Annotated in this window: 50 protein-coding genes (2 of these 50 cut by a window edge); 34 read left to right on the forward strand and 16 right to left on the reverse strand. The window is 66.9% G+C overall.

The annotated features are described in order from the left end of the window. Both AC1DUN_RS10730 and AC1DUN_RS10735 read right to left on the reverse strand, forming a co-directional pair. Nucleotides 1-6, reverse strand: partial view of a VOC family protein gene (locus AC1DUN_RS10730; protein WP_477713925.1) — the start only. It extends 417 nt beyond the left edge of the window; 6 of the gene's 423 nt are visible here — the first part of the coding sequence; it begins with the start codon at nt 4-6; its stop codon lies beyond the left edge, outside the window. After that, nucleotides 6-419 carry a DUF1801 domain-containing protein gene (locus tag AC1DUN_RS10735; RefSeq protein ID WP_477713926.1) on the reverse strand — a complete coding sequence of 138 codons (414 nt, stop codon included), beginning with the start codon at nt 417-419 and terminating at the stop codon, nt 6-8. The genes AC1DUN_RS10730 and AC1DUN_RS10735 overlap by 1 nt, the downstream gene beginning before the upstream one ends. 92 nt (nt 420-511) lie before the next feature. On the opposite strand from AC1DUN_RS10735, the gene AC1DUN_RS10740 reads away from it, so the two are divergent. Both AC1DUN_RS10740 and AC1DUN_RS10745 read left to right on the forward strand, forming a co-directional pair. Then, nucleotides 512-1,363, forward strand: a complete 852-nt coding sequence (locus AC1DUN_RS10740; RefSeq protein WP_477713927.1) for a metallophosphoesterase — start codon at nt 512-514, stop codon at nt 1,361-1,363. 259 nt (nt 1,364-1,622) lie between these two features. Then, nucleotides 1,623-2,174: a hypothetical protein gene (locus tag AC1DUN_RS10745; RefSeq protein WP_477713928.1), complete on the forward strand. Its 552-nt coding sequence runs from the start codon at nt 1,623-1,625 to the stop codon at nt 2,172-2,174. Nucleotides 2,175-2,380: 206 nt separating this feature from the next. Here AC1DUN_RS10745 and AC1DUN_RS10750 read toward each other — a convergent pair whose 3' ends face one another. Together AC1DUN_RS10750 and AC1DUN_RS10755 are read right to left on the reverse strand one after the other, a co-directional pair. Next, entirely contained in the window at nt 2,381-6,445 is a 4,065-nt protein-coding gene (locus AC1DUN_RS10750) for a PAS domain S-box protein (protein WP_477713929.1), read from the reverse strand. Between the two features lie 213 nt (nt 6,446-6,658). Then, nucleotides 6,659-7,603 carry a LysR family transcriptional regulator ArgP gene (locus AC1DUN_RS10755; RefSeq protein WP_477713930.1) on the reverse strand — a complete coding sequence of 315 codons (945 nt, stop codon included), beginning with the start codon at nt 7,601-7,603 and terminating at the stop codon, nt 6,659-6,661. Nucleotides 7,604-7,772: 169 nt separating this feature from the next. On the opposite strand from AC1DUN_RS10755, the gene AC1DUN_RS10760 reads away from it, so the two are divergent. Next, the gene (locus tag AC1DUN_RS10760; RefSeq protein WP_477713931.1) at nt 7,773-9,122 is read left to right on the forward strand and encodes a D-amino acid dehydrogenase; all 1,350 of its coding nucleotides are present in this window, start codon (nt 7,773-7,775) and stop codon (nt 9,120-9,122) included. Between the two features lie 7 nt (nt 9,123-9,129). On the opposite strand, the gene AC1DUN_RS10765 is transcribed toward AC1DUN_RS10760, so the two are convergent. Beyond that, nucleotides 9,130-10,080 carry a helix-turn-helix transcriptional regulator gene (locus AC1DUN_RS10765; RefSeq protein WP_413329950.1) on the reverse strand — a complete coding sequence of 317 codons (951 nt, stop codon included), beginning with the start codon at nt 10,078-10,080 and terminating at the stop codon, nt 9,130-9,132. 86 nt (nt 10,081-10,166) lie between these two features. Here AC1DUN_RS10765 and AC1DUN_RS10770 point away from each other — a divergent pair, with 86 nt between their 5' ends. Next, a complete protein-coding gene (locus tag AC1DUN_RS10770) occupies nt 10,167-10,688 on the forward strand; it encodes a hypothetical protein (protein WP_477713932.1) in 522 nt (173 codons plus the stop codon). Nucleotides 10,689-10,699: 11 nt separating this feature from the next. Next, complete coding sequence (locus AC1DUN_RS10775; RefSeq protein WP_477713933.1) at nt 10,700-11,335, forward strand: LysE family translocator; 636 nt, start codon at nt 10,700-10,702, stop codon at nt 11,333-11,335. A 6-nt stretch (nt 11,336-11,341) separates the two neighbouring features. Here AC1DUN_RS10775 and AC1DUN_RS10780 read toward each other — a convergent pair whose 3' ends face one another. Continuing rightward, entirely contained in the window at nt 11,342-11,764 is a 423-nt protein-coding gene (locus AC1DUN_RS10780) for a VOC family protein (RefSeq protein ID WP_477662591.1), read from the reverse strand. An 87-nt stretch (nt 11,765-11,851) separates the two neighbouring features. Between AC1DUN_RS10780 and AC1DUN_RS10785 the strand changes: the two genes are divergently transcribed. The 10 genes from AC1DUN_RS10785 to AC1DUN_RS10830 all read left to right on the forward strand — a co-directional run bounded on the left by AC1DUN_RS10785 (nt 11,852) and on the right by AC1DUN_RS10830 (nt 22,260). Then, nucleotides 11,852-12,418: an NAD(P)H-dependent oxidoreductase gene (locus tag AC1DUN_RS10785; protein ID WP_477713934.1), complete on the forward strand. Its 567-nt coding sequence runs from the start codon at nt 11,852-11,854 to the stop codon at nt 12,416-12,418. A gap of 94 nt (nt 12,419-12,512) precedes the next feature. Continuing rightward, nucleotides 12,513-12,806: a hypothetical protein gene (locus AC1DUN_RS10790; RefSeq protein WP_477713935.1), complete on the forward strand. Its 294-nt coding sequence runs from the start codon at nt 12,513-12,515 to the stop codon at nt 12,804-12,806. A gap of 193 nt (nt 12,807-12,999) precedes the next feature. Then, nucleotides 13,000-13,959, forward strand: a complete 960-nt coding sequence (locus AC1DUN_RS10795) for a MurR/RpiR family transcriptional regulator (RefSeq protein WP_074578400.1) — start codon at nt 13,000-13,002, stop codon at nt 13,957-13,959. A gap of 50 nt (nt 13,960-14,009) precedes the next feature. After that, the gene (locus tag AC1DUN_RS10800; protein WP_477714093.1) at nt 14,010-14,966 is read left to right on the forward strand and encodes an isoaspartyl peptidase/L-asparaginase family protein; all 957 of its coding nucleotides are present in this window, start codon (nt 14,010-14,012) and stop codon (nt 14,964-14,966) included. Continuing rightward, nucleotides 14,963-16,825 (forward strand): dipeptide ABC transporter ATP-binding protein, encoded by a 1,863-nt coding sequence (locus AC1DUN_RS10805; protein ID WP_477713936.1) that lies wholly within the window; start codon nt 14,963-14,965, stop codon nt 16,823-16,825. The genes AC1DUN_RS10800 and AC1DUN_RS10805 overlap by 4 nt, the downstream gene beginning before the upstream one ends. 79 nt (nt 16,826-16,904) lie before the next feature. Continuing rightward, a complete protein-coding gene (gene gsiB, locus AC1DUN_RS10810) occupies nt 16,905-18,452 on the forward strand; it encodes a glutathione ABC transporter substrate-binding protein GsiB (RefSeq protein WP_477662596.1) in 1,548 nt (515 codons plus the stop codon). Nucleotides 18,453-18,515: 63 nt separating this feature from the next. Next, nucleotides 18,516-19,436 carry a glutathione ABC transporter permease GsiC gene (gene gsiC, locus AC1DUN_RS10815; protein ID WP_074578408.1) on the forward strand — a complete coding sequence of 307 codons (921 nt, stop codon included), beginning with the start codon at nt 18,516-18,518 and terminating at the stop codon, nt 19,434-19,436. Next, a complete protein-coding gene (gsiD, locus tag AC1DUN_RS10820; RefSeq protein ID WP_477713937.1) occupies nt 19,433-20,353 on the forward strand; it encodes a glutathione ABC transporter permease GsiD in 921 nt (306 codons plus the stop codon). The genes gsiC and gsiD overlap by 4 nt, the downstream gene beginning before the upstream one ends. Nucleotides 20,354-20,368: 15 nt before the next feature. Further along, on the forward strand, nt 20,369-21,445 hold the full coding sequence (locus tag AC1DUN_RS10825) for a DmpA family aminopeptidase (RefSeq protein WP_477714094.1): 1,077 nt from the start codon (nt 20,369-20,371) through the stop codon (nt 21,443-21,445). Further along, nucleotides 21,442-22,260 (forward strand): M55 family metallopeptidase, encoded by an 819-nt coding sequence (locus AC1DUN_RS10830; RefSeq protein ID WP_477713938.1) that lies wholly within the window; start codon nt 21,442-21,444, stop codon nt 22,258-22,260. Before AC1DUN_RS10825 ends, AC1DUN_RS10830 begins: the two co-directional genes overlap by 4 nt. A 15-nt stretch (nt 22,261-22,275) precedes the next feature. Here the strand turns inward: AC1DUN_RS10830 and AC1DUN_RS10835 are convergent, their stop codons facing one another. Next, entirely contained in the window at nt 22,276-23,127 is an 852-nt protein-coding gene (locus AC1DUN_RS10835) for a M14 family zinc carboxypeptidase (protein ID WP_477713939.1), read from the reverse strand. A gap of 173 nt (nt 23,128-23,300) precedes the next feature. On the opposite strand from AC1DUN_RS10835, the gene AC1DUN_RS10840 reads away from it, so the two are divergent. The 3 genes from AC1DUN_RS10840 (at nt 23,301) to AC1DUN_RS10850 (ending at nt 25,908) form a co-directional block, all read left to right on the forward strand. Beyond that, nucleotides 23,301-23,744, forward strand: a complete 444-nt coding sequence (locus AC1DUN_RS10840) for a flavin reductase family protein (protein WP_477713940.1) — start codon at nt 23,301-23,303, stop codon at nt 23,742-23,744. Between the two features lie 67 nt (nt 23,745-23,811). Further along, nucleotides 23,812-24,708, forward strand: a complete 897-nt coding sequence (locus AC1DUN_RS10845; RefSeq protein ID WP_477713941.1) for a DMT family transporter — start codon at nt 23,812-23,814, stop codon at nt 24,706-24,708. Nucleotides 24,709-24,717: 9 nt separating this feature from the next. Then, a complete protein-coding gene (locus AC1DUN_RS10850) occupies nt 24,718-25,908 on the forward strand; it encodes a pyridoxal-phosphate-dependent aminotransferase family protein (protein ID WP_477713942.1) in 1,191 nt (396 codons plus the stop codon). Nucleotides 25,909-26,288: 380 nt separating this feature from the next. Here the strand turns inward: AC1DUN_RS10850 and AC1DUN_RS10855 are convergent, their stop codons facing one another. The 7 genes from AC1DUN_RS10855 to AC1DUN_RS10885 form a co-directional block, all read right to left on the reverse strand. After that, complete coding sequence (locus tag AC1DUN_RS10855) at nt 26,289-27,098, reverse strand: SDR family NAD(P)-dependent oxidoreductase (protein ID WP_477713943.1); 810 nt, start codon at nt 27,096-27,098, stop codon at nt 26,289-26,291. A 69-nt stretch (nt 27,099-27,167) separates the two neighbouring features. Beyond that, nucleotides 27,168-27,911: an SDR family NAD(P)-dependent oxidoreductase gene (locus AC1DUN_RS10860; protein WP_477713944.1), complete on the reverse strand. Its 744-nt coding sequence runs from the start codon at nt 27,909-27,911 to the stop codon at nt 27,168-27,170. Nucleotides 27,912-27,948: 37 nt separating this feature from the next. After that, nucleotides 27,949-28,878, reverse strand: coding sequence for a branched-chain amino acid ABC transporter permease (locus tag AC1DUN_RS10865; RefSeq protein WP_477713945.1), 930 nt, complete (start codon nt 28,876-28,878; stop codon nt 27,949-27,951). 33 nt (nt 28,879-28,911) lie between these two features. Then, nucleotides 28,912-30,264 (reverse strand): ABC transporter substrate-binding protein, encoded by a 1,353-nt coding sequence (locus AC1DUN_RS10870; protein ID WP_477713946.1) that lies wholly within the window; start codon nt 30,262-30,264, stop codon nt 28,912-28,914. Between the two features lie 31 nt (nt 30,265-30,295). After that, complete coding sequence (locus AC1DUN_RS10875; protein WP_477713947.1) at nt 30,296-31,198, reverse strand: NAD(P)-dependent oxidoreductase; 903 nt, start codon at nt 31,196-31,198, stop codon at nt 30,296-30,298. Nucleotides 31,199-31,234: 36 nt separating this feature from the next. Further along, the gene (locus AC1DUN_RS10880) at nt 31,235-33,166 is read right to left on the reverse strand and encodes a bifunctional 5-dehydro-2-deoxygluconokinase/5-dehydro-2-deoxyphosphogluconate aldolase (protein ID WP_477713948.1); all 1,932 of its coding nucleotides are present in this window, start codon (nt 33,164-33,166) and stop codon (nt 31,235-31,237) included. Further along, nucleotides 33,163-34,044, reverse strand: coding sequence for a MurR/RpiR family transcriptional regulator (locus AC1DUN_RS10885; RefSeq protein WP_477713949.1), 882 nt, complete (start codon nt 34,042-34,044; stop codon nt 33,163-33,165). The genes AC1DUN_RS10880 and AC1DUN_RS10885 overlap by 4 nt, the downstream gene beginning before the upstream one ends. A gap of 171 nt (nt 34,045-34,215) precedes the next feature. Between AC1DUN_RS10885 and AC1DUN_RS10890 the strand changes: the two genes are divergently transcribed. The 4 genes from AC1DUN_RS10890 to AC1DUN_RS10905 are packed head-to-tail and all read left to right on the forward strand — an operon-like array spanning nt 34,216 to nt 37,345. Then, entirely contained in the window at nt 34,216-35,229 is a 1,014-nt protein-coding gene (locus AC1DUN_RS10890; RefSeq protein WP_477713950.1) for a branched-chain amino acid ABC transporter permease, read from the forward strand. Beyond that, on the forward strand, nt 35,226-35,969 hold the full coding sequence (locus tag AC1DUN_RS10895; protein WP_477713951.1) for an ABC transporter ATP-binding protein: 744 nt from the start codon (nt 35,226-35,228) through the stop codon (nt 35,967-35,969). Before AC1DUN_RS10890 ends, AC1DUN_RS10895 begins: the two co-directional genes overlap by 4 nt. Beyond that, nucleotides 35,966-36,712 carry an ABC transporter ATP-binding protein gene (locus AC1DUN_RS10900; RefSeq protein ID WP_477713952.1) on the forward strand — a complete coding sequence of 249 codons (747 nt, stop codon included), beginning with the start codon at nt 35,966-35,968 and terminating at the stop codon, nt 36,710-36,712. Before AC1DUN_RS10895 ends, AC1DUN_RS10900 begins: the two co-directional genes overlap by 4 nt. A gap of 6 nt (nt 36,713-36,718) precedes the next feature. After that, nucleotides 36,719-37,345 (forward strand): ATP-binding cassette domain-containing protein, encoded by a 627-nt coding sequence (locus AC1DUN_RS10905; protein ID WP_477713953.1) that lies wholly within the window; start codon nt 36,719-36,721, stop codon nt 37,343-37,345. Nucleotides 37,346-37,354: 9 nt separating this feature from the next. On the opposite strand, the gene AC1DUN_RS10910 is transcribed toward AC1DUN_RS10905, so the two are convergent. Beyond that, the gene (locus tag AC1DUN_RS10910; protein ID WP_477713954.1) at nt 37,355-39,157 is read right to left on the reverse strand and encodes a sigma 54-interacting transcriptional regulator; all 1,803 of its coding nucleotides are present in this window, start codon (nt 39,155-39,157) and stop codon (nt 37,355-37,357) included. 259 nt (nt 39,158-39,416) lie between these two features. Between AC1DUN_RS10910 and AC1DUN_RS10915 the strand changes: the two genes are divergently transcribed. From AC1DUN_RS10915 to AC1DUN_RS10950, 8 genes are all read left to right on the forward strand, one after another. Continuing rightward, nucleotides 39,417-40,871, forward strand: a complete 1,455-nt coding sequence (locus tag AC1DUN_RS10915; RefSeq protein WP_477713955.1) for a benzaldehyde dehydrogenase — start codon at nt 39,417-39,419, stop codon at nt 40,869-40,871. A 79-nt stretch (nt 40,872-40,950) separates the two neighbouring features. After that, the gene (locus AC1DUN_RS10920) at nt 40,951-41,718 is read left to right on the forward strand and encodes a coniferyl-alcohol dehydrogenase (protein ID WP_477714095.1); all 768 of its coding nucleotides are present in this window, start codon (nt 40,951-40,953) and stop codon (nt 41,716-41,718) included. A gap of 83 nt (nt 41,719-41,801) precedes the next feature. Next, entirely contained in the window at nt 41,802-43,481 is a 1,680-nt protein-coding gene (locus AC1DUN_RS10925) for a DUF1302 domain-containing protein (protein ID WP_477713956.1), read from the forward strand. Between the two features lie 23 nt (nt 43,482-43,504). Then, complete coding sequence (locus tag AC1DUN_RS10930; protein ID WP_477713957.1) at nt 43,505-44,863, forward strand: DUF1329 domain-containing protein; 1,359 nt, start codon at nt 43,505-43,507, stop codon at nt 44,861-44,863. Beyond that, nucleotides 44,863-45,924 (forward strand): WD40/YVTN/BNR-like repeat-containing protein, encoded by a 1,062-nt coding sequence (locus AC1DUN_RS10935; RefSeq protein ID WP_477713958.1) that lies wholly within the window; start codon nt 44,863-44,865, stop codon nt 45,922-45,924. Before AC1DUN_RS10930 ends, AC1DUN_RS10935 begins: the two co-directional genes overlap by 1 nt. A 23-nt stretch (nt 45,925-45,947) precedes the next feature. Further along, nucleotides 45,948-48,386, forward strand: coding sequence for an efflux RND transporter permease subunit (locus AC1DUN_RS10940; RefSeq protein ID WP_477713959.1), 2,439 nt, complete (start codon nt 45,948-45,950; stop codon nt 48,384-48,386). After that, nucleotides 48,383-49,495 carry an ABC transporter substrate-binding protein gene (locus AC1DUN_RS10945; RefSeq protein WP_477713960.1) on the forward strand — a complete coding sequence of 371 codons (1,113 nt, stop codon included), beginning with the start codon at nt 48,383-48,385 and terminating at the stop codon, nt 49,493-49,495. Before AC1DUN_RS10940 ends, AC1DUN_RS10945 begins: the two co-directional genes overlap by 4 nt. Before the next feature lie 110 nt (nt 49,496-49,605). Then, nucleotides 49,606-50,565 (forward strand): alpha/beta hydrolase, encoded by a 960-nt coding sequence (locus AC1DUN_RS10950; RefSeq protein ID WP_477713961.1) that lies wholly within the window; start codon nt 49,606-49,608, stop codon nt 50,563-50,565. A gap of 12 nt (nt 50,566-50,577) precedes the next feature. Here AC1DUN_RS10950 and AC1DUN_RS10955 read toward each other — a convergent pair whose 3' ends face one another. After that, complete coding sequence (locus tag AC1DUN_RS10955) at nt 50,578-52,602, reverse strand: acetoacetate--CoA ligase (protein WP_477713962.1); 2,025 nt, start codon at nt 52,600-52,602, stop codon at nt 50,578-50,580. Nucleotides 52,603-52,693: 91 nt separating this feature from the next. Here AC1DUN_RS10955 and AC1DUN_RS10960 point away from each other — a divergent pair, with 91 nt between their 5' ends. The 4 genes from AC1DUN_RS10960 to AC1DUN_RS10975 form a co-directional block, all read left to right on the forward strand. Continuing rightward, a complete protein-coding gene (locus AC1DUN_RS10960) occupies nt 52,694-53,137 on the forward strand; it encodes a ribonuclease HI family protein (RefSeq protein ID WP_477713963.1) in 444 nt (147 codons plus the stop codon). A 71-nt stretch (nt 53,138-53,208) separates the two neighbouring features. Then, the gene (locus tag AC1DUN_RS10965) at nt 53,209-53,829 is read left to right on the forward strand and encodes a TetR/AcrR family transcriptional regulator (protein ID WP_477713964.1); all 621 of its coding nucleotides are present in this window, start codon (nt 53,209-53,211) and stop codon (nt 53,827-53,829) included. Nucleotides 53,830-54,054: 225 nt separating this feature from the next. Continuing rightward, nucleotides 54,055-54,939 (forward strand): alpha/beta hydrolase, encoded by an 885-nt coding sequence (locus AC1DUN_RS10970; protein ID WP_477713965.1) that lies wholly within the window; start codon nt 54,055-54,057, stop codon nt 54,937-54,939. A gap of 95 nt (nt 54,940-55,034) precedes the next feature. After that, nucleotides 55,035-56,263 carry the 5' portion of a solute carrier family 23 protein gene (locus AC1DUN_RS10975; RefSeq protein ID WP_477714096.1) on the forward strand. 58 nt of this gene lie beyond the right edge of the window, so 1,229 of the gene's 1,287 nt are visible here — the first part of the coding sequence; the start codon lies at nt 55,035-55,037; the stop codon falls past the right edge of the window.

Consider the following 56,263-nt stretch of genomic DNA (forward strand, 5'->3'; position numbering starts at 1 on the left):
TTTCATCAGGATCTCCTCCGGTGGTAAGTCAGCGCCGCCGTGATGCAAAACACCAGCGCGCCGCGCGGCAGCGCCTCGGCGCTGTCCAGCACGATGGCGCGGTTGCCTTCGTAGCGCAGCTCCACCGGGAACAGCGTGCGGAAGGTGTCGACCAGCGTGGTCTTGCAGTTGAAGTAAAGCGCGTACTGCGAGGGGTTGGATTTGACCGGGCCCAGGCGCAGGGTGCTGCCGCTTTTGCTGGCCGAGGTCAGGTAGGCCGGCTCGCCCCACTTGAGCGTTTCCTCGATCTCGCCGACGCCGGGCGTGGCGGCCGCGGTGTCCAGGACCAGGCGGCGCAACACCAGCAGCTTGCGCCGCAGCGGCGGGGGATAGGCCGCGAAGGTGCGCGCGACGTCGGCGTTCTCGATGTCTTGTTTCACAAGCGGCTCCTGTTGCCTGTCTTCATCTGCTTGCAGTTTGTGAAATCTAGCATGGGCGCAAGGCCACAGGCGTCTTCCCGCACAATCGGCGGGTGAACATCCAGCTCCTGTCCGACCTTCATCTCGAATCCAACCCGAATTTCACGGCCCAGCCCGTGCCCGGCGCCGACCTGCTGGTGCTGGCCGGCGACATCGGCTCCTACCAGCAGGGTTCGCTGCTGGCTGAACGGGACATCGCCGACTTCGGCCTGGCGCGGTTCTCACCCTTGCCCGCTGCACAGGGCGGCGCGGGCTGGCCCACGCCGGTGTTCTTCCTGCCGGGCAACCACGAGTACGACGGCCTGGACTTTGACGCCACCCATGCGCGGCTGCGCGAAACCTGCGAGCGGCTGGGCATGGTCTGGCTGGAGCAGGAGACCGTGGTGCTGCAGGGCGTGCGCTTTGTCGGCAGCACGCTATGGACCGACTTCGACGCCCTGAGCGCGGGCCAGGGGCAAGACGCCGGCATCACGCTGGGCGAGCAACTGAAGGCACGCGAAAAAGCCTTTCGCGCGGCCAATTTTTACCTGAGCAAAAACCATTCGTTCAGGAATGGCCAGCCCCTGCTGGCGGCCGATGTGCGTGAGCAGGGCCTTCAAAGCCAGGCCTGGCTGCGACAGGCGTTGGCCCAGCCCTTTGAGGGCCCCACGGTCGCCGTGACCCATTTCGCGCCCAGCCTGCTGAGCGCCGACCCGCGCTACGGCCTGGTGCCGGGCACGGCGGGTTTTTGCAACGCGCTCGATGAACTGCTGCCGCTGGCCGACCTGTGGCTGCACGGCCACCTGCATTGCGCGATCGACTACACCAGCCGCGGCTGCCGCGTGGTGGCCAACCCGCTGGGCTATGCGCGCAAAGGCGAGCAGGAGCGATTTTTGCCCGAACTGCTGATCCCCATCGGCCAATAGCATTCTTATGGCTGCGTTATGGCTGCACGGCCGGCGCAAAGGTGCTGACTAAAGTCGTAGCGCGGCGGCACCTCTTTTTCTTTGGAACTTCCCGCGCGCCACGCGACCCAATCAGGGTCGGCAACGTGGGGCCCAGCGTGTCAAGCGGTGATAACACTTTGTTCCAATTGTTGATTTGCGCGCTGTTCGGCTTGCAGGTATCTTGCTTGAAGGGTTCATGCAGGACTTCCTGCACCGCACCCGAATCGGGGAGAGCACTATGAAAAGCAATGTGTCCTATCTTGGCGCCTGGCTTGCCGCCGCCGGCCTGGCATTTGCACTCGCGTTCGCGGCGCCCAATGATTCCAGCGTGATGGGCCGCCTGCCCGCCTTCATGGCGCAAACCCTGCTGCGACAGCCGGTCACGGTGCCCGAAGGCCTTCCGTCGGACCGCACGCTGGCACTGATCACCTTCAAGCGCGGCCAGCGAGCCGACGTCGAGAGCTGGATCCAGGGCATGAACCTCAGGAACGACCCATCAATCACCTGGATGCGCATGCCGGTGCTCAACGACCCGGGCACACTCACGGGCCGCAGCGCGGTGGAAGACCGGCTGCTGCAGCACTACACGGCCGATACCGAGCGGGCCAAGATGGTGCCGGTGTTCACCGACCGCGCCAGTTTTGTGCGCTCCGCCGGCCTCGGCAGCACCGACCAGGTCTACGCCGTGGTGGTCAACCGCCAGGGCGAGGTGCTGGCACGGGTCGAGGGCCAGTTTGATGCCGACAAGGCGCAGACCCTGCGCGAAACACTCCAGCAGAAAACCTTTTAGCCCGCACTTGCACTTCGTGTAATGCGCGGCACCTCAGGCGCTATACGAAGCGAGCCGTCCCCTACCAGCAGGGGCCGCGGGACTGGCTTTGCCAGACCGCAGGCGCCGCCCCCTTGAGGGGGGAACAAGCTACACGCAGTGAGCTTGGACAGGGGGTACCAATTTTTGGGGGAACAAGCTACACGCAGTGAGCTTGGACGGGGGTGTTACCCACCTTCCGTGCCCAGCGTGAAATAGAAGGTCGCGCCCTTCCCTGGTTCAGATTTGGCCCACACCTTGCCGCCGTGCCGCGCGATGATGCGGTGCACCGTGGCCAGGCCGACGCCGGTGCCGGAAAATTCCGACGGCGTGTGCAGGCGCTGGAAGGCGCCGAACAGCTTCTCGGCATAGGCCATGTCAAAACCCGCTCCCTGGTCGCGCACGAAGTACACCGTCTCGCCGGCCTCGCCGGTTTCGCGGCCGAAGCTGATCTCGGTGAAGGCCTGCCTGGCGCTGAACTTCCAGGCGTTGCCCAGCAGGTTGTCGAGCACCTGCTTGAGCAGCCTGGGGTCCCCCGGCCCCGTGACGCCGGGCTCGACATGCAGCCGCGCGTCGCGGCCGGGATCGTGCTCGCGGTAGCCGGCCAGCAGGGCCTCGGCGAGCGCGCTCAGGTCGACGCGCTCCCAGCGCAGGCTGGAACGCGACACCTGCGCCAGCGCGAGCATGGCGTCGATCAGCTCGCCCATTTGTGAAACACCCGCGCGTATGCGCGCCAGGTAATGCCGGCTGCGTTCGGTCAAAGGAGTGGTTTCGGCCTTGGCCATGGTCCGCTCGAGCAGGTCGCTGAAGCCGTCCACCGCGCTCAGCGGGCTGCGCAGGTCGTGCGACACCGAGTAGGAAAAAGCCTCCAGCTCCTTGTTGGCGAATTCAAGCTGCTCGGTGCGCTGCTGCACACGCTCCTCGAGGCTGGCATTGAGGCGCAGGATTTCCTCGCGCGCGCGCTTGCGTTCACGGATATTGGTGTTGATGCCCAGCACCCCGTTGACCTTGCCCTGCTCGTCGCGCACCACCGTCCAGCGCGCTTCTATGCACACCGTCGAACCGTCGCGCGCGCGCTGCTCGAGCTCGCCGCTCCAGTCGCCCTCGTTGGCCAGGGTCTTGGTCATGCTGTCCAAAAGCACCTGCGGATCGGGGTACATGAGATCCTCCATGGTCTTGCCGAGCACCTCCTCGGCCGTCCAGCCGTAAAGGCGCTCGGCGCCCTTGTTCCAGAAACGTATGGTCCGGTCCAGGTTGCGGACCATGATGGCGTCCTGCGCCCGGTCCAGCAGCGAGGCCTGCTCGCGCACCTTGATGACGGCCTGCCGCTCGGCTTCCTGGCTGCGCTGGCGCTCCAGGTGGGCGCGCAGGCTGACGATGCCGAAGGCCAGGTTGTCGGCTAGCTCCTGCAGCAGCTTGATTTCATCAGCACTGAATATCTGCGCCTCGCCCGAATACAGGCACAGCACGCCAAAGCTGCGGGGCCCGTCGCGCAGCGGCAGGCAGATCGCGCTGAGGAAACCGCGCTCCAGCGCATGCGCATGCCAGTAGAACTTGTTGTCGACGCGGCTGATGTCGCCGGTCTGCTGGGCTTGCCCGCTGCGCACGGCTTGGCCCGCCGGGCCCTGGCCGGTGGCGTCGTCATCGCGCCAGCTCAGGCGGATCGCCGCGAGATAGCCGTTTTCGTTGCCGGCATGGGCCATGGGCAGGATGCTGCGCTCCGCGTCGTCCTGCGCATAACCCACCCAGGCCATGCGGTAACCTCCCACGTCGACGGCCACGCGGCACACCTCGGCCAGCAGCCCCGCTTCCTCGTCCACGCGGTTGATGGCGACGCTGGAGCGGCTCAGCATCTGCAGAGCCCGGTTGGTGCTGGCCAGTGCCAGGTCGGCCAGCTTGCGGTCGGTGATGTCGCGCGCCGTGCCCACCACGCGCTCCAGCTCGCCCGCAGCGTTCATGACCGGGTAGGCGTGGTCGCGTATCCACAGGACCCTGCCGTCCGCTGAGCGGATGCGGTATTCGATATCCGAGGCCTGGCCGCTGCGGTTGCGCTTCCTGGCCTCTTTGAGCAGGTGGTTGTCCTCCGGCAGCGTGACCTCGGCGTACGAGAGAGGGTCGGCATAAAGGCTTTCACGGCTGCGGCCCCAGACCCTTTCATAGCCGGGGCTGACATACAGCGGGCGGCCGGTGTGCGGGTCGACGATATAAAAAACGTCATGGATGTTTTCCGCCAGTTCGCGAAAACGCGCCTCGCTGCTGACCAGGGCCGCCTCGGCGCGCGCGCGCGCCAGCGCGATACCGGCCAGCCGCGCCGCGATGTTGATCAGCTCGAGTTCCGCGGGCTGGGGCCTGCAGGGGTAGGCGCGGTAGATCGCGAAGGTCGCGAGCACCTCGCCGTCGTTGGACACCACCGGCATGGACCAGCAGGCTCGCAGCCCATGCTCGCGCATCAGCTCGCGGTAGTCCTGCATCAGCGGGTCGATCTGCGTGTCTTCCACCACCACCAGGTGGTTGCGGAAAGCGGCAGTGCCGCAGGCCCCCACGCCCTCGCCGACGGGCAGGCCTTCGATGGCCTGGTTGTAGCGCTCGGGCAGGCTGGGCGCGGCACCCAGGTGCAGCTTCCCGTCCTCGACCAGCAGGATGGAGCACAGGCTGTCCGGCGAGCTGTCTTCGATCAGGCGCACGACGGCTTCCAGCGATTTCGCCAGGGGCGCGCCGCCGGCGATCAGCGCCAGCACCTGCTCCTGCGCGTGGGCGAAGTTTTCCGCCGCCTTCTGGGCGGTGATGTCGTTGAACACGGTGACGCCGCCCTTCATCACGCCGGCGGCATCACGCAGCGGCCGGGTGCTCAGGCGCAGCACGCGGTCTTCCGCGCCGGCCCGGCGAAAAACCACATCCCAATTGTCGATGGTGATGCCGCGCGCGGCCTGCGACAAGGGCCGCTCCGACTCGGCATAGGCGGTTTTGCCGTCCAGCATCAACAGCTGGTGGCCGCGGCGCCAGTCTTCCAACCGCATGCCGGGATCCGGCGCCCCGCTGAACAGCGCGCGTGCCGTGGCGTTGAACAGCAGGAATCGGCCCTCGGTGTCCACGGCGATCACGCCCTCGTTCATGCTGTTGAGGATGAGGTCCAGCAGGGTGCGCTCCTTGTCCACGCGATCCAGCATGGCGTCGAGCTCGCGCTGCCGCGCCTGCAGCGATTCGGCCATGCGGTTGAAGGTGTGGCCGATCTCGCCGAGCTCGCCCTGGTACAGCGGGCCCAGCCTGACGCGCGCGTCAAGGTTGCCCCGCGCCACCTCGTTGGCCTCTTTCAGGATCGCCTTGGCGGGGTTGACGATCAGCCGGTTGCCCAGCCACCATGCGCATGCCACGCCGAACAGCGCCACGGCGAGCAGCGCCAGCAGTTCAATCGCCAGCTCCTCGTGGCCGGACGCCGCGATCACCGCTTCCGGCGCGCTGATCACCACAAGCAAGCCCTCGCGTCCGCCGCCCGGTACGGGCGCCGCGGCATAGACCCGCTGCACGCCCTGCGCGTCAGGCGCCTGCTGCACACCTTGCCGGCGCTCCCGCACGGCCTGTTGCACGACGGGGTCCGGGTGCGGCCGGCCCAGCCAGGACGGTGCCGGCGGGGACATGGCCAGCACCGTGCCGTCCCGGTCCAGCACGGACAGGCGCGCGCCCGGCAGGGAGGACACATCCGCCAACGATTCCGCCAGGGCGGGCAGGCCCAGCACCGCGAAGGCCACGCCGCTGACCTTGCCGGCCTCGTTGCGCACCGGTACCGCGAAGCCTATGCCGGGACGCCCGCTGGCGCGGCCCACGGCATAGCGGCCCACCGCGAAGCGCTGGCCCGCCATGACCTGCTGGAAATAGGGCCTGTCAATGGTGCCCAGGTTTTTGGCCAGGCCCAACGCGTCGCACAGCAGCTTGCCGTCGGTCGCGGCCAGGCCTATGTTGGTGAACTCGGGATGCTCGGCATGGAGGTTTTTCAGGTGCTGATCGCACAGGCCGGGCACCGGATTCTTGATGTGCGGCCCGCTGGCGATGCCGCTGAGCAGTTCGTGGACCAGGTCCACGGTGCGCTGCGTGCGCGACGAGAGCATCAGCACATCCGACAGCAGGTCGGACTGCGCCAGCCGCAGCGCGGCCCGGTGGCTTTGCTGCGCGGAGTAAACAAGCAAGCCGAAGACGGGGAGCAGCGCGAGCAGCACCAGCATTACCAGACGGGTACGCAGTCCCAGCCATCCCAGCATTCGGATTACCTTATGCCTTTCATGCCACGCCGCAGCCTGCCCCGCATGGCTTTTGCAGTGTGCGCACCCCCCAGGCTTTTGTAAATGGGAATAGTCCCCGAACTGAGGCCATAAGTCTCTATCCCAGGCCTTGTCCTACAGGGTTATACCCGGCCTGGCGAGGGCAAATTGAATACCAAGGGTTTGTTCCGGCCCAAACCGGCCGGCCGCGCCTCAGGGCACCAGCGACTGGGCCGCGGTCTGCTTGAGCGCGGCCGTCAGGGCGTCCAGCACCTCGGATTCCAGGTTCCAGCAATGCCAGTACAGCTGCACCGGCAGGGTGTAATGGGGCGCCACATTGACCAGCAGGCCCTGGTCTATCAGGCCCTGCGCCAGCAGGCGGGGCACCACACTGACGCCCCAGCCCGCCAGCACAGCCCTGACCATGCCTTCCGACGAGGGCACAAACAGCTGGTTCAGGGTGACACGCTTGAGCCCGAAGGCCTTGCCCACAAATTCGACCGGCAATTCATCCTTGCGGTTGAAGGCGATAAAAGGCACTTCGCGGAAGTTGTATTGGGTCAGTGCCGGCGCGGCCAGCCTGTCGCCGGCGGCGTCGCGCTGGCCGAGCCGGCCCTGCGCGAAGGCCGGCGCGGCCACCGCGATGTACTGCATCGCGCCCAGCGGCTCCACCTTGCAGCCGCGCAGCGCCTGCTTGAGCGTGGTCACGCAGCCCAGCACCTGGCCTTCGCGCAGCCATTCATGGGTGAAATTCTGGTCGTCGTGGATGATCTCCATGGGCAGGCCCTGCTGCACCAGCTCGGTCAGCGCCGGCAAGGCCCAGGTGGCGATGCTGTCGGCGTTGATGGCGATGGAAATGCGCTCTTCCTCGCGCGCGCCGCCCAGCGAGCTGGGCGCCAGCTCCTTGAGGTCGCGCTCCAGGTCGGCGCGCAAAAGACGCAGCATTTTGGTGTGTTTAAGCAACAGCTGGCCGGCCGAGGTGGGCTTGAGCGGCCGGCTGCGCACGATCAGCACGGTGCCGACCTGGGCCTCCAGGGCCCGCAGGCGCTGCGACACCGCCGACTGGGTGATGGACAGGCGCTGCGCCGCGCGCTCAAAGCCGCCTTCTTCCACGATCGCCGCCAGGCATTCGAGTGCATCAGGATCAAAAGTACTCATCCCACATCCCCTCTTCCGTTTTCTATTTGCCCTACCAGTTGTGCTAGTTGTGCCAGCCACCGGCGCTATTTAGCTTTATTAGCTGTTCTGATGTTTTCACTGAGAGTTTAATTTTTCTATTAATTGAAAGCAACATCCTTCACACTGGAATGTTGCAAAGGGGTTAGCGATGAAAGTTGTAGTTTTAGGGGCCGGCATCATCGGCGTGAGCACGGCCTGGCATCTGCTGGAACGCGGCCATGAGGTCACGGTGGTGGACCGCCAGCCCGACGCGGCGCTGGAGACCAGCTTCGGCAACGCGGCGCAGATTTCCGTCAGCTATTGCGAGCCCTGGGCCAACAAGGACGCACCGCTGAAGGCCTTGAAATGGATGTTCCGGGACGACGCCCCGCTGCTGTTCCGCCCGCAGCTGCCCTTCGGCGAAGGCTGGCAGCAGTGGCGCTGGGGCCTGCAGTTCCTGGCGCAGTGCAACGACACCGCCTTCGAGCGCAACGTGCAGCAGCTGGTGGCGCTGGGCGCCTACAGCCATGCGGCGCTCAAGGAGGTGGTGGCCGCCACCGGCATCGAATACAACCGGCTCGAGCGCGGCATCGCGCACTACTACACCGACCAGAAAGCTTTTGACACGGCCGGCGAGGCCGCGGCCCTGATGCGCAAATACGGCGTGGCGCGCCGCGTGGTGGGCACGGCCGAGCTGCTGGCCATAGAGCCGGCCTTCAAGTCCTTCGCGCACCGCATCGTGGGCGGCACTTACACCGCCAGCGACGAAAGCGGCGACGCCCGCGTTTTCACCCAGGCGCTGGCGCAGCGCTGCGCCGCCCGCGGCGCGCGTTTCCTCTACGGCCACGACATAGCGCGGCTGGAAAAGACCGGTGGCGCCATTGAGTCCGTCGCCGTGCGGCCGCGCACGATTCGCGGCGAGAACCAGGAGCTGGTCCGCCTCAAGGCCGACGAAATCGTCGTGGCCTGCGGCTCCCACACGGCGCCGCTGCTGCGCACCGTGGGCGTCGACCTGCCCATCTACCCCGGCAAGGGCTACAGCGCCACCTTCAAGCTGCTCAAGCCTGAGCTGGCGCCTTTTGTCAGCACCATCGACGACGAAGTCAAATGCGCCATGAGCCGGCTCGGCGACCAGCTGCGCGTGGCCGGCACCATCGAGGTTGGCGGCTACGACCTTTCGCTGGACACGCCGCTGGCCAAGGCCCGCTGCAAGATGCTGGCCGACCGCATCGAGGAGGTGTTGCCGGGCGTGTGCGATACCCGCCTGGAGGAGCAAGGCGGCACGCCGAACTTCTGGACCGGCCTGCGCCCCGCGACACCGACCAACATCCCCTACATCGGCAAGACCCGGGTCGGCCGCCTGTGGGTCAACGCCGGCCACGGCACGCTGGGCTGGACGCACGGCGCGGGCTCGGGCAAGGCCATCGCCGAGCTGATCAGCGGTGAAGTGCCGGCCATGAATTTCGGCTTTTACGGGCAGGATCGCGCCAGCAACCGCCTGCAGACCAAGACCGCCTGATCACGGCCTAGGCAGCGTGCTGCTCCAGGGTGCGCTGTGCATGCTCGCGCAGCGCGACGCGCAAGGCCGCGGGCTCCTGGACGTCGAAGGAAAAAGACAAACGCATCAGCTGCCGCGCGAACCAGCCCAGGTGGTCGGTCTGGCTGTGCAGCAGCACGCCCTCCTCGCTGGGCTGGAACACGCCCACGCTGTCGGGCAGTTCCATCTGCGCGGTCTGCAGGTCGGTGTGCAAAAGCAGCCGCACGGTATTGCTGCGCGGCATGGTCGCCAGGCCCAGCGCCAGGTGCTGCACCGCGTCGAAGTCGGCCGGCGGCGTGAACACCACATTGAGGGCGCGCACCTCGCGCACCCGGTCCAGCCGGAATGAGCGCAGCGCGCCGCGCAGGTGGCACCAGCCCGCCGCATACCAGCGGCCCTTGCGAAACACCAGGCCGTAGGCGTCGAACTCGCGCTCGGTCACCTCGCCTTCGGCCGACTGGTAAGCCATGTGCACACGCTGCCAGCCGTGCGCCGCGGCGCTCAAGGCCAGCAAGGCGGTGTTGTCGCCGGGCGCGTCGGCGCGGCGCAGGTCCAGCCTCACCGTTTCACCGAGCCCGCGAACGCGGTTTTTCAGGTTGTGCGGCATCACGCGCTCGAGCTTGGCCTGCGCGCTCTGCGCGGCCGGCGCGGCTTCGGCCAGCCCCAGGCTGCGCGCGGCCAGCAGGCCCAGGGACAGCGCCAGGGCTTCGTCGTCGGTGAACATCATGGGCGGCAGCTTGAAGCCGGCGATCAGGCTGTAGCAGCCGTAGCGGCCGCGTTCGGCCACCACCGGGATGCCCAGGTCTTCCAGCTTGGCGATGTAGCGGCGCAAGGTGCGGCCGTCCACCTCCAGCCGCCGCGCCAGTTCGGCGCCGCTCATGCGCCCGTGGGACTGCAGCAGTTCCAGCACGGTCAAGACACGGGTGGTCGGGGAATACATGCTGAAAAGTTTAGCCCTTAATCAGGGCTGAAATAGCCCTATTACATCCATAGACTGGGTTTTTACACAGGTAATGCGAACCAACCATGACCATGACCACCCTGCCCAATCCCCTGGACCCGTCCCAATTGAACGACGGGCGGCACGACTTCAACTTCATCGCGGGGCGCTGGCTGGTCAGCAACAAGCGGCTCAAAAAGCGCCTGGCGGGCTGCACCGACTGGGAACGTTTTGAGGCCGTGCAGGACGGCGCGCTGCTGCTCGGCGGCCTGGGCAATATGAACGACCTGGTCGTGGACGGCAAACAAACCCTGGGCATGTCGCTGCGCTTTTTCAGCCCGCAGACCCGGCTCTGGAGCATTTACTGGGTTAGCCACAGCGACGGCCTGATGCAGCCGCCGGTGATGGGCGCGTTTGTGGACGGCACGGGCCGCTTTGAGGGCCACGACAGCCATGAAGGCCGGCCGGTGCGGGTGCGCTTTACCTGGTCGGGCATCACGCCCATCCGCGCCCGCTGGGAGCAGGCATTCTCCGAGGACGGCGGCCGCCACTGGGAAACCAACTGGGTGATGGACCTGGCCCGGCCCGCCTATTCCGCATTGCGCTAGGAGGGCCGGCCATGGAGCAGTTCACCCACCTCTGGCTGTTTTTCCTGATGGTGCTGGGCATCATCATCCTGCCCGGTATGGACATGGCCTTTGTGATGGCCAGCTCGCTGACCGGCGGGCGCCGCGCCGGCCTGTTCGCGGTCGGCGGCATCGTGGCCGGCGGCGCCTGCCACGTGGCAGCCGGCGCGCTGGGGCTGGGCATTGTGCTCAAGCTGGTGCCCGGTATGGTCCATGTGATGCTTGTCGCGGGCAGCCTCTACATCGCGTGGATAGGCTGGTCGCTCACGCGCAGCCACTCGGTGTTCGGCGGCCTGCCGGCGCTGCAGGAAAGCCCGCCATGGCGCACCCTCCGGCAGGCCGCGCTGACCTGCCTGCTGAATCCCAAGGCCTATTTGTTCATGCTGGCGATTTTTCCGCAGTTCCTGCGGCTGGAATACGGCTCGCTGTGGATACAGGCGCTGGCGCTGGGCCTCATCATCGCGCTGACCCAGACCGGCGTGTATGGCTCGCTGGCGCTGGCCGCCGCCGGCGCGCGCCAGTGGCTGGCCGACCGGCCGGGCGCCAGCGTGGTGATGGCGCGCACCGTGGGCGTCGTGCTGATTGTGTGCGCCGGTTTCACGGCCTGGCAGGGCTGGCGGCAGTTCTAGGATTATTCAGGGCTTGCCGCCCTCGGGCCAGGGCGGGCCCTTGAGTTCCACGGTGTTGCCTTCGGGGTCGTTGAGGTAGATCGAAGGCCCCTCGCCCTCGGCGCCATAGCGCGATTCCACCTCGCCCGCCTCAACGCCATGGGCCGCCAGGTGGCGGCGAATCACGTCGGCATCAAAGGGCTCGACGCGAAAGCAGACATGGTCGACATTGCGGCCTTCCTTTCCCGGCGCCGCGCCGCCGGCCTTGCCCAGCGGGCCGTCCACCGGCACCAGGTCCACCAATGAGCGGCCGGCGCGCAGCTGCACCAGGCCGATGGCGTCCTGCCGGCGCTCCAGGCTGCAGCCCAGCACCTGCTGGTAAAAGCGCAGCATGCCCATGAGGTCGCTGACCCGCAGGACGATGTGGTCGATGTCGCGAATACGGATCATGGCAAAGGCGGCTCCTGAGAATCGGTGCCCGATTCTGGCACGCGGACCCAAACCCCGCAGCTGCAAGGGCTCGCGGCTGCCGCTACCATGGCCGCCATGAATGCTCCCTCCCAATTCCTCTTCCTGGCCACCTCCACGCGTGAACCCGGCGCGCTGGGCAACACCGAATGGCTGGCCCGGCAGGCCGCCGCGGCGCTGCCGGCCGGCACGCCCCAGGCCTGGCTCCATTTGGCACGCATGCAAATGCCGCCGTTTGTAGACCAGCGCCACACCACGGGCCAGTACCCCATGCCCGAGGGCGACATGAAGATCCTGCTGGACGCGACCCTGGCCGCCACCGACATCGTCTTCGTGGCCCCGGTCTACTGGTACAGCATCCCGGCGCCGCTGAAAATCTACCTGGACCACTGGAGCGCCTGGATGCGCGTGCCCGGCCTGCCCTTCAAGGAAGAGATGGCGAAAAAGACGCTGCGGCTGGTCACCACCAGCGGCGACCGCGCCAAGGCCCAGCCCATGATCGACTCCATCCGCCTGTGCGCGCAATTCATGGCCATGAACTACGGCGGCGAACTCTGGGGCAAGGGCGGGCCGCCCGATGCCGTCAAGGCCGATACGGCGGCGCTGGCGCAGGCCGCCAGCTTTCTGGCAGCCTGAAGGCTGGTCGAAGCCGCTTCAAGTGGCCTTCTCCTACAGGGCCTGATTTTCCGGGCTGACAGGGCCGGCGCGGCGGGACACGCAGAGTCGTTCCATGACCCCAAAAAACACGCCCCTGAACAGCCGCGCGCAACCCGCCTCCAGCAAAGGCATGCCGGCGAAAGACCCGCGTGCACAAGGTTCGCGTCCCGGCCAGCAGGGCACCCCGAAGGACGGCGCCGTCGAGTCCAGCCTGGAACTGCCGCACGAGCGCGACCAGGCGGTGGACATGACGAATGCCAAGCCCGACCCGGTCGTCGAGCAGGCGGGGCGCGACCTGAAGCGCGGCGTGAAAGACACCAGCAAAAGCGTGGAAATGGACCGCGCCTACAAAAAGCTCGGGTCCTAGCGCCATCCCTGCATTTGCGGATGGCGCGCATGCGCCTCCAGCCCTGCTGATCGACAACCGCACCATTTGCGCTGTTCCCGGCCGCGCCGCCCTGCAAGGCATTGCCGGTTTCAATTTGATTGGAAATGATCAAATATTTCGTTATGATGAATTAGTTTGTAAATTTATATACATTTAATTCAGCTCAGCCCTGATGGCCACATTTCCCGGCAACCCCTCGATGGCACAGCGTATTGGGCGTTTGCTGCCGACGCTGACGCGCTCCCACCGGCAGATGGCCGACTATGTGCTGGCCCACCCCCTGCAAGCAGCAACCATGCCCATCGACGAGCTGGCCGCCACGCTGGGGGTTTCCGTGGCCACCGCCAACCGCTTCGCCCGGGCGCTGGAATTTGAGGGCTACCCGCAGTTCCGCGCCGCGCTGGTGCTGGGCTTCGAAGCCACACTGGCCCCGGTCGAAAAGCTGCGCAACAAGCTGGAGCACTCCGCCACGGTGGCCGACGTGTTTGCCTCCGCGCTGGCGCAAAGCCAGCGCAACATCGAGCTGACGCGGCAAGCGCTGGATGCCCAGAGCTGCGAACAGGCGGTAGCGGCCATCCTGAAGGCACGGCGCATCTACATTGCCGGCTTTGGCAGCAGCAGCTGGCTGGGCGGTTTGCTGCAGCGATCGCTGGACCCTTACTGCGACAACGTCCAGCTGCTGGCCAGCGTGGAAAGCTCCTCTTACGGCGCGCGCCTGCTGGCGCGCCTGAAGCCTGAGGACCTGCTGATCGCCATCGCCTACCCGCGCTATTTCAGCGACACGATCTTGCTGGCGCGCCGCGCGCACGACGCCGGTGTGCCGGTGCTGGCGCTGACCGACCGCGTGACATCGCCGCTGGCGCCGCTGGCCAGCGTCGCGCTCTACGCCCACACCGAGAGCCAGTATTTCGCCAATTCCGAGGCCACCGTACTGGCGCTGATCGAGGCCTTGTGCAGCGCGGTCGCCCACAGCGCCAAAGACTCGCTCAAGGCGGCGACACAGCTGGCCGAGTCGGTGCTGCCCTGGCTGCACGGCAACCATGCCAGCCGGCTGCGCGCCGATGCCGACGCCGCGGCGCCCGCCCCTCGCAAAGCCCGCACCCCACCCAAATCGCCAAAGGTTTCCAAGTGACACGGCCCCAGCCCATTCCCCTTATCGCCATCCACGGCGGCGCCGGCACCATGAGCCGCAGCCACATCAGCGCGGAACAAAACGCGGCGTACCACGCCGCCCTGCAGGCCATCCTGCGGCCCGCGCAGCAGCTGCTGGCCGGCGGCGGCCGCGCACTGGATGCGGTCAGCCTGGCGGTGGAACTGCTCGAAGACTGCCCGCTTTTTAATGCCGGGCACGGCGCCGTCTTCACCCACGACGAAACCCATGAACTCGACGCAGCCGTGATGGACGGCGCCACCTTGCGCGCCGGCGCGGTGGCCTGCGTGAACCGCGTGCGCCGCCCGGTGCGCGCGGCGCGCGCCGTGATGGAGCGCAGCGCGCACGTGCTGCTGGTGGGGGCCGGTGCCGAGGCCTTCGCCGAGGAGTGCGGGCTCGAAATGGTCTCGCCCGATTATTTTTCGACCGAGGCCCGCCGCGAGCAGTTGCGGCGCGCGCTCGCGACCGACGCGGCCGTGCTGGACCACGACGGCGCGGCCCTGGCCTTCCGCTCAGGCACGGCCGCCGCCGCGCCCCTGGACGAAGGCCGCAAGCTGGGCACCGTGGGCGCCGTGGCCCTGGACGCGCAAGGCAACCTGGCCGCCGCCACCTCCACCGGCGGCATGACCAACAAGCGCGCCGGCCGCGTGGGCGACTCGCCCCTGATAGGCGCCGGCACCTATGCCGACAACCGCACGGCGGCGATTTCCTGCACCGGCACCGGTGAAATGTTCATACGCACCGCGGCAGCCTACGACATCTGCGCGCGCATGGCCTATGCCGGCATGCCGCTGGACGCGGCCGCCCGGGAAGTGGTCATGAAGGTGCTGCCCGCCATAGGCGGGCGGGGCGGCCTGATCGCCGTCGATGCGCAGGGCAAGCTGAGCCTGCCCTTCAACACCGAAGGCATGTACCGCGGCTGGGCCCGCGTGGGCGAGGCGCCGGTGAGCGCCATTTACGCCGACGCCGTCGAGGGATTCTCCGCATGAGCGCCCAGCCCGGCCGCCAGCGCGTGATCGAGGTCAGCGACCTCAGCGTGAGTTTTGCCAGCGAGCAGCGCACCGTGCACGCGGTGCGCAATCTCGGCTTTCACGTGGACGCCGGGGAGACGCTGGCCATCGTGGGTGAATCGGGTTCCGGCAAATCGGTGTCCTCGCTGGCCCTGATGCGCCTGGTGGAGCAAGGCGGCGGACGCCTGGGCAGCGACAGCCGCATGTGGCTGACGCGCCGCAACGGCGAGCGTCTGGACCTGGCGCGCGCTTCGCAGTCGCAGATGCGCAGCCTGCGCGGGGCCGACCTCGCCATGGTGTTCCAGGAGCCCATGACCTCGCTCAACCCGGTGTTCACGGTGGGCGAGCAGATCGCCGAATCGATACGCCTGCACCAGGGACTTTCGCGCCAGGCGGCGCTGGCCGAGGCGCTGCGCATGCTGGACCTGGTCCGCATCCCGGAAGCCAAAAACGTGCTGGGCCGCCATCCGCACCAGCTGTCGGGCGGAATGCGCCAGCGCGTGGTGATCGCCATGGCGCTGGCCTGCAAGCCCACGCTGCTGATCGCCGACGAGCCGACCACGGCGCTGGACGTGACCATCCAGGCGCAGATTCTCGCGCTGATCCAGCAACTGCAGCGCGAACTCGCCATGGCGGTGATCTTCATCACCCACGACATGGGCGTGGTGGCCGAAATCGCCGACCGCGTGCTCGTGATGTACCGCGGCGACAAGGTGGAGGAAGGCGACTGCGCCACCCTGTTTGCCAGGCCGCAGCAGCCCTACACCCAGGCCTTGCTGGCGGCCGTGCCCAGGCTGGGCGCCATGCATGGGCAGGATTTGCCGGCGCGCTTCGCGGTGCCGGGCGCGCCGCTGCAAGATAACGGCCAGCCCCTCAGCGCCGCCAGCACCGTGCGCAACGACCTGCCGCCCGTGCTCAAGGTGCAGGACCTGGTCACGCGTTTTCCGCTGGCGGGCGGCCTGCTCGGCCGCGTGCGCCGGCAGGTGTATGCGGTGGAGCAGCTCAGCTTCGAACTCAAGGCCGGCGAAACCCTGTCGCTGGTGGGTGAATCCGGTTGCGGAAAATCCACCACCGGCCGCTCGCTGGCACGGCTGCTCGAATTCAACAGCGGGCAGGTCGAGGTCGCGGGGCGCGACATTTCGGCGCTCAAGGGCCGGGCCCTGCAGGCGCTGCGCCGCGACATCCAGTTCGTCTTCCAGGACCCTTTCGCCTCGCTCGATCCGCGGCTGACCATAGGCTATTCGGTCATGGAGCCCATGCTGATCCACAAGCTCGCCTCGCCCAAGGAGGCCGAGGAGCGCGTGCGCTGGCTGCTGGGCAAGGTGGGCCTGCCGGCCGAGGCGGCCCATCGCTACCCGCACGAATTCTCCGGCGGGCAGCGCCAGCGCGTGGCGATCGCGCGGGCACTGGCGCTCAACCCCAAGGTGGTGATCGCCGACGAGGCGGTGTCGGCGCTGGACGTGTCGATTCGCGCGCAGATCATCAACCTGATGCTGGACCTGCAGCAGGAGTTCGGCGTCGCCTTCCTGTTCATCTCGCACGACATGGCGGTGGTCGAGCGCATCAGCCACCGCGTGGCCGTGATGTACCTGGGCCAGATCGTGGAGATCGGCCCGCGCCGCGCCGTGTTCGAGAACCCGCAGCACGCCTACACCCGGCGCCTGCTGGCGGCCGTTCCGGTCGCCGACCCGGCGCGCCGCAGCGCCGTGCGCGAGCTCATGGCCGATGAGATTCCCAGCCCCATACGCGCCGTGGGCGACGCGCCGCAAGTCGCGCCGCTGCACCAGGTGGCGCCGGGGCATTTTGTCGCGCGGCATTCGGTGGGAGGCCCTTATTGAGCACCCTCATTGCCCTCCTCCCGCCTTCACCTTTCCGCCTCCCGTGTCTGCCCCTCGTTTCGCCCCTAGGAGTTTTTTCATGAAGAATCGTCTTTCCACCCTCACCGCCGCGCTGGCCGGCATCATCGGCCTGATGGGCCTTGCCGCGCCGGCCCATGCCGCCAAGGACGTGGTCGTTGCCGTCCAGTCCAATTTCACCAGCACCGATCCCTATGATTCCAACGACACGTTGTCGCAAGCCATGGCCAAGTCCTTCTACCAGGGGCTGTACGGTTTCGACAAGGACATGAAGATGGTGCCGGTGCTGGCCGAGAGCCATACCGTGAGCAAGGACGGCCTGGTCTACACCTTCAAGCTCAAGTCCGGCATCAAGTTCCATGACGGCACGCCCTTCAACGCCGAGGCCGTGAAGGTCAATTTCGACCGCGTCACCAACCCCGACAACAAGCTCAAGCGCTACAACCTCTACAAGAACATCGCCAAAACCGAAGCGGTGGACGCCAGCACCGTGCGCGTGACGCTCAAGGAGCCCTTCTCGCCCTTCATCAACACGCTGGCCCATCCCTCGGGCGTGATGATTTCGCCCGCGGCGCTGGCCAAGTACGGCAGCAAGGGCATCGCGCAAAACCCCGTGGGCACCGGGCCCTTCAAGTTCGTCGAGTGGAAGGCCACCGACTACCTGAAGGTCGCCAAGTGGGAAGGCTACTGGAAGAAGGGCTACCCCAAGGTGGACAGCATCACCTGGCGCCCGGTGGTGGACAACAACACGCGTGCGGCCATGATGCAGACCAACGAGGCCCACTTCGCCTTCCCCATGCCGCCCGAGACGGTGGAAAGCCTGTCGAAGAAGCCCAGCCTGGAAGTGACGAGCGCGCCCTCCATCATCCACCGCTACCTCTCGATGAACACGCTGCAAAAGCCCTTCGACAATCCGAAGGTGCGTGAGGCCATCAACTACGCGATCAACAAGGAAGCCCTGGTCAAGGTGGCCTTCTCGGGCTACGCGATTCCCGCCGAAGGCGTGGTGCCGCACGGCGTGGAATACGCCGCCAAGCTGGGTCCCTGGCCCTACAACCCGGCCAAGGCGCGCGAGCTGCTGAAGGAAGCCGGCTATCCCAACGGTTTCGAAAGCACCTTGTGGTCGGCCTACAACTACACCACGGCGCAGAAGGTGATCCAGTTCGTGCAGCAGCAACTGGCCCAGGTCGGCGTCAAGGTGCAGGTGCAGGCGCTGGAAGCCGGCCAGCGCGTGGAGCGCGTGGAAAGCGCGCAGGACCCCGCGACGGCGCCGGTGCGCATGTACTACGTGGGCTGGTCCTCGTCCACCGGCGAAGCCGACTGGGCGCTGCGCCCCCTGCTGGCCTCCGAGTCCCTGCCGCCCAAGATGTTCAACACCGCCTACTACAAGAATGCTGAAGTGGACGCCGACATCGCCAAGGCGCTGGTCACCACCAGCAGCGCGGAAAAAGCCAGGCTGTACACCGACGCCCAGCAGCGCATCTGGAAAGACGCACCCTGGGTTTTCCTGGTCACCGAACGCGTGCTGTCGGTGCGTGCGCGCAACCTGGCCGGCTTTTACGTAGCCCCGGACGGCAGCTTCAACTTCGACGAAGTCGAACTCAAGTAATCCCGGCCGCGCCAGCCTCAGCCCACCTAGCCTCTTCGACCTTCCCAAGAAGCACGCCTTCGCATGACTCTCTACCTTCTCAAGCGCCTGCTGGGCCTGCTGCCGACGCTGCTGATCGTGGCCGTGCTGGTGTTCCTGTTCGTGCACCTGCTGCCCGGCGACCCGGCGCGCCTGGCCGCCGGGCCCGACGCGGGCCCCGAAACCGTGGAGCTGGTGCGCCGCGACCTGGGGCTGGACCTGCCGATACCGCAGCAGTTCGTGCGCTTTTTCAGCCACGCGCTGCAAGGCGACTTCGGCCTGTCCATACGCACCAAGCGGCCCGTGGCCACGGAGATCGCGGAGCGTTTTGCGCCCACCTTCTGGCTCACCATCGCGGCCATGGGGTGGTCGGTGCTGCTGGGCCTGGTGCTGGGCATGGTGTCGGCGGTGTGGCGCAACCGCTGGCCCGACCGGCTGGGCATGTCACTGGCGGTTTCGGGCATTTCGTTTCCCTCGTTCGCGCTGGGCATGCTGCTGATGCAGTTTTTTTCGGTGCAGCTGGGCTGGCTGCCCACCGTCGGGGCCGACTCGTGGCGCCACTACATCCTGCCCTCCCTCACGCTGGGCGCGGGCGTGGCGGCCGTGATGGCGCGCTTTACGCGCAGCTCCTTCATCGACATCCTCAAGGAAGACTACGTGCGCACCGCGCGCGCCAAGGGCCTCACTGAAACCGTGGTGGTGGTCAAGCACGCGCTGCGCAACGCGCTGATCCCGGTGGTCACCATGATGGGCCTGCAGTTCGGCTTCCTGCTGGGCGGCTCCATCGTCGTCGAGGTGGTCTTCAACTGGCCCGGCATGGGCCGGCTGCTGGTCGACGCGGTGGAGATGCGCGACTATCCCGTGATCCAGGCGCTGGTCCTGCTGTTCTCGCTCGAATTCATCCTGATCAACCTGGTGGTGGACATGCTCTACGCCGTCATCAACCCGACCATCCGTTTCAAGTGAACACCACCGAATCCCCCAGCACCGCCGCCGCGAACGAAGCGCCGCTTCCCGACAGCGCGCAGCTCTCCGTGCGCACGCCCGCCGCCGAGTTCTGGCGCAAATTCAAGAAGCAGCGCGTGGCCCTGGCGGCCGCCGGTTTTGTGCTGCTGCTGGTGCTGGTGGCGGTGCTCGCGCCCTGGCTGAGCCCTTTTGACGCGGAGAATTTTTTCGACTACGACGCCCTGAACGCGCCGCCCTCGGCCAGGCACTGGTTCGGCGTGGACGCGCTGGGCCGCGACATCTTCAGCCGCATCCTGATGGGCGCGCGCATCTCGCTGGCCGCGGGCCTGGTCTCGGTGGCCGTGGGCGCCGTGATCGGCACGCTGCTGGGCTTGCTGGCCGGCTATTACGAAGGCTGGTGGGACCGCATTGTCATGCGCATGTCCGACGTGCTGTTTGCCTTTCCCGGCATTCTGCTGGCCATCGGCATCGTCGCCATCCTGGGCAACGGCATGATCAACGTGATCATGGCCGTGGCCGTGTTCAGCGTGCCGGCGTTTGCGCGCCTGGTGCGCGGCAATGTGCTGTCGCTCAAGCACCAGACCTACATCGAGGCGGTGCGCTCCATAGGCGCACCCGACTCGGTCATCATGCTGCGCCACCTGCTGCCGGGCACGGTGTCCTCGGTGGTGGTCTACCTGACCATGCGCATAGGCACCTCCATCATCACGGCTGCCAGCCTCTCCTTCCTGGGCCTGGGCGCGCAGCCGCCCACGCCGGAATGGGGCGCCATGCTCAACGAGGCGCGCGCCGACATGCTCAACGCGCCGCATATCGCGCTGTTCCCCAGCCTGGCCATCTTCCTGACCGTGCTGGCTTTCAACCTGCTGGGCGACGGCCTGCGCGATGCGCTGGACCCGAAAATTGACCGCCAGTAAGCGGAGCAGGGTTTGCTGACGCCACGCCACCTGCTGCCCCACATCGGCAGCCTGCCGCACGGGCAGCGCAATGCCATCACCGACGTCGCCGGCGTGAGCGTCGGCCATTGCACGCTGGACGCGGGCGAGGTGCAGACCGGCGTGACCGTGGTGCGCCCGCACGGCGGCGACCTGTTCCGCGACCGCGTCCCGGCCGCAGCCGTCGTGCTCAACGGCTTCGGCAAAAGCGTGGGCCTGCTGCAGATCGAGGAACTCGGCGTGCTGGAAACGCCGATCGCGCTCACCAATACCTTTTCGGTCGCCGCCGTGGCCACCGCGCAAATCCGGCAGTGCATGGCCGCCAATCCCGAAACAGGGCGCGGCCTGCCCACCGTCAACCCGCTGGTGTTCGAGTGCAACGACGGTTTTCTCAACGACATCCAGCGCATGGCGGTCACGGAGCAGCACTACCTGCAGGCCTGCGAGCAGGCCGGCGTCGAGGTCGAAGAAGGTTCGGTCGGCGCGGGACGCGGCATGTCCAGCTTCGGGCTCAAGGGCGGCGTGGGCACGGCCTCGCGCCGCGTGGCGGCCGCCGGGGGCGGCGAGCACACCGTGGGTGCGCTGGTGCTGGCCAACTACGGCCAGCTGCCGCAACTGGTCCTGGCCGGGCAGGCCCTGGGCGCGCGGCTTGCGGCACAGCATACGCAAGCAGCAGAACCCGAAAAAGGCTCCATCATTCTGCTCATCGCCACCGACGCGCCGCTGGACGCGCGCCAGCTGCGCCGGCTGGCCCTGCGCGCCGGCGCCGGGCTGGCGCGCACCGGCTCGGTGTTCGGCCACGGCAGCGGCGACATCGCGCTGGCGTTTTCCACCGCCTATACCGTGCCGCAGCAAACCAGCAGGCCCATGCCGGCCCTGGCCATGCTGCACGACGGCCTGATAGACCCGCTGTTCCAGGCCGTGGCCGACAGCACCGAGCAGGCCATCCTCCATGCCCTTTGGCAGGCCCGCGCCGTCACCGGCCGCGGCGGCCACCAGCGCCGCGCGCTGGCCGAACTGCTGCCCGGCTGGCCTTCTTCATCCTCCTTTTCACCTTCTGCGGATTACCCATGAAAGTCCTGATCTCCACCGACATCGAAGGCGTGGCCGGCGTTTTCCACCACGAACAGGTGCGCGCCGGCAATCCCGAGTACGAACGCGCCCGCCTGCTGATGGCGCACGAGGCCAACGCCGCCATTGCCGGTGCCTTCGACGCGGGCGCCACCGAGGTGCTGGTCAACGATTCGCACGGGAGTTTTCGCAACATGCCGCCGGAGCTGCTGGATGCGCGCGCCCAGGCCGTCATGGGCAAGCCGCGCTACCTGAGCATGATGGCCGGTGTCGACGACGGCGTGGATGCCGTCTGCATGGTCGGCTACCACTCGCGCGCGCAGGGCCGCGGCATCCTGGCGCATACCATCAACAGCTTCGCCTTTGCGCGCGTGTATTTCAACGGCCTTGAACTGGGCGAAGCCGGCATTTACGGCGCGCTGGCCGGCGAGTACGGCGTGCCGGTGGTGATGGCCAGCGGCGACGACGTGTTCATCGAGGAGCACCGCCCGCTGTTTCCGCATGCCACCTTTGTGCAGACCAAGCGGGCCACCGGCCAGACCAGCGGCATCAGCCTGTCCCCGGCCCAGGCCTGCGCGGCCATACGCGTCGGCGTGGCCGCCGCGCTGGCGCAGCGCGGCCCGGCCCGCCCTTATGTGCTGGCGGGCCCGATCGCCGTGCGCATCCAGACCCAGTCGCCGGCGCTGGCCGACCTGTTTTGCCAGTGGCCCACCTTGCGGCGGCTGGAGGGGGATGAAGTGGGCTTTGATGCGCCCACCGTGGAAGCCGCGGTGCGCATGGTCAACAGCCTGTCGGCCATGTCCAGCATACTGCGCTAGGCGCGGCTTACTGCCCTAGGGCACGCGCGGCGCGTGTTCCGCGCCCTGCCCCACCGCCCGTTCGCTCATCCAGCGCAGCAGGTCCAGCCACATCTGGCGCATCTCGGCATCGAGCGGCGTGCGGGTGGAGTTGGGCAGTTCTATGGTCACCACAGGCACGCCTTTGTGGATGCCGCCGTAATTGCCCAGCGAGCCCGGGAAGATGCCGACCTGGTCCAGGTAAAGCCGCCCCAGGCGCGAGGGCGGCACCGAGGGCCCGTCAAAGTCGAGCACACCGTATGGCGCATGGATGCTGACGATGAGCTGCGGCTTGAAGCTTTGCATCTGCTCGTGCAGAAAACGCGACTCAGGCTCCGACAGCGGCTTGGGCCCGGGCCAGCGGCGCGGGTCCTTGCCCGTGCGCTTTTCCCAGTAGACCTTGGCGTCGCGCTCCCAGTTGGGCGTGGGGAAGTTGCGGTTCAGGTCCACGCCGTGCGCGTTGACGCGGCGCGGCGGCGTGGACAGCACGCCGTCGGGGTTGAGCACCGGCACAAAACGCCAGTGGACCACCTGGGGCGCGTCCTGCGGCGGCTGCGCGGCCAGCTTGATCCAGTGCAGGGCCACCGCGCCCGAGGACAGCTCGTCGCCGTGGATGGCGCCCACCACCAGCACGCGCAGGCCGGCGTTGTCGGGCTTGATGTCGCGCACCCAAATCGCCTGTCCGTTGACGGAGCGCGCGCCCGTCGGCTGCAGCTGCGCCGCCTCGCAAAGGTCCCGCTTGATGTTCGGCAGTTTGGCCGCGTAGTCGGCGCAAGGCGAATCAGCCCGGGCACCGCCCGCTATTAAATAGGTAGCAAGCAGGCAGAGGGCAAAGCGGTGAAGCGGCATGCCCGCGAGTTTAACCGGCGCCGCCGCGGCCCCTGCCGTCCGCCCGCCTAAACCCTGACGCGAGTGGGCCGCGGCCGCATCAGTTAAATTAGCCTTCTATGCCGACCCCCGCCATACCTCGCCAAGCGAGCAGCCCCAGTTTTTCACAGCGGGAATTCCGGGCGTCTCTGGCCATGTTCGCCACCGGGGTCACCATCGTCACCGCGCGCACGCCGGCCGGCGTGCTGGTGGGCCTGACCGCCAACTCCTTCAATTCGGTGTCGCTGCAGCCGCCGCTGGTGCTCTGGAGCCTGGCGCGCGCGGCCGGCTCCATGGCCGCCTTGAGCACCGGCTCGCACTACGCGATCAACATCCTCGCGGCCGACCAGAAAGAGCTGGCCGAGCGTTTCGCCAGCGGGCGCGCCGACCGCTGGGACGGCGTGGCCTACAGCGAAGGCGCCAGCGGCGCGCCGCTGCTGGACGGCGCGGCCGCGCACTTTGAATGCTTTAACCGCAGCCGCTATGAAGAAGGCGACCACGTGATCTTCGTCGGCGAGGTCGAGCGCTGCGGCCACCGCGCGGGCGCCTCGCCGCTGCTGTTCCATGGCGGCAGGTTTTATACCGAGCATCCGCTGTAGATCACGAGAAGGCGACGGCCGCGGCCGCCGCTTCCAGGCTCCCGCCAGTTTCCCCAGGTCCTTCACGATGACACGCAAGACCCATCTCGACACCCTCGCCATGTCCCTGCTGCTGGGCTGCTGCCTGTTCTGGGGCCTGCAGCAGGTGCTGATCAAGGCCACCATCAGCGAGATCCCGCCCATGTTCCAGGCCTCGCTGCGCCTGGTGGGCGCCACGGCGCTGCTGTGGCTGTGGTGCCTGTGGCGCAAGATCCCGCTGTTCAGCCGCGACGGCTCGCTCAAGGCCGGCCTGCTGGCCGGCGCCCTGTTCGGCGCGGAGTTCGCCTGCATTTATGTGGGCCTGCAATACACCAGCGCTTCCCGCCTCACGGTGTTTTTGTACACCTCGCCCTTCTGGGTCGCGGCGCTGGTGCCGCTGTGGGTCAAGTCCGAACGGCTGCGCGGCCTGCAGTGGCTGGGCCTGCTGTGCGCGTTTGCCGCCGTGGTGTTCGCGCTGCGCGAAGGCTTTACCGGCGACCATGCCTCGACCGCGCGCGGCGACCTGCTGGCATTGGCCGCCGGCATGCTGTGGGGCCTGACCACGGTGGTGATACGCGCCACCCAGCTGGTCAAGATTTCCGCCGAAAAACTGCTGTTCTACCAGCTGGCCGTGAGCGCCACCGTGTTTCCCTTGCTGTCGCTCTACCTGGGCGAGCAATGGTCCTGGCAGTTCAGCCCGTTTGCCATCACCTCGCTGCTGCTGCAGACAGTGATAGGCGCGTTCGCCAGCTACCTGGCCTGGATGTGGATGCTGGGGCGCTACCCGGCCACCAAGGTTTCGGTGTTTGTGTTTTTCACGCCGCTGTTCGCGCTGCTGTTCGGCGCGCTGTGGCTCAAGGAAAGCGTGACCACCGGCCTGCTGGTGGCGCTGGCCACCGTGGCGGCCGGCATCGTGCTGGTCAACCGCAAGCCCGCTGGCGCATAATTTTTCGGCATGACACCCCACCCACGCATCCCCGGCCATCGCTTCCTCCATTCACCGGGCCCCACGCGGGTGCCCGACGAGGTGATGGACGCGATGCGAAGGCAGCCCATGGACATGGGCGACCCGCGGCTGGAGCGTGTGATCCAGGCCTGCGAAACCGGGCTCAAGGCGCTGCTGCAAACCGACAAGGCAGACGTCTTCATGTATACCTGCAACGGCCACGGTGCCTGGGAGGCGGTGATCGCCAACCTGCTCGCGCCGGGGCAGCAGGTGCTGGTCGCCGGCACCGGGCATTTTTCCGAATCCTGGGCCGTGCAGGCCGAGGCCATGGGTGCCAAAGTGCTGCGCACTCCCTGGCGGGAGGGCTACCCGATTGATGTGCCCGCGATTGAAGCCGCCCTGCGCGCAGACACCGCGCATGCCATCGTCGCCGTGTTTGTGGTGCATACCGACACCGCCAGCGGCATGACCAGCGAGCTCGCCAAAGTCCGGCAGGCGCTGGACGCCGCGGGCCATCCCGCGCTGATGGTGGTGGACGTGGTGGCCTCGCTGGGCGCGGCGCCCTTTGCCATGGATGCGCTGGGCGCCAACGTCGTGCTGGGCGCCTCGCAAAAAGGCCTGATGGTGCCGCCCGGCCTGGCCTTTGTCGCCGCCGATGCCGCCGCGATGAAGGTGGCCGCGGCCAACCCGACACCCCGGTTTTACTGGGACTGGGCGCGGCGGCAAAGCCCGCTGAGCTACCGCAAGTTCTGCGGCACGCCGCCGCAAACCCTGCTCTTCGGCCTGGAGGCCGCGCTGGGGCTGATCTTTCATGAAGGCCTTGAACAGGTCATTGCCCGCCACCGGCTGATCGCCGGCGCCGTGCATGCCGCCGTCCAGGCCTGGAGCGAAGGCGGCGCGCTGGGGTTTTTTGTGCGCGAACCGGCGGCGCGCTCGGTCTCCGTCACCACGGTGGCGGTGGCTGAGGGCATGGATCCCGAGGCCATGCGTACGGTCGCGCGCGAGCAATTTCAGGTCGCGATTGCGGGCGGCCTGGGCCCGCTGGCGGGACGCACGTTTCGAATAGGCCACCTGGGCGACATGAACCCGGCCATGATCCTGGGCTGCCTGGCCGGTGTGGAAGCGGCCATGCGGGTGCAGGGCATTCCCTTCGGCAACGGCGTGCAACATGCCGTCGCGGCGCTCGCCGCAAAGCGCTGATCCCGGAGTCGCTCACAAAACCCAGCGAAGCGGTCCTGGCTAGGCGCGTCGCCGCAGACAGTGCTTAGGGCCTGTGAGCCCTGTGTTTGCAAGATGCGTTGCGAGTCAAAAAGGCCTTGGGCAAGGCGCAAAACGCAGGCGGGGCGAGCCCCGTCAAGGCTTTGCAACGCCGCGCAAGGCCTTTTTGATCGCAACCCGAAGGGAATGGGGTGAAAACGGCGCCACTCGGCGTTGCGCTTCTCACCCAGACTGCCGGTCTGGGATTCGTCGCGCGCCTTGATTGGCGCCGTTTTCACCCCATTCGCATTTGCAAACACAGGGCTCACAGGCCCTGGCACGGCAAGGCGGCGCAACAACGCCAGGAGGGTTTTTGAGCGACTCTACTGGGAGGCGGTGATGCCGCCGTCGAGATACAGCACCTGTCCGGTAACGAAGCGAGAGGCGGGCGCCGCAAAAAACACCGCCGCGCCGGCCACGTCCTGCGGGTCGGCCACGCGGCCCAGCGGAATGCGCGCCAGCACCTGTTTGTGTGCCTCGGGGTTTTCCAGCCAGTGGCGTGCCATCTCGGTCTGCACCACCGTGGGCGCGATGCCGTTGACGGTGATGCCGTGCGGTGCCAGTTCGCTCGCGTGCTGGCGTATCAGCATGACCAGGCCGCCCTTGCTGCTGCTGTAGGCCGAATAACCGCGGCCGCGCAACCCAAGCTGCGCGCGCACCGAGAGCAGATGCACCTGCGCGCCGCCGCGCCCGCCTTCAATCTGTTTTTTGGCCGCGGCCTGCGCGAGAAACATCGCGGCCTTGAGGTTGACCTGCAGCACTTCGTCAAAAGCCTCTTCGGTGACTTCGAGCAAGGCTTGCTCGCGCTGCATGCCGACACAGTTCACCAGGATGTCCAGGCCGCCCCATTGCGCGGCCACTGCGTCGACCGACGCCTGTATCTGAGGCACCGAGTGCGCGTCCATGGCCAGGCCCAGGGCCTCATGGCCCGCCGCCCGCAGCGCCGACGCCACGGCTTGCGCCTTGGCCTCATCGCGGCCCGACACCGCGACGCGCGCGCCGGCGATGGCCAGGCCCCAGGCAATGGCTTCGCCAATGCCGCCGTAGCCGCCGGGCACATAGGCGGTCTTGCCGCGCAGGTCAAACAAACCTGTCAGCGCAGTGCTGAAATCAATCCGGGGTGTGATGCTCATGGATGGCGAAATTGTGGGCGCAAAGCGGGTTGCCGGCGAAAGGGCTTTCCCTGCCTCCTGGGGCCGGCCCTAGTCCATCAGCAGGCCGCCATTAAGGTCAATGATCTCGCCCGTGATAAAGCCCGACAGCGGCGAAGCCAGGAAGCGCACCACATGGGCAAACTCCTCGGGCTCGCAAAAGCGGCCGATGGGGATGTCTTTCAGCAGCTTCTGGCGCTGCTCTTCGTTGAGCTGTTCGGTGATCATCGGCGTCCTGACATAAGCCGGCGCGACGGCGTTGGCCGTGACGCCAAAGGGCGCAAGCTCGCGCGCCAGCGAAAAGGTCAGCGAGCTCATCGCGCCCTTGGACACCGAGTAGGCCGTGCCCGCCGTCAGCCCACCGGTCTTGGCCGCCAGCGAGCTGGTGTTGATGATGCGGCCGAAGCGCCGCGCCTTCATGGCCGGCACCACCTGCTGTGCGAGGTAAAAAGCGCCGTCCAGGTTGGCCCCCAGCACGCGGCGCCACTCACCGGCCTCGGTGGCCTCGACCTTGTTGTTGGAAAGAATGCCGGCATTGTTGACCAGGATGTCGACAGGCCCCCAGGCCTTGACAATGAGTGCATGGCCGTCGCTCACGGCAGTGGGGTCGCTGATGTCAAACGAAAACGGCAGGGCGCGCGGCCCGAGCTCATCGGCCAGCGCGCGGTTGCGCTCCTGGCTCACATCGACCATCGCGACCTTGCAACCATCCTCCAGCAAGGCCTTGACGACGGCCAGGCCCATGGTGCCGGCCGCACCGGTGACCAGCGCGACTTTGTCTTGCAGCGGTTTCATTCAAATAACTTTCTGCGGTAAGCAGTGACTGAGCGACTCAAGCATCGAGCACGCTTTTCTTTCCGAAGAGGCCGCGCGAGCGAAAGGTAACCACGGCGATAAACAACAAATACATGGACATCAGCGACCACTCCGACGCATACGAGCCGGTAAGCCCCACCACCATGCCCACCATCAGCCCGGCAATCACCGCACCCCACAACGAACCGACGCCGCCCAGCACAATGATCAGGAAGGCCGGCACCACCGCGTCCACACCCACATGCGGACGTATGCCCCAGATGGGCGCCATGACCACACCGGCAATGGCCGCCAGCGCCACGCCGAGGCCGAACACAAAAAGGCGCAGGCGCGAAAGGTTGATGCCCAGGGCGCGCACCATTTCGCTGTCGTGCGCGCCGGCCTTGATGATGGCGCCGTAGGGCGTCTTCTGCAAAAACAACCAGAGCAGCACAATCATCAGGATGGCAAAGCCGCTGGCGAAGAAGCGGTACCTGGAATACACCAGGTCGCCCATCAGGAAGGCGCCTGAGATCGCCTCCGGCAGCATCAGCTGCTTTTCCGACGAACCCCAGACCACACGTATGCCCTCTTCAATCACCAGCGCGGCGCCGAAAGTCAGAAGCAGCCCGTAGAGCGGGTCGCGGCCGTAGGTGCGCCGCATGCACAACTCCAGCAGCATGCCGAAGATGCCGACCAGGATGGGCGCAAAAATCAGCGCCACCCCGTAGCGCGTACCCAGCGGCAGGCTCATGTACCAGGCCTGCAGATTGGGAAACATGCCCAGTTGCGGCGCGATGAGGAACAGCGCGAAATACATGCCCAGCGCGAACAGCGAGCCGTGCGCCAGGTTGATGGTTTCCATCACCCCCACGATGAGCATAAAGCCCAGCGCGATGAGCGCGAACAGCAGGCCCAGCGAGATGCCATTGACGAGGTGCGGAACGAGCTGAAGCAGGAAATCCATGTCGGCCTTGAAAGAGGGTGGGCGGCTGGGCGCTCAGACTTCGTAGCTGGGTGTGGCGTCGTAGCTCTCGAGCTTGCAGGCGCCCGCGGCATCCTTGTCCTGCACGTCCTTGGGATCGGCCTGCGTGAGGATCTTGAAGATGTCGTCTTTCTCGGCGGGCTGGTCGTTGTAGGTCGCCATATAAATGGTTTGCTGGCACTGGTGGGTGACCGGGTCCATCCAGGCGTCGTAATGCTGCAGGCGGTCGGCCGCGCTCATCTTGCGGCCTTCGAGCTTCTTGATGACCGCGATGTTGTTGGTGGTGCCGGCTTCCTCCGCGCAGCGCAGCAGTTCGCGCGTGGCCATATAGCTGTTGTGGTACACATTGCCCGGCACGCGTATCGCCATGCCCGGGAACTGCTTCTGGTAGGCCGCAACGAACTCCTTCACGCCGGGCAGGTTCAGGCGCCAGTACCAGGTGGTGCCGAAGACGCCGAAGATGGCCTCGGGGCCCAGGCCGTAGACATCGGGCCAGTCCTGCTGGTTGTTGATCCAGGCCATGCTCTGGTTCATCTTGAGCTGCACCACCTGCTGGCGCAGCGCCTTGATGTCGTCGCCGCCCACGGCCGTGGCCACCACGTTGGGTTTGAGCTGCTGCAGCTTGAGCAGGTAGGACGAGAAGTCGCGGGTGTTCTGGGGTACCAGCAGTTCCTCCACGATCTTTCCGCCGTTGGCCTCCACGATGGCGCGCGTTGCCTTCGATGTGGTGTGGCCCCACACATAGTCGTTGGTCAGCAGCACCCAGTTCTTGCCGCTGGCCTTGATGGCGTTCTTGACGATGGCGTTGGAGAAATTGGTGCCGTTGCCGTCCCAGACGAACTTGGTGCGATGGCAGTCCTTGCCGGCTTCGGTCGGGCTGCTGGAGTTGGTGTTCAAAAACACGGTGCCGTATTTCTGCGCCACCTGCGAGATCGCGTTGGACACACCCGAATGCACCGCGCCTATCAGGAAGGCCGCCTCGTTGCGCGTGATCATGCGCTCGGCCACGCGCGAGCCGGTGGCCGGCGTGGTTTCGGTGTCGATGTGGATGGCCTCTATGCGCCGGCCCAGCACGCCGCCCTTGTCGTTGAACTCCTTGATGGCCATCATCGCGCCCAGGCGTTCTTCAGCACCCGAGGCCGCGTACAAGCCCGAGGCGTCCATGGTCAGGCCAATGGTCAGCGGCTTTTTCTGGCCGGTCTGCGCCCAGGCGTGGTTGTGCTTCCAGGGGCCCATAAAGGGCGCCGCGCCGTACAGGCCCGCGCCCACCAGCGCCAGGCTGGAGTGCTTGAGCAGCGCGCGGCGCGAGGTGGCCGCGGCTTCGGGTTGGGATTCGGGGGCTGCGTCCTTGTTATTGATCTCGCTCATGGTTTTGTCTCCTGCTGGTTGAGGGATGGGCTTAACGGGGAACGATCTTGACGTCGTTGAGTTTTTCCTGCGCTTCAAAAAGAGAGGCGATCAGCTTGTCGCCGAAACCGGCATTGCTGGCCTGTATCAGGCTCTGGTGCGCGGCTTCACCCATCAGGCTGCTGACGGGCAGCATCTCGGCCAGGTGGGTGTAGTAGCGCAGGTCCTTCTGCGCATTGGCGATGCCGAACTTGAAGCCGGTGACGTCGCCTTCTTTCAAGGTCTTGGTCGCCATCATCTGGAAGATGCCGCAGTTCACGCCGCCGGCCGAGATCACGTCATAAAGGCGGTTGAGGTCCAGCCCGCTTTTGGCCGCGACCGCGAAGGCCTCGGCAATCGAGGCCGCAAAGCTCATGGCCATCATGTTGTTGACCAGCTTGAGCACATGGCCGTGGCCGGGCGGGCCGACATGGAAGATGTTTTCGCAAAAGGCCTTGAGCACCGGCTCCAGCGCCCTGAAGTCCTCAGGCTCGGCGCCCACCATGGTGTTGAGCCGGCCCTCCTCGGCCTCCTTGGGCGTGCGCGCCAGCGGCGCATCGACCAGCTTGATGCCTTTGGCCGCGAGGTCCTTGCGTATGCGCGTGCTGGAGGCCGGCTCGGCCGTGGAGGTGTCGACCACGATCAGGCCCTCGCGGCCGCTGCCCAGCAGGCCGTCCTTGCCGTAGACGATGTCCTCGACCTGGGGCGAGCCGGTGACGCAGATAAACACGATGTCCGAAGCCTGCGCGCATTCGGCATTGGTTTTGGCTTCCTTGGCGCCGGCGGCGATGAGGTCGGCCAGATTGTCGCGCTTGCGGTTGACCTTGAAGGTCAGGCCAAAGCCCTTGGCCAGCAGGTTTTTGGCCATGCCGTGGCCCATCATGCCTATGCCGATAAATCCGATTCGGGGTGTCATGTCTTGTCTCCGTCTTGTTCGTTGTGTTGCTTGTGTTCAGTTCACGGGCTCAAACTCGCGAGCCTGCTTGCCTGTGCGCGCCTGGTCCCAGAGCGCGATCAGCCGCGCATAACGCTCGGCAATGTCCTGGACCACCGCCGCGTCATCCATGGCGCCGGCAAACCAGCCGTTCGCGGCATCGGCAAAGATGGAGCGCCCGACCGCGAAGCCGCGGCAAATCGCATGCGGCGCCGCGATGCGAAAGCTCTGGTCCAGTTTTTCCTCGCTGGCTTCCAGGCCCAGCACCAGCACGCCGCGGCAATGCGGGTCGTGCTGCCTCAGCACGGCCGCGATCTTTTCCCAGCCGGCCGCGCTCACGGCGGGCGGCAGCTTCCACCAGTCGGGAAAAATGCCGGCCTGGTAAATCTGCGCGAGCGCCAGCGGCACCGTGTCCTCGTCGGCCGCCATGTCCTTGGGCGGGATGACCTCGATCAGGAATTCGTGAAAACTGTCCACGCTGGCGCGCTGCAGGTCGGCCAGGCTGGCCAGCTGGCTCTCGCGCAAGGCCGCGGGGTCTTGCGGGTGGTAGCTCACCAGGCATTTGGCGACATGCTCGCCGGGCCAGGTCCGCATGGCCGCGCCCAGGCCGGCGCCGGCTTCAAACCGCAGCGGGCGCGAGCCCGGCAGCTCGACGGGCCGCGCCACCCACCAGCCTTTGCCGGTCACCGCAGGAAGCACGCCTTCGCCGAAACGTCCGTCGACAATCACGCCAACCCCAGCGCGCCGGCCCGCGCCGCGTCGCGCGCCCTCGGCGATCAGGGATTTAAACAAGGGAATGCGCTCCATGCCCGCGCCGTGGCGCGCAGCCAGCTCTTCCAGCTGCATGCGGTGGTCAAAGGCCAGGATGACCAGCTCTTCCCAGCGCCGCGTGCGCGTGCTGGCGCGGTGCAAATGCTCGAGCCGCGCGTCTTCACGCAGGCGGCGCGTGGTGGAGCCGTGCGCCAGAAAAAACTGCAGTTCTTCCCAGCTCGCCATGGCCGGCGCGCAGCCGTGGCGCGAGACCACCAGCGCGCCGCAGGCATTGGCATAGGCGCAGCAGCGAGCCAGCGGCTCGCCCGGTATCCAGCCGCGCAGAAAGCCCGACATAAAGGCATCGCCCGCGCCCAGCACGTTGTAGACGTCGACCGGAAAGCCGGGGCCCTGCAAACCCTTTTCGAGCGAATCGGGAATCGCGCCGTCGAACACCACGCAGCCCATGGGGCCGCGCTTGACGACCAGCGTGCCGGCCGTCAATTCACGCAGGCGGCGCAGGGCGGTGAGCGTGTCGGTGCTGCCGCCGGCGATATGGATTTCCTCCTCGGTGCCGACCACCAGGTCGCAATGGCCGATGACGGTCTGCAGGTGCGCGCTGACCTCGCCCGAAGGCACAAAGCGCTGCTCACCCATGCCGGGGCTGGTCAGGCCCCAGAGCACGGGGCGGTAGTCGATGTCCAGCACCACACGTGTGCCGGCGGCCTTGGCCAGCGCCATGGCGCGGGTGCAGCTTTCATAGGTAAGCGGCTGCGACAGGTGCGTGCCCGAAATCAGCAGCGCCTTGGCCGAGGCGATAAAGGCCGCGTCGAAGTCCTCGGGGCTGATCGCCATGTCGGCGCAGTTGTCGCGGTAAAAAACCAGCGGGAAGGTGTCGCGGTCCTGTATGCCCAGGAACACCAGCGCGGTCAGGCGCTTGGGGTCGGTGGTCACATGGCTGACGTCCACGCCCTCGGCCGCCAGGGTTTCGCGCACAAAACGGCCGTTGTGCTCGTCGCCCACGCGGGTCAGCATGGCGGGCTTGAGGCCCAGGCGCGCCACGCCCACGGCGGTGTTGGCCGGCGAGCCGCCCAGGTATTTGCTGAAGCTCTGCATGTCTTCGAGGCGGCCGCCTATCTGCTCGCCGTACAGGTCGACGGCGGCGCGGCCCACGCAGATCAGGTCCAGCGGGCGGTTCATGCGGCCCTCTTGCGCGCCGGCTTGGCGGCCGGTTTGCCCTTGGTTTTGGGCGCGCCCTGTTCGGCCAGCTGGTGGCCAGTGCTGACCACCAGCGCCTGCGCCAGGCACAGCGGCGCGACCAGCGAGCGAAAGGGCTTGGACGAATCGTCGGCCAGCTCCAGGCAGACCTGGGCATGCGCCTTGAGCGGCGAGAGCGGGCCGTCGGTGATGGCGATCACCGAGGCGCCCAGCCTGGCCGCTTCCGCCGTAGCGGCGATCACCTCGGGCGAATAGTTGCGAAAGCTCGCGGCGATCAGCACGTCGCCGGGCGCGATGGAGCGCAGGCTTTCGCGCAGCATGCCGCCGGTGCCGTCCAGCAAATGGGTGCGCAGCTCGAGCTGGCTCAGCGCATAGGCGAGGTAGCCCGCCACCGGGAAAGCGCGGCGCTGCGCCAGCACATGGATGCGCGGCGCCGAGGCCATGAGTTTGACGGCGGCCTTCAGGTCGGCCTGGGCAATGCTTTCTTCCAGGTGGCCCAGTTCGGCCACCGACTCGCCCACCAGCTGGTGCAGCACGCCAGCCGGCGCGCGCTCGCCATTGAGCTGCTTGCGGCGCAGCTGGTCTATGCGCTCGCGGTAGCTGTCGGAGCGCTCCAGCAGGTGGCCGCGAAACACCTGCTGCATTTCGGAAAAGCCGCCGTAGCCCAGCGCATTGGCGAAGCGGATCATGGCCGAGGGCTGGACCTCGGTGGCTTCGGCCACCGTGGCTACCGTGCCCAGGGCCAGCTCGTTGGGCTGCTCCAGCGCGAAGCGCGCGATGCGCTGCAGCTGCTTGGACATGTCCGGGTAGGTCCGGCCTATCAGCGCCTTGAGTTCTTCGTAGTTCGTTGCAGAGTCCATGGGTTCTTGCCGCCTGGGAAATGCGATGGGCCTGGTTGGCTTGCATCGCGTCAATTTAGAATAAATGTTCTTGCTTATTTAAATAATAGAATTTATATTCTGTTTTGTCCAGCGTCTTTTTTTCGACCGCTTTTTCCTTCCCCCAAGAAAACCCAGAGAGACAAGGCTCCCATGCAACTCGCTTCCGGCCGCGCGCCGCTGATTCCCTTGCCCATGCTTGCCACGCTGCTGGTGCTGCTGTCCACGCCGCTGTGGGTGGGCCGCGTCGGGCTCTACCAGTACCTGGCCCTGGAAATCATGATCTGGGTGCTGTTCGCGCTGGGCTACAACCTGCTGCTGGGCTTCACCGGCCTGCCCTCTTTCGGGCACGGCGCTTTTTTCGGCGCGGGCGCTTACGCCTTCGGCCTGCTGCAGCTCAGGGTCTGGCCCAACCTTTGGTTCGACCTGGCCGGCGCAGTGCTGGTCACGGCGGCGCTGGGCGCGCTGGTGGCGCTGTTCATCTCGCACCGGCGCGGCATTTATTACGCGCTGCTCACCATCGCCTTCGGCCAGGTGTTCTGGTTTGTCGCCAACAAATGGCATACCGTCACCGGCGGCGAGGACGGGCTGCTCAACATCAAGCGCCTGCCGGCCGACTTCGGCTTTGTGTCTTTCAACCTGACGGGCAACAACGCCCTCTTCTTCTTTTGCCTGGCGCTGTTCGCGGGGGCGCTGCTGGGCCTGTGGCGGCTGATCCATTCGCCGCTGGGCCGCATCTTCAGCGCCATCAAGCAGAACGAAACGCGCGCGGCCTTTGTGGGCTACAACGTCTGGCTCTATAAATGGCTGGCCTTCACGATCTCCACCGCAGTGGCGGGCTTGGCCGGCGCGCTGTTCGCCATGGCGCAGCAGTCGGCCTACCCCAACGTCATGAGCCTGCACAACTCGGGTTTTGTGGTGATGATGGTGCTGATAGGCGGCGGCCTCGTGAGCTTCTGGGGCCCTGTCATAGGCGCGACCTTCTTTATCCTGGCGCGCGACCTGCTGGGCGCCTACACCGAGACCTGGCTGCTCTGGTACGGCCTGGTCTTTATGGCCATGGTGCTGTTCAAGCCCGAAGGCATTGCCGGCGCATGGCAGGCCTGGAAGGCCAGGCCGCGGCGCGCGATCGCCGCCAAGACCGCACCGGCCGGGGGTGCGCTGTGAAGCTCTTTGAGGCTAGCGGCCTGTCCAAACGTTTCGGCGCCCAGGTGGTGCTGCAAGACATCACGCTGAGCTTTGAAGAAGGCCAGCTGAACGGCATCATGGGGCCCAACGGCGCGGGCAAGACCACCTGCTTCAATGTTCTGACGGGCCGCTACAAGCCCGACCGCGGCCGCGTGACCTTTGCGGGCGAGGACATCACGGGCCTCTCGCCGCGCGAGATCGCGCGCAAAGGCGTGTCGCGCTCCTTCCAGATCATGAATTTGTTCGACAGCTATACCGCGCTGGACAACGTGCTGGTGGCCACGCCGCATGTGCGCAGGCAAGGCTTTAACCCCTGGCGCGACCTGGGCGCCGACGACACGGCGCAGCAGCTGGCTGCCGCCATTCTTGAGCGCGTGGGCCTCAAGGGCAAGGAGCGCACACTGGCCAGCAGCCTGTCTTACGGCGAGCGGCGCGCGCTGGAAATTGGCGTCGCGCTGGCGGCCGAGCCGCGCATGCTGTTCCTGGACGAACCCACCGCCGGCCTGGGCGCCGAAGGCACGGCGCGCCTGATGGAGCTGGTGAAAGAACTCAAGCGCCAGCTGACCATTGTGATCATCGAACACGACATGAACTTCCTCTTCAAGCTCGCCGACCAGATCTCGGTCATCCACTGGGGCCAGGTCATCAGCCAGGGCACGCCCGACCAATTGCGCGAGAACGAATGGGTGCGCCGCTCCAACCTGGGGGCGCTGGCATGAGCGCCGTCCTCCAACCCGCCATCCACACCGTTGCGCAGCAGCAGGACATGCTGGCCGTGGAGCGCATAGACACCTTCTACGGCGAAACGCAGGTGCTGTTCGACGTGTCGCTCAAAGTCGGCGCGGGCGAAGTGGTGGCACTGCTGGGCCCCAACGGCGCGGGCAAGACCACGCTGCTGCGCTCGGTACTGGGCCTGACACCGCCGCGCAAGGGCAGCATCGCGTTTGATGCGCGCGACATCACGCGTATGCCCACGCACGAGATCGCCAAGGCCGGCCTAGGCTGGGTGCCCGACGACCGCCGCATCTTCCCGACGCTCACGGTGGCGCGCAACCTGGCCATCGCGCGCAAGGCTACGCGCTTTCGCAAGTGGAACGAGAAAGAGTGTTTTGAAATCTTCAGCGCGCTCGAATACCTGATGCACCGCGAGTGCGAAAACCTCTCGGGCGGCGAGATGCAGATGGTGGCGATCTCGCGCGCGCTGCTGGGCTCGCCCGGCCTGGTGTTGTTCGACGAGCCCAGCCAGGGCCTGGCGCCCAAGGTGGTGCAGGACGTGATGAAGACCATCAGCCGGCTCAAGGCCGAAGGCATCGCGGTGCTGGTGGTCGAGCAGAACGTGCAAAGCGCGCTGGCGGTGGCCGACCGCGCCTATGTGATGAACCAGGGTGTGATCGTCCACCAGGGCCCCGCGGCCGAATTGCGCAACAACGCCGCCTTGTGCCGGCAGCTTTTGGGAGTCTGAGCCAGCATGAGCAGCCATCCACTGTTACGCGTCGAGAACGTCGCCAAGCAATACCAGCGCGGCGTGTTCCGCAAGACCACCACGTTTTCACTGAACGCCGACTTTGAAGTTGACAAGCCCTGCGTGGTCGGTGTCATGGGCCCCAACGGCTCGGGCAAGACCACGCTGTTCGAACTCATCACCGGCAGCAACCTGCCCAGCGCGGGCCGCGTGCTGGTGAACGGCCAGGACATCCACCAGGTGCGCACACGCGAGCGCGACCGGCTGGCCATTCACTACCACCAGTCCTACCAGGTGCGCTCCTTCCAGAAAACCAGGCCCGACTTCATGCTGGCGCATGCGCAAAGCGACTCGCCGCTGGTGCATTTGTTTGACGAGCCGCAGTTCAACACCCAGGACGGCTACATCGGCTTCATGCTGGACTTCTTCGCCAGGCTCAAGGCCAAGGGCCGGCTGGTGTTTTTATGCCTGCACCCCAACGAGCCCTACCACGTGGACATCCTGCGGCAATGCTGCGAGCGTTTCATCTTTGTGCAAAAAGGCGCGGTCAGCGAGGCGCCTGACTTCGACACGCTGGCGCGCGATGAGAAGGTCAGGGCCTACCTGGGAGCGCTGGCGCCGGCGCTGGCCTAGAACCTGTTCTCAGATCAGGCTGTGTTTTCTGGCCCGGTAGGCCAGCTTGGCGCGCGTGGTGCCCAGCCGCCGCGCCGCCGCCGAGAGGTTGCCCTGGCAGGCGGAGATCGCGCGTTCCAGCGTGTCGCGCTCGGTTTGTTCCAGGGATTGCGGCGAAGCGCCGGCGGCCGTCAGCACGGGATGGGCGCAGGCCGGCGCGCCCTCGAAGTTCAGGGTGCCCGAGCTACCCTGCAGCCTCAAGGTCATGACCTCTGCGCTCAGGGTTTCGCCGCCGGTGAACAAATGGTGCACGTCGATCAGGCCGTCGGCATCGGCCATGATCACGGCGCGCTCAATCAGGTTCTGCAGTTCGCGGATGTTGCCGGGAAAGTCGTAGTTCAGCAGGGTGCGCACCGAGGCCTGGGTGAAGCCGCCGGTGTTGCAGCCGTGCTTGCGCCGGTAGTGGTTCAGGAAATGGTTCATCAGCAGCGGAATGTCGTCGCGCCGCTCGCGCAGCGGCGGCAGGTGGATGGGAAACACATTGAGCCGGAAGAACAGGTCCTCGCGAAAGCGCCCATCGCGCACGGCCTGGCGCAAATCCTCATTGGTGGCGGCCACCACACGTACATCCACCGCGATGCCGCGCGTGCCGCCCACGCGCTCGACCTCGCCCTCCTGCAAGGCGCGCAGCAGCTTGCCCTGGGCGACAAAACTCAGCATGCCGATTTCATCGAGGAACAGGGTGCCGCCGCTGGCGCGCTCAAAGCGGCCCGGCCGCGAATGGCTGGCGCCGGTGTAGGCGCCGCGCTCCACGCCGAAGAGCTCGGACTCGATCAGCGTCTCAGGGATGGCCGCGCAGTTCACCGCGACAAAAGGCTGGTCCTTGCGCGGGCTGATCCTGTGCAACATGCTGGCGAATTTTTCCTTGCCGACGCCGGACTCGCCCGTGAACAGCACGGTGGCCGAGGTGCGCGCCACGCGGCTGAGCTGATGGCAGGCCGCGTTAAAGGCCGATGAGGCCCCGACCATGGCGTCGCCGGCCGGCGCCTCGCTGGGCGCCAGGTCGGCCGGGCCGCTTTCGCTGCGCGCGTAGGCCGCGGTGTCGACAAACTCCCTGGCGTTCAGGTAGCGCATGTCTTCCTCGATGTTGTCCCACTTGTCGGCGGACTTGCCGACCACCCGGCATTGCGCATGGCCCATGGAGCGGCACATGGTTTCGCGGAACACGATGAGCCGGCCGAACAGCGTGCTGACATAACCCGTGGCGTAACCCACCTGCATCCAGCAGGCCGGCGAGCCGCCTATGCCGTAGGCGGCGATGTGCTCGTCGTCCTCGCTGGAGTTGTGCCAGATGAATTCGCCCTCATAGCCGCTGGTGTCAGGATCGTAGGTCACGCTGACCAGCTCCACCTTCACCACGCCCTCGAGCGCATGCAGGCGCGTGCCGGCCATGGCGGCCGCCGGCGGGTCGGCATCGGGCCAGTGCTTGCGCACGAGCTGCGCGTCGCGGGCGCCGCTGACATAACCGGCGCGGGTGAACAGGCCGCGCGCCTTTTCAATGCCCAGGCTGTCGACCATCTCACGGCGCATGGAACCCAGCGCCTCGGTATGCAGCAGCACCATGCGCTGGTCCTGCAGCCAGATGCGCCCGTCGCCCGGCGAAAAGAACAGGCATTCGCTGATGTCGGCGATGGTCGGATGCGTATCGCCGCCTATGTGGGTGCTGGCAAAACCGCCCAGGGCCTTGGCCACCGACGCGCTGTCGAAGCTGCCCAGCGCGACGCCGGTGGCCCGGGCCACTTCGGCCAGGGAAATGCGGTCTGAGACACCCATGGCGTTTGTCCTTGGATTGATCAAATGGTGAAAAGTAGTTTTACTTTATAACTATTTGATCAAAAGTTCCCTCAGGGCTTTCCATGTGCTGCGCCGCAGCAATCGGACCTAGGGTATGTCCCGGTTTTCCCAGTGAAAAACCGCTTGCCGCAACGCCGCAAGCGGGCCCCGGCACGCGCCGTTGGTACATGCATTGCGATACAGCAGCACGACGCGCCGATGTGGCGAGCTGATCAAACAACCGTGAGGACAAAAGCAAATGGGTGTATCCGACGCGAAGGCATTTCTGGATTTTTCCGCGCTGGCGAGCGCGCCGCTGGGCGGCGGCAAACGCGACGTGGTCGAGCCCGCGACCGGCAAGGTGATGTGCACCGTGGGCATCGCCAACGCGGCGGATGTGGCCGCGGCCACGCGGGCCGCGGCGGCCGCGCAAAAGCCCTGGGCCGCCCTGCCCCCGCGCGAGAAGGCCGAGGTCTTTCGCCGCGCCGGCGCGCTGTTCCAGCAGCACTTCGACGAGCTCGCGCTGTATGCGACACGCGAAACCGGCGGCATCCTGCCCAAGGGCCAGCATGAGATCCGCGAGGCCATCACGATTTGCCACCTGGCCGCCGCCATGCCGCTGCAACCCCAGGGCCATGTGCTGCCCAGCGTGCCGGGGCGCACCAGCATTGCCCGCCGCGTGCCGCACGGCGTGGTGGGCGTGATCTCGCCGTTCAACTTCCCGCTGATCCTGACGCTGCGCGCCGTGGCGCCGGCGCTGGCCGCAGGCAATGCCGTGGTGATCAAGCCCGACACCCGCACGCCGGTGACCGGCGGCCTGATGATCGCGCGCATTTTTGCGGAGGCCGGCCTGCCCAAGGACTTGCTGCAGGTCCTGCCCGGCGACGCCGAAGCCGGCGAGGCTTTGGTGACCGACCCGCTGGTGCCCATGATCGCCTTCACCGGCTCGCCCGCCGTGGGCAGGCGCATAGGCGAACTCGCGGGCAAGCACCTCAAGAAGGTGTCGCTGGAGCTGGGCGGCGCGAACTCGCTGATCATCCTGGACGACGCCGACCTGGACATCGCCGCGAGCAACGCCGCCTGGGCCGCCTACCTGCACCAGGGCCAGATCTGCATGGCCGCCAACCGCATCCTGGTGCATGAAAGCATCGCCGCGCCCTTGCTGCAGCGCCTGGTCGCCAAGGCCACGCACCTGCCGGTCGGCGACGGCGCCACCGGCCTGGTCGCGCTGGGGCCGCTGATCGACGCGCGCCAGCGCGACCGCGTGCATGCCATCGTGCAGGACAGCATCAAGGCCGGCGCGAAGCTCGAAGCCGGCGGCACCCACGACGGCCTCTTCTACAAGCCGACGGTGCTGTCCGGCGTCAGGCCCGGCATGCGCGTGTTCGACGAGGAGACCTTTGGCCCGGTGGCCAACATCGTCAGCTTCGGCAGCGACGAAGAAGCGGTGGCGCTGGCCAACAACAACACCGGCAGCCTGGCCTGCGCGGTGATTTCGCGCTCCGTGGGACGCGCCATGGCGGTGGGCCAGCAGCTCAAGGCCGGCATGGTCCACATCAACGACCAGACCGTGAACGACGACTGCGTCAATCCCTTCGGCGGCCCCGGCATCGCGGGCAACGGCACCAGCGTGGGCGGCCCGGCCGACTGGGAGGAATACACGCAGTGGCAGTGGATGACCATCAAGGACACCGCGCCCATGTTCCCGTTCTGAACCGGACCTTCAGCCCACGACTTCACCACTTCAAGGAGAGCTTCATGAATCCCCACATCCCGGAGGCCTTATGAGCCTTATGAGCCTGCAAGGCAAAACCATCGTCATCACCGGCACCTCGTCGGGCATAGGCGCCGAGACCGCCAGGCTGGCGCGCCTTCAGGGCGCCCGTGTCATCGGCATGGACCGCAACGACCCCAGCCTGACGCTGGACGGCTTTGTCAAGGCCGACCTCGGCACGGCCGAGGCCATAGACGCCGCCGTGGCCCAGCTGCCGGCCCAGGTCGATGCGCTGTGCAACATCGCCGGCGTGCCGGGCACGGCAGACGGCGAGCTGGTGGCCCGCGTGAACTACCTGGGCCTGCGGCACCTGACGGAAAAAGTGCTGGCGCGCATGCCGCGCGGCGGCAGCATCGTTAACGTGGCTTCCATCCTCGGGGTCGAATGGCCGCAGCGCCTGGCCCTGCACAAGGAGCTGGCCGCCGCCAAGGGCTTTGAAGCCGGCGCCGCCTGGCTGCGCGCCCACCCGGTGCCGCAAACGACCTGCTACCAGTACTTCAAGGAAGCACTGATCGTCTGGAACGCCGTGCAGTCGCAGGAGTGGTTCCTGGGCAAAGGCGTGCGCATGAACTGCGTGGCACCCGGCCCGGTGTTCACGCCCATCCTGGGCGACTTCGTGGCCATGCTGGGCCAGGAGCGCGTCCAGGCCGATGCCCACCGCATGCTGCGCCCCGGCTTTGCCGACGAGATCGCGCCGGTGGTGGCCTGGCTGTGCGGCGACGCCGCGCGCTGGGTCAGCGGCGCCAACATCCCCGTCGACGGCGGCCTGGCCTCTACCTACATCTGACACCGATACGCCCGCAGGCAACCGACCACCACCACACCCACGACACCACGACAACCAACACACATAACGAGGAGACAAAAATCATGACGAAGCGATTCACCCCCTTCAGGCTCAGCACGCTGGCCCTGACCTGCGGCCTGGCCTGCGCGCTGCCGGCCCATGCCTTCGAGCTGGACTCAAGCGACCCGGACACCAAGATACGGCTGGACTTCACGCCCAAGTACAGCCTGGCCTGGCGGCTCAAGGATCCGTCGGCGCTGCTGACCTCGCCGGCGGCCCGCGGCGACGGCGGCGTGACCAACGAGAACGACGGCGACCTCAACTTCAAGAAGGGCCTGATCTCCAACCGCGCCGACCTGCTCACCGAGTTCGACTACAGCCGCAGCAACTGGGGCCTGCGCATCAGCCACTCGGCCTGGTACGACTCGCAGTACCTGCGCGCCAATGCCAACGACGGCACGGCCGGCGTCAGCAACTTCGCGGGCCAGCCCGTGAACCAGTTCGTGCCCGCGACCCGGGACCAGCACGGCCGCGGCGACGAATTCCTCGACGCCTTTGTCTGGGGCAAGGGCTCCATCGGCAGCATGCCGGCCTCGATACGCGTGGGCAAACATGCGCTGCAGTACGGCGAGAGTGTGTTCTTCGGCCAGAACGGTATCGCCAACGCGCAGGGCCCGGTGGACATCGCCAAAATCGTCTCGGTGCCCAACTGGCAGTTCAAGGAAGTGCTGCTGCCGGTGGAGCAGATCTCGGGCACGCTGCAGGTGGCCGAAGGCCTGACGCTGGGCGGCTACTACCAGCTCAAGTGGCGGCCCAGCAAGATCCCCGGGGTCGGCAGCTATTTCTCCAACCAGGACTACATCGGCGGCGGCCGCGTCTACCTGGGCGGGCCGGTGCTGCCCACCGACACCAGCCGTGACCAGAAGCCGGGCGACAGCGGCCAGTTCGGCGCACAGCTGCGCTGGGCACCGGCCGGCAGCAACTATGAGTTCGGCCTGTACGCGGCGCGCTACAACGACAAGACCCCGGCCGTGCCGGTGTTCGACCTGATCAACGGCAATGTGCACAACGTCTATGCCAAGGGCATCAAGACCGTGGGCGCCAGCGTCACCTCGTCCATAGGCCAGCTCAACTGGGCACTCGAAGGCTCGCTGCGCAGCAACGCGCCGCTGGCCAGCGACCCGGCCGTGCTGGGCGGTGCGCCCTTCATGCCGCCGGCCAACTGCGACGGCTCGCCCGCCAACCCCTGCTATGCGACCGGCAGGACGGCGCACATCAACCTGTCGGGCATTTATGTGCTCAACAAGTCCAGCCTGTGGGACGGCGGCGCCCTGGTGGCGGAGCTGGCCTGGAACCGGCTGCTGAGCGTGACAAAGAACCCCAGTGCCGTCGGCTTCGGCGGGCTGGACCCGAATGCCACGCGCGACGCCACGGCTTTCCGCATGATTTTTGAGCCCCAGTACTTCCAGGTGCTGCCCGGCCTGGACCTGTCTATCCCGCTGGGCCTGGGCTACAACTTCGGCGGCCGCTCCTCCGCCGTCATCAACTTCGCCGGTGGCGCCAGCAAGGCGGGCGATGTGAGCATAGGCATCAAAGGCAAATACCAGAACGTCTGGAACTTCGCGCTGAACTACACGGCCTTCTTCGGCAAGGAAAACACCTTGACCGTGACCGACCCGAGCACGCCCACCCGCATGCTGTCTTACGGCCAGAGCCTGAAAGACCGCAACTACGTTTCCTTCACCGCTTCCCGTACTTTCTAAAAACCATTCCAGAGACAAACATCATGAAGCAGACCGCAAAACACTCCTTGCTCATGGCAGCCCTGCTGGCCGGCGCCATGTCCGCCCAGGCCGCCGTCACCGCCGAAGAAGCCGCCAAACTCAAATCCACCCTGACTCCCATGGGCGCCGAAAAAGCCGGCAACAAGGACGGCAGCATCCCGCCCTGGGAAGGGGGCCTGACCAAGGCCACGCCAGGCTACAAGAACGGCGATGCGCGGCCCGACCTCTACCCCAGCGAAAAACCCCTCCTGTCGATCAACGCCAAGAACATGGCACAGCATGCCGACAAGCTGACCGAGGGCGTACAGGCGCTGATGAAGAAGTACCCCGACTTCCGCATCGACGTCTACCCCACGCACCGCACCGCGGCCGCGCCGCAGTTTGTGTACGACAACACCTTCAAGAACGCCACCCGGGCCAAGACGATTGAAGGCGGCTACGGCATGGAAGGCGCTTTCGGCGGCACGCCCTTCCCCATCCCCAAGGACGGCTATGAAGCCATGTGGAACCAGCGCACGGCCTGGCGCGGCGGCAACTTCGCCATGCCCATGCGCGTGTGGGTGGTGACCTCCGACGGCAAGCGCACCATGGCCTCCGGCGGCACACAGACCATACGCCAGGCCTTTTACGACAAGGACGGCAGCGCCGAGAAGTTCGACGGCTACTACCAGTACGGCAAGCTGGTGGTCAACGCGCCAGGCTCCAAGGCGGGCGAGGCCATCCTGGCGCTCGACGGCGTGTCGGAAGCCGCGCCGCGCGGCCTGTGGCAGTACCTGGTGGGCCAGCGCCGCGTGCGCAAGGCGCCTTCGGTGGCCTACGACACACCCGACTCGGTGACCTCCGGTATAGGCCTGTTCGACGAAGCCTTCACGCTGTTCGGACCCATCGACAAGCACGAGCTCAAGCTGGTGGGCAAGAAGGAAATCTACATCCCCTACAACAACAACCGCGCCGCCTCCGCGAAGATCGAGGACCTGGTGACGCCCAACACGCTGAACCCCGCGCAGGTGCGCTGGGAGCTGCACCGCGTCTGGGAAGTCGAGGCCACGCTGGCGGCCGGCAAGCGCCACGTGGTGCCCAAGCGCAAGTACTACATCGACGAGGATTCGTGGCAGATCGCGCTGTTCGACGGCTGGGACGCCAAGGGCCAGCTCTGGCGCACCAACTACGCGCTGATGCTGACGGCGCCGGACATCCCTGCGGTGAGCAATGTCGTGCTGTGGGGCGGCTATGACATGCAGACCGGCGCCTACTACCTGAACATGGCCTCCAACGAGTTGCCCAAGCAGTACGAGGTACAGCCGCCGATTCCGCGCTCCTTCTTCAGCGCCGAGTCCCTCTCCAGCGAAGGCGCGCGCTGATGGCCGCAGTCACGCGCCGGCAGGCCGCCCTGGCGGGCCTGCTGGGCGGCGCTGCGGCGATGCTTCCCGCATGGGCGGCCAGCGTGCCGGCCGTGCTGTCGCAAGCCGCCCTGATCACCCCCAAGGCACTGGGCGCGGCCACGCTGGCCGTGGCGCGGGCCGGCGACCGGCTGGTGGCCGTCGGCGAGCGCGGCACGGTGCTGCTGTCGGACGACCACGGCGCGAGCTGGCGGCAGGCACAGGTGCCGGTGCAGGCCAGCCTGACGGCCGTGTGTTTTGCCGACGCGCGCACCGGCTGGGCCGCCGGCCACCTGGGCGTCATCCTGCGCAGCGACGACGCCGGCGCCACTTGGCACAAGCAGCTTGACGGCGTGCAGGCGGCGGAACTCGCGAAGCAGGCCGCGCAGCGCACGGGCGACGACGCCGCCATCGCGCAGGCCCAGCGCCTGGTGGAAGAAGGTGCGGACAAACCGTTTTTTGACCTGGAATTCATGGACGCGCAGCGCGGCTTTGCCGTCGGCGCCTACAACCTGATGTTCGCCACCACGGACGGCGGCAAGAGCTGGACGGCGCTGGGGCCGCGGCTGCCGAATCCGAAAAGCCTGCACCTCTACGGCGTGCGCGCCCGCGGACGCACGCTGGTGGTTGCCGGCGAGCAGGGCCTGCTGCTGCGCTCCAGCGACGGCGGCGCCAGCTTCAGCGCGCTTACCTCGCCCTACAAGGGCAGTTTTTTCGGCCTGCTGCAAACACGCGGCGGCGCACTGGTGGCCTACGGCCTGCGCGGCACGGCCTGGCGCTCCATCGATGAGGGGCAGCACTGGGACAAGCTGGACACCGGTGTGCCCATGGCCGTCGGCGCCGGCCTGGCTTTGCCGGACGGCGGCTTTGTGCTGCTGAGCCAGGCCGGTGATGCCTTGCTGGGCGCCGAGAACGGGCCCGCCCTCAAGCGAATCCCGGCGCGCGAAGCCGTGCCGGTCTCCGGCGCCGCGCTGGCCGCCGATGGCGCCCTGGTGCTGGCCAGCCTGCGCGGCATGCGGCGCGTGCAACTGCCTGCCCATTGAAAAAAGACAGCCACCTCAAAGCCATGCACGCCGATTCCTCCTCCGCTTCCTCTCCTGATCTCCAGCCCGCTCAACCCGTCGTTGCGCGGCTGGAGGATTTCGACACGCGCTCGGGCACCCTGCTCGAGCGCGTCTTTTTTAATCACCGGCCCTGGGTCATGGCCGTCTGCGTGCTACTCACCCTGCTGCTGGGCTGGCAGGCGACCAAGCTGCGGCTCAACGCGAGCTTTGAAAAAACCATTCCCACAGGCCACCCCTACATCGTCAACTACCTGGCCCACAAGGCCGACCTGGGCGGGCAGGCCAATGCGCTGCGGCTGGTGGTGGAAGCGCGCCAGGGCACCATCTTCGACAAGGCCTACCTCGACGCGTTGCAGAAGATCAATGACGAGATCTTTTTGCTGCCCGGCGTGGACCGGCCTTTCATGAAATCGCTGTGGACCTCCAACACCCGCTGGGTGGCGGTGACAGAGGAAGGCCTGGACGGCGGGCCGGTGATCCCCGATGCCTATGACGGTTCGCCCGCCAGCCTGGCCGGGCTGCGCGCCAACGTCGAGCGTTCGGGCGAGATCGGCCAGCTGGTGGCGGGCGACTTCAAGTCCAGCATCGTGTTTGTGCCCCTGCTGGACCGCAACCCCGAGACCGGCCAGGCGCTGGACTACGGCGAGCTGTCGCGCCAGATCGAGGCCTTGCGCGCCAAGTACGGCAGCGACACGCTGCAGATCCGCGTGACCGGTTTTGCGAAAGTGGTGGGCGACCTGATCGAGGGCCTGCACCAGGTGCTGCTGTTTTTCCTGCTGGCCCTGGCGATCACCACGGTGGTGCTCTACGGCTACACGCGCTGCAAGCGCAGCACCGCGCTGGTGGTGGCCTGCTCGCTGGTGGCGGTGGTCTGGCAATTCGGCCTGCTGGCGCTGCTGGGCTACGAGCTGGACCCTTATTCGGTGCTGGTGCCCTTTCTGGTGTTCGCCATCGGTATGAGCCACGGCGCGCAGAAGATGAACGGCATCATGCAGGACATAGGCCGCGGCACGCACCGCGTGGTGGCCGCGCGCTACACCTTCCGGCGCCTTTTCGTCGCCGGCCTGACCGCCCTGCTCTGCGATGCCGTGGGCTTCGCGGTGCTGGTCATCATTCAGATCAAGGTCATCCAGGACCTGGCGCTGATCGCCAGCATAGGCGTGGCGGTGCTGATCTTCAGCAACCTGGTGCTACTGCCCATCCTTTTGTCCTATGCGGGCGTGGCGCCGGCCGCCGCGGCGCGCAGCCTGCGCCAGGAAACTGCGCAGGGGACGCAACGTTCGTGGCTATGGGCCTTGCTCGATCACTTCACGCAAAAACGCTGGGCCACAGCGGCGGTTGTCGTTGCCGCTCTCATGGCTGCGAGCGGCTATGCCGTGAGCCTGCACCTCAAGATCGGCGACCTGGACCCGGGCGCCTCCGAGCTGCGACCGGGCTCGCGCTACAACCAGGACAACGCCTACCAGATCACCCACTATGCGGCCAGCGCCGACATCCTGACGGTGATGGTGACCACGCCTGCCGACAAATGCACGGCCTATGAAACCCTGGCCAAGGTGGACGCACTGGCCTGGCGGCTTGAGCAGTTGCCCGGCGTGGAGTCCACCAATTCCATGGCCGCGCTGTCCAAGCTGGCCATGGTGGGCTACAACGAAGGCAACTTCAAATGGTTTGAGCTGCTGCCCAACGAAGGCGCGCTGGGCGGCGTGCAGACGCGCGCACCACGCGAGCTCTTCAACCAGAGCTGCTCCTTCCTGGCCCTCTATGTTTACCTGAAAGACCACAAGGCCGAAACGCTGGCCGGCGTGGTGGACGGCGTGGAGCGCTTCGCGGCCGTCAACAACACGCCCGAGGTCAGCTTCAAGCTCGCGGCGGGCAGCGCCGGCATCGCGGCCGCCACCAACATCGTGGTGGGCAAGGCCATGCGCGAAATGCTGCTGTGGGTGTATGCGGCCGTGGTGATCCTGTGCTGGATCACCTTCCGCTCCTGGCGCGCGGTGGTGGTGGCGGTGCTGCCGCTGGTGCTGACCTCCATCCTGTGCGAGGCGCTGATGGTGGGCCTGGGCATGGGGGTCAAGGTTGCCACCTTGCCGGTCATCGCGCTGGGTGTGGGCATAGGCGTGGACTACGCGCTGTATGTGCTCAGCATCACGCTGGCCCGCATGCGCGAAGGCGCCAGCCTGTCCGACGCCTACCACCATGCGCTGCAGTTCACCGGCCGCGTGGTGCTGCTCACCGGCATCACGCTGGCGCTGGCCGTGGGCACCTGGGCTTTTTCGCCGATCAAGTTCCAGGCCGACATGGGCATTCTGCTGGCCTTTATGTTTGTGTGGAACATGGTGGGGGCGCTGGTGCTGCTGCCGGCGCTGGCCTACTTCCTGCTGCGGCCGGCCCCGGCCTTCTCGAGCCCCCAGCCGGCCGGCGCGGGTGTGCCGGCATGAGCCGGCGCACACTGCTGGCCGCGGCGATGCTGCTCAGCGCCTGCATGGCAAGCCGGGCCGCGCCCGAGCCCATCGTGATTGGGCAATCGCTGCCGCTGACCGGCGCGGGCTTTCCGGTCGCCAACCGCGTGCTGGCCGGCGCCCGCGCGCATGTGGAACGCGTCAATGCGTCGGGCGGCATCCTCGGGCGGCCCGTGGAGCTGGTGACGCTGGACGACGGCGGCGACAGCCGGCGTGTGGCCGCCAACCTGCGCACCCTGGTGCGCCAGCACAAGGCGGCACTCATCGTGAACTGCCTGGGCGAGCGGGCCTGCCTGGAGGCGGCCCAGGCCACGCGCGAGCTGCGTGTGCCGCTTGTCGGCCCCACGTCGGGCGCGCTGGCCCTCCGCGCGCCCGAGGTTCGCCATGTGTTCAGCCTGCGGCCGGACGATGCCAGGGAGGCCGAGGCACTGGTGCGCCAGCTGGCATCGATCGGCGTTTCAAAGGTGGTGCTGCTGGCCGATGACTCCGAGCCGGCGCGCACCGAGGCCTTGACGGCGGCTTTACAGGGCAAGGGCCGGCAGCTCACACGCATCACGACCGACACGCGCCTGGAGACCATCGACAAGGCCTTCCAGGACATCGCGAAAGCCGCGCCGCAGGCCCTGGTGCTGAACCTGGGCAACGAGGTGCTCGATGCGCTGGGCCGGCTGCCGGCCTCGGCCTATGACAGCGCGCCGTCCACCGTCGCCACCCTGTCGACGGCGGGGCTCACGCAGCTGACGCGGCTGTTTCGCAACCGGCTGGTGGGCTACACCAGCGTGGTGCCGAATCCCGAGGTGGCCCGCTTGCCCATCGTGCGCGAACTCGAGCGCGATGCCGACGCCTTCATAGGCCCCGAGGCGCTGACCTTCGAGGGCCTGGAGTCCTACCTGAACCTGCGCGTCTGCACCGAGGCCTTGCGCCGTGCCGGCCCGCGCGCCGACGGCCAGCGACTGGGCGAGGCGATGGAGAGCCTGGGCGCGCTGGACCTGGGCGGCGTCAGGCTCTTGTTTGGAAGAGAGCGGCACCACGCCTCGGACCATGTCGAGATCGGCATGCGGGCACGCGACGGCAAGCTGCTCAGATAACCCCCCGAAGCGCCTGCGGCGCCTCCCCCCCAGGGGGCGCCACCTGCGGCCCGGCAAAGCCGGTTCCGCGCTGGCCCTTGTACTGCAACTGTGAACTGCGAAGGACTGTAATGACCACACCTGCCATCCCCACCGTGCTCGACACGGCACCTATGGACCCCGCCCTGGCCGGCTTTCTGGCCCAGGCCGCCGCGCAAGGCAACCCGCCGCTGGAAAGCCTGCCCCCCGCCATCGCGCGGCAGGTGTACCGCGAACTGGCCGACACCTTGGGCCTGCCGGCCCCGGCCATAGGCAAGGTGAGTGACAGCAGCATTGCCGGGCCGGGCGGCCCGCTGAGCCTGCGCGTCTACAGCCCCAACACCACCGGCCCCTGGCCCGTGCTGCTGTATGCGCATGGGGGCGGTTTTGTGATCGGCGACCTGGAGACCCATGACAAGGTCTGCCGCACGCTGTGCTACCACGCCGGCATGCTGGTGGTGGCGGTGGACTACCGACTGGCGCCCGAGCACCCTTTCCCTGCCGCGCCGGACGACGTCGAGGCCGCCTTGCGCTGGGTGCTCGCGAACGCTGCCGCGCTGGGCGGTGATGCGAGCCGTATCGCGGTGGCCGGTGACAGCGCCGGTGCGCAGCTGGCGCTGGTGGCGGCACGCCGCGTGAAGGCCGGGGCCGTGCGCGCCCTGGGCCTGATCTACCCGGTGGCGCAACACCCCGACCGGCCCAGCGCGTCTTACCCCGAGAACGAAGGCAAGTTCCTCAGCATGGGCGTGATGCAATGGTTTATGGCCAGCTACCTCGGCAAGCAGACGGATGCACACAAGCATCCCGACTTTGCCCTGCTCGATTCAGGCGGCCTGGAAGATCTGCCCGCGACCTGGGTGGCGACCATGGGCCATGACCCGCTGCGAGACGAAGGGCACGCCCTCGCGCAGCGCGTGGCTGCGGCGGGCGTAGAGGTGGCGCACCGGCACTACCCCGAGGCCATTCATGCATGCATCCATTTCACGGCGGTGTCGCCCGTGGGCTTGCGGGTCATGGTGGACCTGGCGCAATGGTTGCGCTCGCGGGTGTGAGGCTTCCCCGGTTCAAGCCTGTGGAGCAGTCCCGGCACGCCGGCGCGCAAAGTCCACATACCAGTCCAGGCAAGCGGGGTTGGCCATGGCGTCGCGGTTCACGACTTTCTCGAGCGGCTGGCCCAGCAGGAGCTTCTTGATCGGCAGCTCCTGCTTTTTGCCCGAGAGCGTGCGCGGGATTTCGGGCACGGCAAAGATTTCGTTGGGCACAAAACGCGGCGACAGTGCGGTCTTGACGGCCTGGTTGAGTTTGGCCTTCATGGCCTCGTCGAGTTTGTGGCCGGGGCGCAGCACCACAAAGAGCGGCATATAACTTTCGCGGCCCAGGTATTCGAGGTCGACCACCATGGAGTCCAGCACCTCGGGCAGGGCCTCGATGGCGCTGTACAGCTCGCTGGTGCCCATGCGCAGGCCGTGGCGGTTGATGGTGGCATCGCTGCGGCCGTAGATGATGCAGCTGCCCGAACGCGTGACCTTGAGCCAGTCGCCGTGGCGCCAGACGCCGGGGTAGGTGTCGAAGTAGCTGGCCAGATAACGTTGATTGTCCTTGTCGCCCACGAAATACAGCGGCATGGAGGGCAAGGGCTGGGTGCAGACCAGTTCGCCGACTTCGTCGACCACGGACTCGCCCTTGTCGTTCCAGGCCTCGACGGCACAGCCCAGGATGCGGCATTGCATTTCGCCGGGCACCACGGGCAGCTCGCGATTGCCGCCTATGAAGGCCGCAGCGAAGTCCGTGCCGCCCGAGATATTGCACCACCAGATATCGGGGTTTCCCATCTTCGCGAACTGCGCAGTGCCCCAGCGCTGCGTGTCTTCGCTCAGCGGTGAGCCCGTCGTGCCCAGGGTGCGCAAGCGGCTCAGGTCCCCGCATTGCGCGATGTCTATGCCCGCCTTCATGCAGTTGGCAAAAAAGGCCGCACCCGCACCGAAGAAGGTTGCACCGGTGTTCGCGACAAAACGCCACAGCGTGGTCCAGTCGGGCTTGTCCTTGTTCGTGCCGGCCGGGTTGCCGTCGTAAATGCAGCAGGTGGTGCCGTTGAGCAGGCTGGCAGCCTGCACATTCCACATGATCCAGCCCGTGGAGCTGTACCAGTGAAAGCGCTCGGGATTCGCCGGATCGGCATGGCTGGGCGCCAGGTCGTTGTGCAGGCGCAGCAGCGCCAGCCCCACCAGGGCCACACCGCCGTGGCCGTGGACGATGGGCTTGGGCAGGCCGGTGGTCCCGCTGGAGTAAACAATCCACAGCGGATGGTCAAAGGGCAGCCAGCGCGGTTCGAAGGCCACGGTTTGTTCATCGTTGCGTGCGACGGCCTGCGCGAAGCTCGCATGGCCCGGCGGCAGGCCGGAGGACGGGAGGATCTCGTGGATCAGCACATGCGTGACGCTGGGCAGCGCCGCGGCCAGCTCGGCCACCGCCTCATCGCGCGCCATGTCGCGCCCGCCGTAGTGCACGCCGTTGCAGGCGATCAGCACCTTGGGCGCTATCTGGCGAAAGCGGTCCAGCACGGCGGGCGTGCCCATGTCGGGCGCGCAGACGCTCCAGACGGCGCCCAGGCTGACCGCCGCGAGAAAAGCGACCATGGTCTCGGGCGTATTGGGCAGGTAGGCGGCCACGCGGTCGCCGGGCTGAACGCCCTGCGCCTTGAGGTACAAGGCCAGCGAGGCCGACTGCCGGCGCAGCTCGGCCCAGCCCAGTTGACGCGCTGGCTCGCCCCTGGCCAGGCTGGCTTCGCCATGGCTCAGGATGGCAGGCACACCGGCCGCCTCGGCCGCGGCCACATGGCGAAACACCTGCCGCGCGTAATTGCCCTGCGCGCCGGGAAACCATTCGGCGCCCGGCATGGCGCGCCGGCCCAGCACGGCGGTGTGCGGCGTGGGTGACTGGACTTCAAAGTAATCCCAGATGCTTTGCCAGAAGGCATCGATGTCAGTCACCGACCAGCGCCACAAAGCTTCGTAGTTGTCGAATGACAGGCCGCGTGTGGCCTGCAGCCAGTTCTGGTAGTGGCGTATCTGGAACATGGGCACAACCATAAACCAAGTCGGGCGGAAGCGGCCAGCCGCGAAGGGGCCGTGGCGTATATTGGCTGGCGGCCACATGCCGCCCCACGCCAGAAAGTATTGATTGACCGACCCAGCCTGGACGATTCACTGCGACGGCAGCGCCGTACCCAACCCCGGCCGCATGGGCCTGGGCGCGGTGCTCACGGCGCCCGACGGCACACGCCACACGCTGTCCACCCTGGCGGAGGGCCGGGGCTGCAACAACGAGGCTGAACTGCGCGCGCTGATGGCAGCGCTGCAGGAGGCCAGGCAGCGCGGGGCGACCACGCTGCTGATCCACTGCGACAACAGCGTGGTCGTGGAACAACTCGCGGGAACCGCCCTTGAGCCTTTTTTGCGCCTGGCCCCGCTGTTTGGCGAAGTCCGCGCTATGCTGCGGTCTTTCATGGCGGCGCGGCTGGTGTGGATACCACGCCACCGCAACCGTGAGGCCGATGCACTGGCCAGGGCGGCCGTGGGGCTGCTGCCCAAGAGCCCGGCCGCGGCGCGCAAACGCCGGGCCTGAGCCAGGCGCCCCAAAAACCAGTCTCCAGGCAGGGGATTGCACTTTCGCACAATCGTGCTAATATTCCCAGCATGGACGCCAAAACCCAGAAAAGTGAAATGACCCGCGCCGCCATCATTGGCGCGGGCATAGACCTGGCCGCGGCGGACGGCCTGGAGGCCATCACCTTGCAGGCGGTGGCCGACCGCATCGGGCTTTCCAAGAGCGGCGTGTTCTCGCGCATAGGCTCGCGCGAGGCCTTGCAGAAAGCCGTCATTGAAGAGTTCGGCCGGCGTTTTATCGCCGACGTGTTTGTGCCCGCCATGCAGCAGCCCAAGGGCCTGCCGCGCCTGGAGGCGATTGTGCAGCGCTGGATCGTGCGCACGCGCGACGTCGAGGCCAAGTCGGGCTGCATTTATACGGCGGGCGCCTTCGAGCTGGACGACCGCGAGGGCGAACTGCGCGATGCGCTGTTCAGCGAGATCACCCGTTGGCGCGCCGCCTTGCGGCGCACCGTGCTGCAGGCGGTGGAAGCCGGCCACTTGAAGGCCGACACCGATGCGGAGCAACTGGTCATGGAAATCAGCAGCATCGCCATGGGGCTGCTGCACGATGCCCGTTTTTTGCGCGACTCCCGCGCGGCTGAACGGGCTCAGGCATCCTGGGAGCGCCTGATAAAGAGCTACCAGACCGAGGCAGTCACCAACAAATAAGAGACAAAAGAAGGCGAAAGGGGCGGCAATGCCTTTTTCAGTGTTTGGGTAACTTTTAATTTCGCACGACTGTGCGGAGAAATGAGGAAATCATGTTGATCCTGATCATTGCCCTAGGCGTATTTTTTGGCGCTCGCGCCGTCACGGCCGCCCTGGCCTCGCTGCGCAGCCTGCCGCGCAGCAACGAAGACTGGGTCTGGTACTGAAACCGCGGAGCACGACGCCATGACACGCACCTCCCTGCAGGCCACCACGGCCTTTTACAACGCCAGCCCCCTGACGCGCATCTTCCGCTGGGGCCTGGGCGCTTCGCAGCAGCTGTGGCCGGCGCTGGCCGTGCGCGCGGCCTACCGGCTGTTCGGCACGCCGCTGCCGCCCAAATGGATCAGCCGGCGACGCGGCTGGAGCCCCGACTGGCACATCGAGCAATGGCCCTTCGAGGACGCCAGCCTCACGCTGTACTCACGCCCCGTCGCGCCGCACGGCCCGGTGGTGCTGCTGGTGCACGGCTGGGGCGGCCATGCCGGGCAGATGCTGGCGCTGGCCGATCGGCTCAGCGCGCAGGGCCTGCGGCCCGTGATTGTCGAGATGCCGGCGCACGGCCGCAGCAGCGGCTCGGTCAGCAACCTGCCGCAGTTCGCGCGCGTGCTGGAGTACGTGACGGCGCGGCTGCTGCAACAGGGCCACACCTTGCGCGCGGTAGTGGCGCATTCGCTGTCAGCCAATGCCGTTGCCTATGCGGCCAGCCGCGGGCTGGCGGCCGGCCGCCTGGTGCTGCTGGCGCCACCGGCCTCGCCGCTCGAATACACGCGGCTGTTCGCCCACGTGTTCGGCCTGCGCGAGGCGACGCGCGCGGCCATGCAGCGGCGCATCGAGGCGCGCGAAGGCATCCTGATGCCGCAGTTCGAGCCTGCTGCGGTCGGCCCGCGCATCAGCCTGCCCACGCTGGTGGTGCATGACCGCCACGACAGCATCAACCGCTTCGCCGACGGCGTGGCCTACAGCGAGGCGATTGCCGGCGCGCGACTGCTGGCCACCGAAGGCCTGGGCCACCGCAAGATCCTCAAGGACGAGGAAGTGCTGCGCGAAGTGGCCGCCTTCCTGGCCTGAGCGGCACCTGAGCCGCGCCTGCGCGACGCACCCGCCCTTGTGCGGCGCGTACATTCCCCCTAGCATTGCCTCACTTTTTATACAGAGGAGACATGATGGGAATGCTGGACTGGACGGAAAAAAGCAGCGCGGTACTGCAGCAAGGCGGGGTCATAGGCCCCGATGAACGCCTGCCCTGGCCGCAAACCGCGGTCATGGGCGTGCAACACGTGATCGCCATGTTTGGCGCCACGGTGCTGGCGCCCATCCTGATGGGCTTCGATCCCAACATCGCCATCCTGATGAGCGGCATAGGCACGCTGATCTTTTTCCTCGTGACCGGCGGCAAGGTGCCCAGCTACCTGGGCTCCAGTTTTGCCTTTATCGGCGTGGTGATCGCCGCCACGGCCTATGCCGGCAAGGGGCCCAACGCCAACCTGGGCGTGGCACTGGGCGGCATCATCGCCTGCGGCGCGCTTTATACGCTGATCGGCGTGGTGGTGCAGGCCATAGGCACGGGCTGGATAGAGCGCTTCATGCCGCCGGTGGTCACGGGCGCGGTGGTGGCGGTGATAGGCCTGAACCTGGCCGGCATCCCGGTCAAGAACATGGCGGCCGGCAATTTTGATGCGTGGATGCAGCTGGTGACTTTTGTCAGCGTGGCCCTGGTGGCGGTGATGACGCGCGGCATGGTGCAGCGCCTGCTGATCCTGGTCGGGCTGATCGTGGCCAGCGTGATTTATGCGGTGCTCACCAACGGCCTGGGCCTGGGCAAGCCCATAGACATTTCGGGCATCGCCGGCGCGGCCTGGATAGGCCTGCCGGGCTTCACCACGCCGGTGTTCAACGCCGGCGCCATGCTGCTGATCGCACCGGTGGCCATCATCCTGGTGGCCGAGAACCTGGGCCACATCAAGGCAGTGACAGCCATGACCGGCAAGAACCTGGACATCTACATGGGCCGGGCCTTTATCGGCGACGGCGTGGCCACCATGGTCTCGGGCGTCGCGGGCGGCACGGGCGTGACGACTTACGCGGAGAACATCGGCGTGATGGCCGCGACCAAGATCTACTCGACGGCCGTTTTTGTGGTGGCGGCACTGATCGCCGTGCTGCTGGGCTTCAGCCCCAAGTTCGGCGCGCTGATCCAGGCCATCCCGCTGCCGGTGATGGGCGGCGTGAGCATCGTGGTGTTCGGCCTGATCGCCGTGGCAGGCGCCAAGATCTGGGTGGACAACAAGGTCGACTTCTCGGACAACAAGAACCTGATCGTCGCGGCCATCACGCTGGTGCTGGGCACGGGCGACTTCACGCTGCGTTTCGGCCAGTTCGCGCTGGGCGGCAT

This window comes from Polaromonas sp. P4_F6, assembly GCF_056401275.1.

Bases quoted from the DNA above. Each gene is read 5' to 3' on its own strand.
- AC1DUN_RS10830 (WP_477713938.1), top strand. From the start codon at position 21,442: ATGAAAGTCCTGATCTCCACCGACATCGAAGGCGTGGCCGGCGTTTTC.
- AC1DUN_RS10885 (WP_477713949.1), bottom strand. From the start codon at position 34,044: ATGGACTCTGCAACGAACTACGAAGAACTCAAGGCGCTGATAGGCCGG.
- AC1DUN_RS10965 (WP_477713964.1), top strand. From the start codon at position 53,209: ATGGACGCCAAAACCCAGAAAAGTGAAATGACCCGCGCCGCCATCATT.
- AC1DUN_RS10935 (WP_477713958.1), top strand. From the start codon at position 44,863: ATGGCCGCAGTCACGCGCCGGCAGGCCGCCCTGGCGGGCCTGCTGGGC.
- AC1DUN_RS10880 (WP_477713948.1), bottom strand. From the start codon at position 33,166: ATGAACCGCCCGCTGGACCTGATCTGCGTGGGCCGCGCCGCCGTCGAC.
- AC1DUN_RS10915 (WP_477713955.1), top strand. From the start codon at position 39,417: ATGGGTGTATCCGACGCGAAGGCATTTCTGGATTTTTCCGCGCTGGCG.
- AC1DUN_RS10800 (WP_477714093.1), top strand. From the start codon at position 14,010: ATGAGCCGCAGCCACATCAGCGCGGAACAAAACGCGGCGTACCACGCC.
- AC1DUN_RS10775 (WP_477713933.1), top strand. From the start codon at position 10,700: ATGGAGCAGTTCACCCACCTCTGGCTGTTTTTCCTGATGGTGCTGGGC.
- AC1DUN_RS10780 (WP_477662591.1), bottom strand. From the start codon at position 11,764: ATGATCCGTATTCGCGACATCGACCACATCGTCCTGCGGGTCAGCGAC.
- AC1DUN_RS10875 (WP_477713947.1), bottom strand. From the start codon at position 31,198: ATGACACCCCGAATCGGATTTATCGGCATAGGCATGATGGGCCACGGC.
- AC1DUN_RS10790 (WP_477713935.1), top strand. From the start codon at position 12,513: ATGACCCCAAAAAACACGCCCCTGAACAGCCGCGCGCAACCCGCCTCC.
- AC1DUN_RS10760 (WP_477713931.1), top strand. From the start codon at position 7,773: ATGAAAGTTGTAGTTTTAGGGGCCGGCATCATCGGCGTGAGCACGGCC.
- AC1DUN_RS10840 (WP_477713940.1), top strand. From the start codon at position 23,301: ATGTTCGCCACCGGGGTCACCATCGTCACCGCGCGCACGCCGGCCGGC.
- AC1DUN_RS10835 (WP_477713939.1), bottom strand. From the start codon at position 23,127: ATGCCGCTTCACCGCTTTGCCCTCTGCCTGCTTGCTACCTATTTAATA.
- AC1DUN_RS10870 (WP_477713946.1), bottom strand. From the start codon at position 30,264: ATGAGCGAGATCAATAACAAGGACGCAGCCCCCGAATCCCAACCCGAA.
- AC1DUN_RS10785 (WP_477713934.1), top strand. From the start codon at position 11,852: ATGGCCGCCATGAATGCTCCCTCCCAATTCCTCTTCCTGGCCACCTCC.
- AC1DUN_RS10865 (WP_477713945.1), bottom strand. From the start codon at position 28,878: ATGGATTTCCTGCTTCAGCTCGTTCCGCACCTCGTCAATGGCATCTCG.
- AC1DUN_RS10945 (WP_477713960.1), top strand. From the start codon at position 48,383: ATGAGCCGGCGCACACTGCTGGCCGCGGCGATGCTGCTCAGCGCCTGC.
- AC1DUN_RS10755 (WP_477713930.1), bottom strand. From the start codon at position 7,603: ATGAGTACTTTTGATCCTGATGCACTCGAATGCCTGGCGGCGATCGTG.
- AC1DUN_RS10930 (WP_477713957.1), top strand. From the start codon at position 43,505: ATGAAGCAGACCGCAAAACACTCCTTGCTCATGGCAGCCCTGCTGGCC.
- AC1DUN_RS10845 (WP_477713941.1), top strand. From the start codon at position 23,812: ATGACACGCAAGACCCATCTCGACACCCTCGCCATGTCCCTGCTGCTG.
- AC1DUN_RS10920 (WP_477714095.1), top strand. From the start codon at position 40,951: ATGAGCCTGCAAGGCAAAACCATCGTCATCACCGGCACCTCGTCGGGC.
- gsiB (WP_477662596.1), top strand. From the start codon at position 16,905: ATGAAGAATCGTCTTTCCACCCTCACCGCCGCGCTGGCCGGCATCATC.
- AC1DUN_RS10765 (WP_413329950.1), bottom strand. From the start codon at position 10,080: ATGTATTCCCCGACCACCCGTGTCTTGACCGTGCTGGAACTGCTGCAG.
- AC1DUN_RS10745 (WP_477713928.1), top strand. From the start codon at position 1,623: ATGAAAAGCAATGTGTCCTATCTTGGCGCCTGGCTTGCCGCCGCCGGC.
- AC1DUN_RS10940 (WP_477713959.1), top strand. From the start codon at position 45,948: ATGCACGCCGATTCCTCCTCCGCTTCCTCTCCTGATCTCCAGCCCGCT.
- AC1DUN_RS10805 (WP_477713936.1), top strand. From the start codon at position 14,963: ATGAGCGCCCAGCCCGGCCGCCAGCGCGTGATCGAGGTCAGCGACCTC.
- AC1DUN_RS10890 (WP_477713950.1), top strand. From the start codon at position 34,216: ATGCAACTCGCTTCCGGCCGCGCGCCGCTGATTCCCTTGCCCATGCTT.
- AC1DUN_RS10850 (WP_477713942.1), top strand. From the start codon at position 24,718: ATGACACCCCACCCACGCATCCCCGGCCATCGCTTCCTCCATTCACCG.
- AC1DUN_RS10770 (WP_477713932.1), top strand. From the start codon at position 10,167: ATGACCATGACCACCCTGCCCAATCCCCTGGACCCGTCCCAATTGAAC.
- AC1DUN_RS10855 (WP_477713943.1), bottom strand. From the start codon at position 27,098: ATGAGCATCACACCCCGGATTGATTTCAGCACTGCGCTGACAGGTTTG.
- AC1DUN_RS10900 (WP_477713952.1), top strand. From the start codon at position 35,966: ATGAGCGCCGTCCTCCAACCCGCCATCCACACCGTTGCGCAGCAGCAG.
- AC1DUN_RS10750 (WP_477713929.1), bottom strand. From the start codon at position 6,445: ATGCTGGGATGGCTGGGACTGCGTACCCGTCTGGTAATGCTGGTGCTG.
- AC1DUN_RS10795 (WP_074578400.1), top strand. From the start codon at position 13,000: ATGGCCACATTTCCCGGCAACCCCTCGATGGCACAGCGTATTGGGCGT.
- AC1DUN_RS10950 (WP_477713961.1), top strand. From the start codon at position 49,606: ATGACCACACCTGCCATCCCCACCGTGCTCGACACGGCACCTATGGAC.
- AC1DUN_RS10860 (WP_477713944.1), bottom strand. From the start codon at position 27,911: ATGAAACCGCTGCAAGACAAAGTCGCGCTGGTCACCGGTGCGGCCGGC.
- AC1DUN_RS10955 (WP_477713962.1), bottom strand. From the start codon at position 52,602: ATGGTTGTGCCCATGTTCCAGATACGCCACTACCAGAACTGGCTGCAG.
- gsiC (WP_074578408.1), top strand. From the start codon at position 18,516: ATGACTCTCTACCTTCTCAAGCGCCTGCTGGGCCTGCTGCCGACGCTG.
- AC1DUN_RS10910 (WP_477713954.1), bottom strand. From the start codon at position 39,157: ATGGGTGTCTCAGACCGCATTTCCCTGGCCGAAGTGGCCCGGGCCACC.
- AC1DUN_RS10925 (WP_477713956.1), top strand. From the start codon at position 41,802: ATGACGAAGCGATTCACCCCCTTCAGGCTCAGCACGCTGGCCCTGACC.
- AC1DUN_RS10905 (WP_477713953.1), top strand. From the start codon at position 36,719: ATGAGCAGCCATCCACTGTTACGCGTCGAGAACGTCGCCAAGCAATAC.
- AC1DUN_RS10970 (WP_477713965.1), top strand. From the start codon at position 54,055: ATGACACGCACCTCCCTGCAGGCCACCACGGCCTTTTACAACGCCAGC.